This window comes from Candidatus Hydrogenedentota bacterium (assembly GCA_035450225.1).
In the GTDB taxonomy this organism is placed as follows: Bacteria; Hydrogenedentota; Hydrogenedentia; order Hydrogenedentales; family SLHB01; genus DSVR01.
On sequence record DAOTMJ010000008.1, the window covers coordinates 1 to 57,671 of the forward strand.

Sequence of the window (57,671 nt, forward strand, 5' to 3'; positions counted from 1 at the left end):
TAAAGTCCATCGGACTAAAATGTACAAACTCCAGAGCGCCGATGTATCGGCGCCCGCCATTGGGCGTTTATTATACATTACCGGGTTTACACCAAGAGAACTACGGCAACACCACCAAATTGTTCCGGTGGATCACTTCGTCGAAGTCTTTCTGTCCGAGAATGGCCCGGATCTTTTGGCTTGACTTTCCCTTTATCTGCTCCAATTCCCCGCTGGAATAATTGGTGAGCCCGCGCGCGATTTCGCGGCCCGCCGCATCGAGCACCTTAAGGGCGGCCCCGGCCGCGAAACGGCCCTGCACGCCCACGATACCGGCCGCCAGAAGGCTTTTGCCCCGTTCGAGCAACGCCGCGCGCGCCCCGTCGTCAATGCACACCGCGCCTTGCGCCTTGCGGCCAAAGGCAATCCATCGCTTGCGGTGCGGCAGCACGTCCGCCGACGCAGAAAACAACGTCGCGCGCGCGCGGCCTTCGAGCACATCGGGGATGATATGCGGGGCGCGTCCGTTGGCCAGCACGACCGGCAAGCCCGCGCTGCACGCGATTTTGGCCGCCGCGAGTTTCGTTTTCATGCCGCCGACGGAGGTCTCGACGACGGTGTCGCCCGCGAGGGCTTCGATTTCCGGCGTGATGGCTTCCACGCGCTCGATCAGTTTCGCCGACTTGTAGCGCGCGGGATTCTTGTCGAACAGGCCGTCCACATCGCTGAGGATAATCAAGAGATCCGCGTCTATCTTCGCCGCAATCTTCGCGGCAAGCGTGTCGTTGTCGCCGAATTTGAGTTCTTCGGTCGCGGTCGAATCGTTTTCGTTGACGATGGGCACAACCGTTCCCATGTCGAACAGGGCGTGAATGGTGTTGCGCACGTTGAGGTAGGTCTGCCGGTTGTCGAGATCCGAAGCGGACAACAGCACCTGCGCGGTCTTGATTCCGCCGCCCGCGGCGCGGAACAGTGTTTCGTAGATGTGCATCAGCGCGGCCTGTCCGACGGCGGCGGTGGCCTGCTTGAGCGGCAGCGGTTTCGGACGCTCGGACAGTCCGAGCGCGTTCATTCCGCAGCCGATGGCGCCCGACGACACAATCAGCACGTTCATGCCGCGATCGCGTTTCAGGCGCGCCACGTCCGCGACGATTCCCTCGAGAAGCCGCGCATCGAAGGGCCGCTTGTCGCTCAAGAGCGTCGTGCCGATTTTGATGACCAGCGTTTTGATGTCAGTCGGGATGGTATTCAAATTCGACATCCCCTATCGCAATGGTTTGTCCGGCTTCGGCGCCCATCCGTTTGAGGGCGCGAAACACGCCCATCCGTTTCAGGCGGTCGTGAAAATGCCGCACGGCGGCCTCGTTGTCGAAATTGGTCATCTGCGCGGCCTGCAACGGCCGTCGTCCAGCGATCCGAAAACCGTTCTTGAGCCGTTCGACCGTAAACGGCGGTTCGTAAGTATACTCCATTTCCCCGGGTTCCTGCTCTTGGATCGCCGGTTCCCGCCGAAGACGATCCACGGCGGCCCACAGTTCCTCGAGCAACGCGTCCATTCCTTCGCCCGTGGCGGCGGAAATGCAGTGCGGTTTTCCAAACAGGGGCGCCAGCCCGGCGAACCGCGCGCGGTTCTCCGGCACATCGGCTTTGTTCAACGCATAAACGCGCGGACGTTCCGCGAAGACAGGACTGTGCTGTGCGAGTTCGTTTTCGAGGATGCCGCGTGTTCGTAGGGGGTCCTCGTCGCCGAGATCGATGAGAAACAAGAGCACCCGGGTCCGTTCGATGTGGCGCAGGAAATCGTGGCCGAGTCCCTTGCCTTGCGCGGCGCCCTCGATGATGCCGGGGATGTCGGCAAGGGTCAGCGTGCGATGGCCGGAGAGCATGGCGACGCCCAGATTGGGCGAAAGCGTCGTGAACGGATAACTGTCAATCTTGGGCCGGGCGGCGGTCGAAGCGGCAAGGAAGGTGGATTTGCCGGCGTTCGGCAACCCCACGATGCCGACTTCCGCGATGACTTTCAGTTCGAGGAGATATTCGCGTTCCTCGCCGGGTTCGCCGAGTTCCGCAAAACGCGGCGCGCGGTCCGTGGACGTGACAAACCGGGCGTTGCCCTTGCCTCCGCGTCCCCCGCGGGCCGCGAGAAAACGCCGGCCGGGTTCGACAAGATCGGCCACAATCTCCCCTGTGTTGTAGTCGCGAACCACGGTTCCGGGCGGCACGCGGACTATGGCGTCTTCACCCGTCCGGCCGTGGCAGTCGCTGCCCTGGCCGTGCTCGCCGCGCCCCGCCTTCCAGACGGAATGGTATTTCACGTCGAGCAGGGAAGCGAGTTGTTCGTCCGCGACGAAATAGACGCCGCCCCCGTCGCCCCCATCGCCGCCGCTGGGGCCGCCTCGGGGCACATATTTCTCCCGCCGGAAGGCGCAACAGCCGTTGCCCCCGGCGCCGGCGACGACTTTGATCCTTGCGCGATCCACCAGCATGGGAGGCGTTGCCTTTTATCGGGAAACGAAAATGGAACGCTACTCGGCCTTGGCCGCGGGAAGCACGTCAATGCACTGGCGTTGCTTGCTCTGATGGCGGAAATGGACGACGCCGTCCGCCAGCGCGAACAGGGTGTCGTCGCCGCCGATGCCCACGTTGCGGCCGGGATGGAATTTCGTTCCGCGCTGCCGCACCAGGATATTGCCCGCGACGACCTGCTGGCCGCCATACTTTTTAATGCCCAGCCGCTGCGCGTTGCTGTCGCGGCCGTTGCGCGCGCTGCCGCCCGATTTCTTGTGCGCCATGACTCGTCTCCTGCCTCACCGGGCCTCCCGGCCCGGGTCATGTTCCCGTTGCGGTTTGATCGAACCGGAAAAACGTCAACCGGCGATCTCGACGACCCTGAGTTCCGTAAACGCCTGGCGATGGCCCTGCGTCCGGTGGTAATTGTTCTTCCGCTTGCGCTTGTAGACGCGGATTTTGCGGCCGCGGCCCTGCTTCAGCACATGACAGACCACCTTGGCGTCCGCCAGGGCCGCCGGATCGCTCACGATGCCGTCGTCCTTGACCAAAAGCCGCACGGGACGCAACTCGATCGTCTCGCCGACCGGCGCGTCAATCAATTCGACGCGGATCGTGTCGTCCACGAATACTTTTTCCTGTTTGCCGCCGGTTGCCACTACTGCGTACATGTCTTTTTCTCCCAAACCGTCGTCGGTTCGCTGCCCGATTCAACTCCGGCGCGCCGCGAACGCCATGGCCGCCGCGCGCAATTCCGCGCACGCGCTCAGCGAGGCCAGATAACTCGACTTCGCGTTGCGCGGCGACGGCAGATTTTCCGTTACCGTTTGCAGGCGCCCAAAGGCGCCTTCCGCCACGACCTCGTGGCTGTTGACCGTTGCCCGCGGGTCCGCGATGATCCGCACCCGCGTTTCCTTTGGGCCGATGCCCGTCAAACTCAGCGCCGCCGCCACGTTCACGTTCTGCGGGAAGGACTGGAACGCATCCAGCGCGTTTCCCTCGAAAATCACGAGCGGCTCCGCGAGGTTGTCCAGCGAAATGCCGCGCTCCGCCAAATACGGCGCGCCCGCCAAACCCTTCGGCGGCTTCCGCGTCGTCAGCGTCACGCTGTGCAGGCCCGCCTCCATCGCCGCGCGAATGCCGTCCAGCCCGCACAAAGCGCCGGAGGGAATCCGCACCTGGATACCGGCTTCCCGCGCGCGGTCGCGAAGGTCCGAACATTGCAGCAGCCCGCCCACGCTCATCACCAGACAGTCCCTGCGATGGCGCAGGCACGCCTCGACGACATCCCGTACCGCGCCGGCTACCGCGCATTCGATGACGAAGTCCGACGACGACACGTTTTCGTCGAGCGCGCAAATGGCCGCGTTCAACTGGAACGTCCGCTGGAGCACTTTCGCGCGGTTTTCGTCAATATCCGTCAACGCGACGATTTCCGCCGGGATCGTGCCCTTCTGCAACGCTATGCACAAGTCGGCGCCGATGTTGCCGCAGCCGACCAGTCCAACTTTCATCAGTGCCATGAATGGCGCCACTCTGTGTTTATGAACAAAACAAAACGCCCCGCCCTCTGAACGGTCGAGGCTCCGTGCGCACGCCGCGCACCGCATCTAAAAAACAGAACGGCAAATAGCATAGCAAACGGACGCGCCGGAAATCAAATGGGCCATGGGGTCATTGAGCGCGACGCGCAACAGCTTCCGAATGGAAACATAAGAGGAATACGCGAATGTTGCGAACCGAAACAGGAACCCCCGCGGAAGTCCGCGGGGGTTCCCGATACCTGCGTTGCTTTACGCGAGAGCCTTAGAACTTGATCTGGGTCTCGGCGTAGAAGTAGTTGACGTCGTCCGTGATGGCGAGATTGCTATTGGAAAACGTTTCCAACGGGGCCACATCGTTGTCGCCCAGGTTGAAGAAGTGGGTGTAACCGGCCTTGATCGCAAGGTCTTCGGAGTACTTGTACAGACCGGAGACGTTGATTTCGGCGCCGATTTCATCGTTGTCGGTGTTGTAGTCTTCGACGCGCGCGAAGTAGCCGCCGCTCAGTTCCAGCTTGACTTTCTCGACCGGCATGACGCTGACGCCGCCCTGGACCGTCCAGAAATTGGTCATGGCGTTGTTCAGCAGCGTGTCCAGCACCTTGCTGTACCGGATATCCGAGTACAGGCGGTTGAAGGACAGATTGTCGTTGTCATCGTCGCCGGAGTAGGCCGCGCCGGACAGGAACACCCGGGGCGTATAGGTCGTGTCGAAGGTGTAACCCAGAACGGCGTTGACCGCCCACGCATCGGACGAATCAATGATGTCCTCCCAATCAACCAGCTGGTAAGCCGCTTCGGCTTCGAAATCGAAGGCGCCAAGCGTGCCGGCTCCGCGGAGGCCGAACGTATGGGTGTCGAGCGAACCCGCACTTGCGGGATCGATGATCGCGCCGTCAATGACGCTGCCCGAGTCACGGATGAACAGCCAGTAGGCATCCAACGTGACGTTTTCGATGCCGAGATAGCTGCCATACACGCCGTACAGGTCAACATCGGAGTCTTCTTGGACCGGGCTGTTTTCGGCAACCTTCGCCATGATTGCATCCACGCTGAACTGATCCGTCGCGTAGGTCAGGCGCAGCGCATCGAAGGACAGGCCGGTGAAGAAGGGCGCGGACTCATTGGCGCCGACCAGCATGCTGCCGCCCAGTTTGATTTCCTGGCGGCCGATACGGGCCTTCAGGGCCGTGCCCCACATTTCCTTCGCCTCGATGTAGGCCTGGTGAACGGCCACGTCGCCTTGGGGACGCGAATCAAGGCCCGTCAAATAATCCGAACGGGTTTCTTCGCCCCAAATGCTGTATTCATCGAGTTCGATGAACGCGCTGACGTTGTCGGTGAAGTCCGCGCGGACGCTCAGGCGCGTGCGTTGCTCGGTAAGCGCGAGGGCGTTTGCATCGTTGTCGAAATCGTACCAGTTGCCGCGGATGCGAATCTCGCCGCCCACAACCACATTCTGCAGTTCGGCGAACGCCGGCACCGCCAGCGCAACCGTTACCGCAACCAACAGTAATGCCATGCTTTTCTTCATGGTATCTTTTTCTCCTCGTTACATGCCGGCGGGTCAATCCCGCGCCGTGCATGGCGCCGTCTTTCAGGCGCGTTGATTCCACACTTCAATTTTTCGGTATTTGACGCATCATCGCGCAACAGTCTTCGGAGTTTCAATCCTGTCCGCTGCATCCCTCCTTCCGTCTCCGCGATTCAGGACTGTCCGCAATGGTTTTGTTGTCTCTTCACACTCCGCCGCTACAACAAATCCGAACTCAAATTCCATTCGGATTGTGCGAAGTATACCAACCGCCTTGGCGCTTGTCAAGTCTTTTCCGCGCCAGCCGGATCGCATTATTCTTATTTTTGTTATCGGGCCGTTTTGTCAGGAGGTACACAACCCGCTGGGGGATCACAGCAAAAATGGCACTGGAGATTGTATGCGATAAAGTAATCAATGAAACAGGTTTTTTGGGGTACGGGCGGGGGCATGAAGGGTATAAAGTGGAAGGAGGGGATAAAATGATCGACTCAGAGCGTGTAAACAAATTCGATACAACGGCCTGCAACGCCGAATTCCGATTCGGTACGGACATTGATGGCTCGGCCGAATCGGAATTCGGCGTCACGCTTTCGATGGCGCGAATAAATTCACAAACTCTCAGCGAAGGCTGTTTGATGCGATCAACCCGTGGCGGCGCGGCAATTTGGACAAAGGCGGCGGACAATATATAATTCCCGCGAGTCGTGTTCGGATATCGGGTAACATCGGGAAAGGGATTGTGAAGCATGTTCAGCGGTTCCATCGTGGCATTGGCGACGCCGTTCAAAGCGAATGGCGCAATTGATTTTGAGGCGTACGGGCGTCTCATAGACTGGCAATTGTCCGAGGGGACCGACGGCATTGTGCCGTGCGGCTGCACGGGCGAGGCGGCGACGCTTTCGCACGACGAGCAGAAGGAGTGTATCCGTTTCGCCGTCGAGCGTGTGTCGGGCCGTGTGCCGGTGATCGCGGGTACGGGATCGAACAGCACGATCGAGGCGATTTCGCTGACCCGTTATGCAAAGGAGGCGGGCGCCGACGCGGCGTTGCACATCACGCCGTATTACAACAAGCCGACGCCGGCGGGCCAGATTGCGCACTACACGGCCGTGGCCAAGGCGGCCGACATTCCCATCATGTTGTATAACGTGCCCAGCCGGACGGGGATCAGCCTGCTCCCGCAAACGGTCGCCGAACTAGCCAAAATCCCGAACATTGTCTCGATCAAGGAGGCCTCCGGCAGCCTCGATCAGGTGTCGCAGATCCTGGACCTGTGCGATATCAACGTCCTGTCGGGCGACGACAGCCTCACGCTGCCGATGATGGCGGTCGGCGCGTCGGGCGTCGTGTCCGTTGCGGCGAACGTGGTTCCGGCGAAAGTCGCCGGCCTGTGCGCGGCGTTCCGCGCGGGCGACCTCGAGGAAGCACGCGAAATTCATTATGAACTTTTCCCGTTGTTCAAGGCGCTTTTCATCGAAACGAATCCGATGCCGGTAAAAGCGGCGCTCGCCCGCATGGGCCTGATCGAAAACGTCCTGCGCCTGCCGCTCACGCCGATGCTGCCGGACAAATTTGCGCAACTCGAAAAGGTGTTGAAAAAACTCGGCGTCGTGTGACGCATTGAAACGGAGCCATTATGGAGCGTGTCGTAATCAGCGGCGGAGCGGGTTTTCTGGGATCGCACCTGTGCGATCGCATGATCGCCGACGGACTGGCGGTGGTGGTGTTCGACAATTTCGTCACGGGCCGCCGAAAGAACATCGAACATCTGTTCGGCCATCCGAACTTCACGTTCGTCGAGCAGGACGTAAGCGTTTCGTGTGACATCGAGGGCCGCGTGGATTACGTCATGCACCTGGCCTCGCCCGCGAGTCCCGCCGATTTCAGGCGGATCCCGTTCGATTGCCTGCGCGCCGGATCATACGCCACGCATGTCATGCTCGACCTCGCGCGCAAGAAGGGCGCGCGGTTCTTCCTGGCGAGCACGTCCGAGGTTTACGGCGATCCGCCGCCGGAGCATCACCCGCAGGTCGAGACCTATTTCGGCAACGTCAATCCCAACGGTCCGCGCAGCGTGTACGACGAGGCCAAACGCTACGCCGAGGCGGTCACGATGGCTTATCATCGCCAGTATGACCTCGACACGCGCATCGTCCGCATCTTCAACACCTACGGTCCGCGCATGCGGCCCGACGACGGGCGCGTGGTCACCAATCTCGTGTGCCAGGCGCTGCGCGGGGCGCCGTTGACGCTCTACGGGGACGGTTCGCAAACGCGCAGTTTCTGCTACGTCGGCGATCTCATCGAGGGGTTTGTCCGCCTGCTCCGATCCGAGGAGACCGCGCCCGTCAATATCGGCAATCCGGGCGAATTCACCGTTCGGGAACTCGCCGAACTGATCCTTGACCTCACCGGAAGCGCAAGCACGATCATTACCGTGCCCCTGCCCTATGCCGACGATCCCAAACAGCGCCGGCCCGATATCTCGAAAGCCAAACGCATCCTCGGCTGGGAGCCGACGGTCCCCCTTCGCGAAGGTCTCGCCAAGACGATCGAATACCTTCGGACGGAAATCCGGTAAGATACCCGCGCACCGAGCAACAATCACGCCTTCGCTTCCGTTTCTTTTCCTTCCTCGCGCCCGCATCGCGATCCCGTCGCGCGGCGGCGACCGGTCCACACGATAAAAATGCGAGCAAATTGCGAGTCCGGCAAAAGTATTTTTCGGGGCATCCGGGGCACCATGACGGCATAACGAGTTTACAGGCCGTACAACCCGGAATGGAGGATGATCCCAATGTCAACGTCAAGGAAAAAGCGGGCGCCGCGCGTCGTACCGCTCGACCCCGGCTACTTTGCATCAATCAGCGAGAAGTCGAGTCCGTGGCACGAAGATGAACAAGCCATCGAGGAAGGATTGGAATGGGGCCGCCAAAAAGCCCGTCTGTTGCGATGGGTCCGGCTGGAGGCGGGGCGGCGGCTCACGGCCCGCGAACGGCAGTGCCTTGAAATGCACTTTTTCGAGGGCATCACGTTTGCCGAAATGGGCGCAAGGACCGGCACAAACGCGTCCAGCGCCCATCGCGCGGTCCGCCGGTCTCTGCGGAAATTGCGCGAGGCGGCTCGTTCGGCCCGGTTTCGCGGCTGGCCCTTTATCCTGTCGGAACCCGGCGCAAACAAAAGAATGGAAAAATAAATCTGGAATCGCGGCCGAAAAAGGCTCTTTCGCCTAAATCAGTGGGCGAAGTGGGCGAAGTGGGCGAGGTGGGCGAGGTGGACTTTTCCTGGAAAGAGAAACCCTTCACGGGTTCATCTTATCCATTTGATCTACTTCGTCCACTTCGTCCTTGTGAAAAACGGGGGAGGGACAGTTCCGCGGCCGTATTCCGAATCACCAATGATCCATTTCACACAGGCGGCGGCGGTAGTACAGGTAATTTTCGAGGCTGACCTCGACGGGGACTCCGTGATCGCAGGTGGGTATGTAACCGCCGCGTTCAAGCATGGGGGGGATAATGTGTTCGAGGTGCTTGTTGATGGCGTCTTTTCCGGCGGCGAGGACGCGCTTGTCAATGCCGCCGGTCAGCACGAGTTCGGGCCACTGTCTGCCCGCGCGGACGACGTCGCATCCGCTGGCGACCTCCCACGGATCCATGACGTCCATGCCCGCTTCGAGGTACAGCGGCACGGCCCTATCGGCGAACCCATCCGTATCCACGTTGAAGTAGAGTTTGCGCCGTTGCCGCCGGCGGGCGTTGCCCACCACGTCTTGGTAATAGGGCAGCAGGAATTCGCGGACCATGTCGGGCGAGATGAGAAGGCCCTTCACATAGCAGATGTCCTCGCCCATGGCCAATTCGTCCAGTTCGACATGCGCCTGGATGCGTTTGAGCCCTTCGTTCATGATTGCGGCCCATTGCCGCATCATGGCGTGGATGAGGTCCGGCTGCTCGCAGAATGCGACCAGCAAGTCTTCCGGCCCCATGAGGGCGCGCAAATACATGTAGCCGCCGACCATTCCCTGCCGGATCATCAGCCCGCCGGATTGCCGCTGCGTTTCGGCATAAATACATTGTCCGTTCAGCGCGGCATAGCGGTCCGCGTCGTCCGGATTCAGCCGCGGCGCCACTTCGTTTTCCCAATCGCGCATGGATGTCACCGGATGCCTGATGTAGTCCGGCATGAACCCGTGTCGGCGGCCCTTGAACACCCGGAGCCATCGCCCCGCGGTATCCTGGATGATTTCGGTGCCGCCCTCGTCGCGAATTACTTTATCCTCGTATCCCGGCAGAAAAGGCGGTTCGCACCAGCCGAGGTTCAAGCCGATGTCTACTATGCCCGGCGGATCGAAATTGAACAGATTCCGTTCCTCGAAATCGTCCGGCAAGCCTTCGGCCTTCCATCGTTCGATAGTCTCCGCCCAGATGTAGAATTCCCGGCGGAACAGGTGGTCCACGGGCTTGAATTCATAGGTGGCGCGCATGCGTTCGCCTGCATTCATGCGGATTCGTCTCCTGCATTGTTGGCCGGCGCCAGCCTACGCGATGCGCGGAAGGTTGTCAACGCGGCGCTGTCTTTTTGCTTTCCCGCACGGGCCTTGATACCATGCGTCGCGGCAAATCCGGTGAACGGATGGGAGGAAAGGCAAACATGGCAAAGAAACTGCGTATTGGTTTTATTGCGGCGGGCGGCATTTCACACGGTCATTGGCATCGCATGCACGCGACGGGCAAGGCGGAGGTCGTCGCGCTCAACGATCCCAGTCCGGCGTCGTTGAAGCGGTTCTACGAGCGTTGTCCCGGTTCGGACAAATTGCCCGTGTACAAGGATTACCGCGACATGCTCAAGAACGAGCAACTCGACGGCGTCGTGGTGCAAAGCCCCCACTACGTCCATTTCGAGCAGAACATGGCGGCGCTCAAGGCGGGGTTGCACGTCCTTAGCGAAAAGCCCATGGTCTGCACGATCAAGCACGCCAAGACGCTCATCGCCCAGGCGAAGGCGTCCGGGAAGGTGTTGATGATTTCGTACCAGCGCCATTTCGATCCGGCGTTCCGCTACATCCGCGATCAAATCGCGAAGGGGGCGATCGGCGAGGTGCAATACGTCCAGGCCATTCAGAGCCAGGAGTGGCTGCGCGCCGTGAAGGGCACGTGGCGGCAGAAACTCGCCGAATCGTGCGGCGGCCAGCTCAACGATTCCGGCAGCCATCTCGTGGACATCGTCATGTGGGTCACGGGCATGAAGGTGACGGAAGTGGCCGCCTATTCGGTCAATTTCGGCACGGAAGTGGACATCAATTCGACGCTCGCGATGAAATTCGAGAACGGCGCGCTGGGCAGCATGTCGGTTATCGGCAACGCCCCGTGCTGGTACGAGGATCACACGATCGTCGGCAGCAAGGGTGCGTTTTATCTGCGCCAGGACGGCAAGGAAACGCTGGTTCAGCAGGACGCCGTCGGACGGCGGGTCAAGATCAAGTTTCCGAAATACGACAAGAATCCCGATTCCAATTTCGTGGACTCGATTCTCGGCAAGGACACGCCGCAGACGCCGCCCGAATGCGGACTGCGCACCATCGAAGTCACCGAGGCCGCATGGAAATCCGCGGCCGCGGGCGGCAAGCCCTGCCGGGTGCCGTGAAACCGGAACGACAGTGGACGGGGCGGACTTCGCCGGGAAGGCGAAAGAGGGCCGGAGTCCCTCTCGTCTCTGGGATCAGTTGCTCGCTTCCGCAATCCAATCCGGATCGAGCGCAATGTGCCTGATGGACTTACCGCCCTCGTTGAACGTGTAGGTGGCGTGCAGTTGGCCGTCCCGTGATTGGATCAGCGAAGGATAGGCATAGGACGTCTTGCCCTTTTCTCCGTTTTCGATGTGGCGCTTCCATTTCCACGTTTGGCCTTCGTCGTCGGACATGGCAAGAGCCAGTCTGTGGCGCCCGTCCTCGGTGTCGTTGAAAATCATGACCCAGCGTCCGTCTTTCAGCGCAATGACTTCGAGGCTCGATCCCGGATTCGGGATGTCCACGTCGCGCGCCACGGACCAGGTCTGGCCGTCGTCGGATGAACCGGCCAACAGTACGCGCTGTGGCAGCGATCCGGAATCCCGCATGTAGGCCAGAATGGTTCCGTCTTTCTTGCGCACGAGGGAGGGCTGGATGGGTCCCAGGCCGACGATGGGCTTGCCGCATCGCCACGTCGCGCCGCAATCGTCCGAAATCGCCACGAGCGACACGTTGAATCCGTCTGAATACAACGGCAACAGGATTCGGCCCGTCGGCAGGGCGATCGGATGGATGCGCGTCATCCAGCCCAGTTGCCGTTTCAAGGGGTCCTTCGCGGCCTCGGCCAGCATGTCGGGATAGGTCGGCGCATAGCCCGCCCACATGGATTCATCGAATTCCAGTTCCTTGAAGCCCGCCTTCAGAGCGGCGCCGAAGTCCTCCCCCGGTTTGAGGTGAATCAGGTCCTGCCACGACCATTTGGGCGCTCCGCGGCCCATGTAGTCCTCCGCGCGGCGGAACATCAGCAGCGAATTTTCCCACAACCCCGCGCGAACCGAGATCCAGAACAGCCAAAGCCGCTTCTGGCCGTCTATATACAGGACCGGGTTGCAATCCGGGAAATCCGGCGTGTCGGCCATGGGAAACACGGGACTCCACGCGGTCGCGCCTTTTTTGAGCCGCGCGCCGAGCACCGCGACGTCGTCGGCGGTCCGTTCGCCCGACCCGTGGAACCAGCAGGCCAACAAATCGCTGTTGGGACACTCGACGATGCTGCTGCCGTGGCAATGCTTGTCCTGCAATGGAAAAATCAACTCTCCGCGCACGCCCGGTACGGCCCATGCCGCCGTGGCAGAACAACCCAACAGAACGCCAAGAAGAAAACGCTTATGCATCGTTCGTCCTCCTTCCATGTTGCCGGTACAGGGGACGCATTGTAAGCGATGCCGCCACAGGGAACAAACGGTGGGAAGGGAGTCGTACGCGATGCCGAAAACGAATTATCTTGAGGCCGCCAGGTTCTCCCGCAAAGGATGTAACAGCGTTTTCCCGGATTGTCCCGCAAGCGATGGAAGTTTTTCATAACTCCTTGCTTCACGCACGAGCACGCGCACGATTACGAGCACGCGCACGAGTACGAGGCGGCATGAGCAAGGATCGATCAGGTCCGGTAAAATGCCTATAATCGGCGGGACAATGGCTAACAAACCGGATCGGCAACAAGTAAATTGAAGGCATTGTTTACACGACGCAACATGGCGGCAGGCGCAGCGGCAACGGTATCGTGCCTTGTCGCTGTCCTTGCGCTTTCAGCGTGGTTCGGCCGGGAATCCGCGGCGCCGGCGGACGTTCGTGTGCCGGGTACGGACGGCACGCCGGCGGGCATGCGGGGCGAAGACGCGCCCGTGGATCTTCGCGGTACGTTTCAGGCGTTCGAGGGCGTGCCTGGCGATCTTCCCGGCGCATGGCCGTCGTTTCGCGGCGCCGATCGCGACAACATCGTCAAGGACGGCGTTCCGCTTGCCGATTCGTGGGGAAAAGGCGGCCCACCGCTCCTTTGGAAGGTCGAACTGGGCGAGGGATATGCCGGGGCGGCGGTATGGGGAGGACGGGTGTATGTGCTGGACTACGACGAGTCGGCCAAGGCGGACGCGATTCGGTGTTTCTCGCTTGCGGACGGACGCGAGATTTGGCGGCGATCCTATGCGGTCGTCGTGAAGAAGAATCATGGCATGTCGCGCACCGTGCCAGCCGTCACGGAAAAACACTTGGTTACCATCGGTCCGCGCTGCCATGTCGTGTGCCTCGATCCGATCACGGGCGATTTCAAATGGGGAATGGACCTTCAGCGCGAATACGGAACCGAGGAACCCTTGTGGTATACGGGGCAATGTCCCTTGATTGACGGTTCCCGGCTTGTTGTGGCGCCGGGCGGACCGGATGCGTTGATCATGGCAGTAGACCTTGAAACCGGGGCGCCGGTATGGAAAACGCCCAATCCGCACGGGTGGAAAATGTCGCATTCGTCCGTGATGCCGGCAGTCGTCGCCGGAAAGCGCATGTACGTGTACGCGGCCGTCGGCGGCGTCAGCGGCGTGGATTGCGAAACGGGCGCGTTGTTGTGGGAGTTGCCGTGGAGCGCGAAGGTCGTCGCGCCGTCGCCGGTCGCGCTGGACGACGGCCGGATCTTTCTGGCGGCCGGTTACGGCGAGGGCGGCATGATGATCCGCGTCAGGATGGAAAATGGGATGTTTACCGCCGGCATCGAATACAAGCACGGGCCGAAAGACGGCCTTGCCTGCGAACAACAGACACCGATCTATCACGACGGGCTTCTGTTCGGCATCATGCCCAAGGATGCCGGCGCATTGCGGGGGCAATTCGTGTGCTACAATCCCGACGGCACGCGGGTCTGGTCGAGCGGCCAGACGAACCGGTTCGGGCTGGGTCCGTTCATTCTGGCGGACGGCAAGTTCTATGTGCTGGACGATGAAGGCGTGCTGACCCTGCTTCGGGCGAGTCGCGCGGGCTACGAGCAGATTGCGCAGGCCAAGGTCCTCGACGGGCATGACGCCTGGGGACCGATTGCGCTGGCGCACGGGCGCATGCTGCTGCGCGACTCGACGCACATGGCCTGCATCGCCGTGGACAAGAAGGAATCCCAAGATGGAAACCGATAGACGCTTGGTTCCGGCATGGCTGTGGACGCTTGTCGCCGTGGGTATTCTGGGCGTCGTGATAGCGTTGGCGGTTTCAGACAGACGCCGCGAGCCCGGCCCTTCGCTCCAGTTCGACGTGACGCCCTTCGCGGCGGTGGATCCGGCGAAAGTCAATTTCAGGCAAACGGCCCGTTTTCCCGTGATTGTCACGAAACCGGCGGCCTTGGCGCGGGGCCGGGGCGGACGCATGTTCGTGGCCGGCGAAGACGCCGTCGTTGCGATGGACGCCAACGGCAAGGAAACCGTCCGTTATGCCGTGAAGGGAACGCCCGACTGTCTGGCCGAAGCGCCGGACGGGCGCATTTTCCTCGGCATGCGCGACCATGTCGAGGCGATCGATCCGAAAGGCGCGCCGGTTGCCGCATGGTCCGCTTTGGACGGGCAGGCATGGATTACCGCGCTGGCCGCGGACGAGCAGAATCTTTATGTGGCGGACGCGGGCAACCGCGTAATCTGGCGGTTCGACCATGCCGGCGCAATGCTGAACAAAATCGGCGAACGCAAGCCCGGCGACGCCGATGCCGGGTTCGTCATTCCCAGTCCGTATTTCGACGTCCTGCTCGATCCGTCCGGCGCGCTGTGGGCGGTCAATCCCGGTAAGCACGGTTTTGAAAACTACCGGCCGAACGGGGAATTGATCAGTTCGTGGTACAGACCCGGCATAAACACCGAAGGCTTCTGCGGATGCTGCAATCCGATTCATGCGGCCTATCGCAGCGATGGATCGGTCGTTACCATGGAAAAGGGCCTCAACCGGATCAAGGTCTACACGCCCGATGCAAAATTGCTCGGCGTCGTGGCGACAGCCGACATGCTCGGGGCGCCAGCGGACGCCGCCACGTCCTGCCAGTTGGAGACTCCCGTGCCGGACATCGCCGTGGACGATCAGGACCGGATATGGGTGTTGCACGGCCCGTGGCAGGCCGTTTTGGTGTATGAACAGGAAAAAGACAGGGAAGTAAGCCCCCGGTAAAACAGGCAGAAAGGTTTTTTGAATGGTAACGGAAGAAGCCGTATTGGACGCGTTGCGCGTCGTCATGGATCCGGATCTTGGACGCGACATTGTCTCGTTGGGATTTATCAAGGACTTGAACATTGCAAAGGGCGAGGTCTCGTTCACGGTCGAATTGACAACGCCCGCCTGTCCCGTTCGGGAACGGTTCAAGACGCAATGCGAGCAGGCGGTCGGCGCGCTGCCGGGCGTTCGCGCGGTCAAGGTGAAGATGAGCGCGCGCGAGGCGCAGCGTCCGCAAACGCCCCAGGCAAGTTCGCTCGAAACGGTCAACACCCTCATCGCCGTGTCGGCCTGCAAGGGCGGCGTCGGCAAGAGCACGATTGCGGTGTTGCTCGCGCGGGCCTTGCGTGAACAGGGTCTTGCGGTCGGATTGCTGGACGCGGACCTGTTCGGCCCGTCGTTGCCGACGTTGCTCAATCTGCATCAGCCGGACGTGTACATGCAGGGGGGGCGCATCGTGCCGATCGAGGCGCACGGGCTGGCCACCATGTCGTTCGGCTATCTTATCGGCGACTCGCCCGCGGTCATGCGGGGACCGATGGTCGCCGGCTATATCGAACAGATCCTGACGCAGACCGACTGGGGCCGGCTCGACTACCTTGTCTTAGACATGCCGCCCGGCACCGGCGACGTCCAATTGACGATCACCCAGCGCGCAAGGATTGACGGCGCGGTAATCGTCACCACGCCGCAGGCCCTGTCGCTCGCCGACGTGGCCAAGGGCATCGTCATGTTCGAACACGTGGACGTACCCGTGCTCGGACTCGTCGAAAACATGAGCCATTTTGTCTGCGACGGGTGCGGCAAGGAACACTTCATCTTCGGATCGGGATCGGATCTGCTGCAACGGCGTTTCGGGCTGCCGACGCTCGCGCGCATCCCCGTCACGCCGGGTATTTCGTCCGAGGATTCCGTTTGCAAGGCGCCCGTGCCACAACCGATTTTGGAACTGTGCGATCATCTGACACGCGAACTGGGCAAGCGCCGGGCGTCGGGCCTTCCCAAGCCCGCCGTGACCGTCATTCCCGGCCATCTGCACATCCGCTGGCCCGACGGATCCGAAAGCGTCCTGCCGAACGCAAAAGTCCGCGCGGCGTGCACCTGCGCGCGGTGCGTGAACGAATACACCGGCGAGGCGATACTCGATCCGTCCACCATCCCGCCCAACATCAAGGCCGAAACCATTCAGCCGCTTGGCCACTACGCGGTGTCCATCGCGTGGAGCGACGGGCATGCCTCCGGTATTTTCACGTGGGATCGCCTTAGGGAATTGGCGGCGATGTAGCGCATTCGACGAAGAGTCCGGCGTCGCGCGGGGCGGGCAACGGGGTTCCGAGCCGGCACAGCGATTCCGCCAGATGCGCGTATTTTATGACGAATTTGCGCCGGCAGACCGATGTCCACGTTTCGATAGCATAGGGCCGGTTTTCACGCAGCCATAGCGATCGCATATCCGACTCGATCGCCTTGTGGCGATTGCTTATGTCTTCCAGCAACGACGCCGCTCGATCGAGCAGCGGCTTGGCGGCCTCGGCGGCGGAGTCGCCTGCCTGTTCATAAAGGTCCACGGCGTCGAGGGAGCCGGTCACGCGGCGCGCGAGCGTTTCGAGACGGGCGACGCCGAAGAGGAAGTAATCGAGCATGTCGCGGTTGGCGGTGGCTTCGGCCTGGCACGCCAGCAGGTGTTCGCGGGCTTCCTCGACTAGGGCCATCAATTGCGCGGCCTCGGCGCGCATGGCGTCGGCGCTTGGAATCTTCCATTCGCCGCCGAGGAGGTCGGTCCAGAAGGCGTCGTCAATCTTGTCGCGGACGAGGGGGATGTCGTAGGCGCGTTGCAAGACTTCGATTGCTTGCCCAAAACGATCGCTTTTTTCTCCAAACAGGACCGCACCGACGCGCCGGTTGAACGTTTCGATGGATGTCACGGAGGCGTTCCATGCGCATTCGGCGCCCCACGCGAACCCGTGCCAGTTCGGCGCGTTGAAGGTCCGCGCGCCATCGTCCCACGCGGTCATGATCGCGCCCATGGCGCCGTTCTTGACGCCGTCGCGCACGAAGCGCTCAATGTTGAGTACCGCCTTTCGGAAATCCGGGACGATGCGCCCCCAGTTGTTCACGCCGGGACAGATGAAGAAGTCAAACCCGGCCTTCGCGAACGGATCGAACCAATGGTCGAAATGGTCCAGCGCCTCGTAGCACCATGCCAGCATGATCGTGTCTTTGGGAATATCGGGCAATTGTTCGGGATGCCGGATGATGATGTCGCCCCACATCATCATCCGCTTGCCGTATTTTTCCTTGAGGATGTCGTGGATGCGGTTGATGTGGCGCACGTACACGCCGCCCACGCCGATTTGGTCCGCGAGCGGTTTGGACGGTCCCGTGCCGAGCCCGTCGGTCTCGTCGCAGCACACGTTGAAAAACGGACACGGCAGCAGCGGCGCGACTTCGCTGTACATGTCGTCGAGCAGGGCGTAACTTTCCTCCTTGACGGGGCATAGGATGTGCGGCGTTTCAGCGAGCGGCGCAAATTCCTCGTGCGCAAGAATATTGTAGAAGTGCGCGAAGGATTGCTGGTTGCCGAGCATTTCGATATGGTGCGCGGCGGCATGCGCGACGAGCGCCTTCATTTCCTCCGGCGTCAGGGATCCGTCCACGGGGCCGATTTCGGGATGCTTGCGGAATTGGAACTGGTCTTCCATGTAGTACGTGAACATGTTGTATTTAAAGAACGCGCCGAGCGCGATTTCCCGCGCGAGTTGCTCATAGGTGGAGCTCGGTCCGCGCGTGAGATCGTCCTGAAACGCGCGCCATTGCAGCGCGCAAGGCCAGTCGCGGATTGAGACGCATGGCAGACCGTTTCCGGTGCGGTTCGCGCGGATCAATTGGCGCAGGGTCTGCACGCCGTGGAATAAGCCGGCCGGCTCCTTGCCCAGGACGACGATCGCGTCTTTGGCGATTTCGATCGTGTACTCGTCCGGCACGGCGTGTTCGCGCAAGGCGGGTTCTGGACCTGCCTGCGCGCCCGGCGGCGCAATGCGTAGCGCGCCGGCCTTGTCCTGCGCGGCGGCCAGGCGCGGACGCGGCCACCCCGCCGTGCGGCATTCTTCCCGCAACTGCGTTCCGAGCAGCCAGAGATTGTCCGAAGGGGCGGTAATTTCCAGGGGACGATCCATCTCGAAAACGCCTTCGGCGATTTGTGCCTCCTTCGGATAGGGAATCAGGCGAAGGCCGGCATCGGCGGCCAACAGAACGATCAGGATGGAGCTGGTCATCATGTCAGAACTCCTTGTGCTTTGCCGTTGCTGCCCGCCATCGTACTCTTAATCGCAAATCCGATCGAATCGTTTTTATGGCGCTGAAGCGGCGTTTATGCGGAAGACCACACGATCCGCAGATGACGCAGATACACGCAGATGAAAAACAGGGCATGGATGTTCGGGTCAGGCGATTCCACACTCGAATCCGCATGTCGGTGCTGTCCAAAAGAATTGTAAAAAAACCACAATACCGCAAGGAGTCACGTTTTACCTCGTTATCCCGTTCTTTTTTTCGAGATCTGCGTGTATCTGCGGAGGACCACACGATCCGCAGATGACGCAGATACACGCAGATGAAAAACAGGGCATGGATGTTCGGGTCAGGCGATTCCACACTCGAATCCGCATGTCGGTGCTGTCCAAAAGAATTGTAAAAAAACCACAATACCGCAAGGAGTCACGTTTTACCTCGTTATCCCGTTCTTTTTTTCGAGATCTGCGTGTATCTGCGGAGGACCACACGATCCGCAGATGACGCAGATACACGCAGATGAAAAACAGGGCATGGATGTTCGGGTCAGGCAATTCCAAACTCGAATCCGCATGTCAGTGCTGTCCAAAACAAGATTGATCGGAGAAACTCCTTCTTCATCGCGAAAAAGAGGTTTTCCAAGAACGCCATCCTGAAAACCCGTTGTCTATTTACTCAAAATGGCTTTCTGCCAGCCGCAATTTGGATAGAGATGAAACAGGATCCGCCCGATGCCCTCCGGTTTTTTCAAGGCTGGCGGTTGCGATATCATAGGGTCATGAATGAACGTCCGGATATGCCCATTTATGCGTTTATCAAGCGCGAGTTGAAAAACCAGATCGAAAGCGGCGAGCTGCCGGAAGGGGCACGGGTGCCCTCCGAATTTGAACTGGCGCGCCAGTACGGCGTCAGCCGCAATCCGACCCGGCAGGCCTTGCGGGATCTGGAACTCGAAGGGTATCTTGTTCGTACACCGGGCCGCGGATCGTTCGTCACCCCCAAGACGCAGTGGCAAAAACTGTTCAATGTAAACGGCTGGCGTGCCGTGGCCATTGCGTGCCCGGAACTCGAATTTCATTATACACGGACGGTCATCCGGGGGTTCGTGGAACGAGCCGCCGAGGAATCGTATCTTGCCATGGTGTATTTCATCCGGTTCAGCGGCGAATCCGAGTTTCAGTTTCTGGCGGACATGCGCAACAGCGGCATCCAGGGGATGGCGTTTTGGCTGCAGCATGCGTCGGATCGCGTGCTCGATCTGCTGCGGAAATTTCAGCGGTCCGGGTTTCCCTTTGTGCTGATTGACCGCTATGTCCGGGGGCTTGAAAGCGATTTTGTGGTGACGGACAACGAGGATGCGGCTTATCGGCTGACGCGGGCCCTGCTCGAACGCGGCCACAAAGACATCGGACTGGTGACGTCCGCGCTGGACAACACGTCCGCGGAGGACCGCCTGGCCGGGCATCAACGCGCCTTGCGCGAGGCCGGGATACGGTTTTCCGAGGAGTTGCTGGGCGTCTTCGACATGGAAGACGAATCCAATTCGGCGGTCGTTCACCGGATCATGGCGCACCGGCGGCATCCGACCGCGTTTTTGTGCAATAACGACGGTATTGCGGCCACGCTGCTCGACGAACTGAACGCGCTGGAATTCAGCGTGCCGGACGACGTGGAAGTCGCCACGTTGGACGACAACGAGCTGGCCGCCGCGCTGGACGTGCCCCTGATTACCGCCTCGCAGCAGGCGTATGAAATGGGCCGGGCGAGCGCGGAGATTCTCATCCATCGCATTGCCGACGCCTCGTCTCCGCCGCAGCAGCGATTCCTCAAGGCTGTGATGAATCCCGCGCCCGGCCGTGGGATTTCATGAACGGGAATCTTGCCTGGCAATAAAAGCCGTGGTAGGCTGTGGATGCAACGTGTCAGCCGTTTTTTGGGAGATCACGCATTCATGCGATATTCGGCCTGTTTTTTTGCGATCGAATTTTTTATTTCGTGCGCATTCGCCGATTTTCGGGAGCAAGTCGAGTCGGACTGGTTGTTGCAGGAACAGTTGCGGTCGCGAAACGCGACGGTTACAGCGCAGTCCGACGCGGCGGGGGGATGCGATGGAATCAAGAACGGCCGGTGGGGATTTCACACGAACTGCGTCGAATCGCCGTGGTGGCAGGTGGATTTGGGCAAAGTCGCGCCGGTGGATCGGGTGGTGGTATGGAATCGGTGCGATGCGGCGGATCGCGCCACGCGGATTCGGATCCTGTTTTCGGACGACGGGGCGTCGTGGCGGACGGTGTACATGCACGACGGAACGTTGTTTTACGGGATGCAGGGCGGACCGCCGTTGTCGGTGACCTTGGCGGGTGAAAAGACGCAGTATGTGCGCATCACGACGCCGGGCGTCAATTTTCTGCACTTTGACGAGGTCGAAGTGTTTGGGCCGTCGGAACCGGCAAAGAATCTGGCGCTGAACCGTCCCGCGAACCAGTGCGGCACGTCGCCGTGGTCGGCGAACCATCTTCCCGGCGCTCCGGACTGGCCCGCCCGGACGCGCGCCGTGCTCGAACATGCGCGGGCGCTGGCGCATGAATTTGCCCTCGAACCGGACGCGCTGAAGCGGATCGAAAAGATGGAGGCGAGCCTGCATTCCGATCGTTCCGCCAAGAATGCGAAGCGGGATTACCTCGAGGCGCGCTGGGTGTTGCGGACAATTGCGCTGAAAAATCCGCTGCTGGATTTCGACACGATTCTTTTTGTGAAACGCGTACCCGGCCGTTTCAGCCACATGTCGGATCAGTATTACGGCTGGTGGTCGCGTCCGGGCGGGGGGGTGTATCTTTTGCGCGACTTCAGGTCCGACGCGCCGACCTTGACCTGTTTGAGCGGCGCCTTCGCGGAGCCGGGCAGTTTCCTTCGTCCATCGCTGTCGTTCGACGGGCGCAAAGTTCTGTTTGCGTGGTGCAAGCATTATCCGAAACTCGCGAAATGCAACGACAAATTGAACAAGGACAATGTGCCGGAGGACGCGTTCTATCACGTGTTCGAGATGAACGTGGACGGCAGCGGCCTACGTCAATTGACGTCGGGCAAATACGACGATTTCGACGCGCGGTATCTGCCTAACGGCCGCATCGTGTTTCTCTCGACGCGGCGGGGCCAGGCGATTCAGTGCGGTCCGGACACGGCGCGCGAAACGCAGACGCATCCGGCGCTGCCGGACTCGTATGTGCGGTGCGGGGGCGGTCCGGAGCGCCCCGTGGCCGTGTACACGCTGCATACGATGGACGCGGACGGCGGGGATCTGTGCGCGATATCGCCGTTCGAGATGTTCGAGTGGACGCCGAGCGTGGCGAACGACGGCACGATTCTCTATTCACGGTGGGACTACATCGATCGCTCGAACATGCCGTACATGGGCTTGTGGTCCATTCATCCCGACGGCACGCATGCGCGGATCGTGTACAAGAACTTCACGCTTGCCCCGCATTGCACCTTCGAGCCGCAGAGCATACCGGGGTCGAACAAAATCGTGTTTACCGGATCGGCGCATCACGCACAGACGATGGGCGGGCTTGTCCTGCTCGATCCGGCCGCGGGCACGGAAGGCGAGGCGGCGATCAGGCGCCTGACGCCGGAAATCGTCTTTCCGGAAATCGAGGGATGGCCGGACAACTATTACGCGAGTCCTTGGCCGCTGTCCGAGCGGTTTTACCTTGTGTCGTGGTCGCACGAGGAGTCCGTGTCGCAGGGATCGTTGCGCACGCCCAACGGCATGGGCCTGTACCTGTTCGACGCGGACGGGTTCAGGGAACTGCTTCACCGCGATCCCGCCATTGGCTGCGAGAGTCCGCTGCCGGTCCGTTCGCGCGCCGTGCCACCGTCTCTTGTGGATGTGCCGAGGTGGGATGCGGCCAAGGAGGGGCGTTTTGTTCTGGCGGATGTATATCGCGGCCTCAGGGACACGCAACGCGGCGCGATCAAATCGCTGCGCATCGTCGCGGTGCCGCCGAAGACGCATCCGACGATGAATTATCCGGTACTCGGCATCATGGCGGACGATCCGGGGAAATGCGTTTTGGGGACCGTTCCGGTCGAGGAAGACGGTTCGGCGTATTTCCGCGTGCCGGCGAGCGTGATTGTGTTTTTTCAGGCGCTGGACGAGCGCGGGATGGCCATTCAAAGCATGCGCAGCGCAACCTATGTCCACCCCGGCCAAACACTGAGTTGCATCGGCTGCCACGAGAACCGCCATCAGGCGCCGGATGCAAAGCGCATCGCGGCCATGCGCCGCGAACCGTCGCGTATTGCGCCCGGTCCGGAGGGGTCGTGGCCGCTCCGTTTCGACCGGCTCGTGCAGCCGGTGCTCGACCAGTCCTGCGTGAAGTGCCACAATCCCAAGGGGGCGGACGCCGTCGCGGCCAAGTTTGATCTCACGGCGGATAAAGCCTACGACACGCTTGTCAATTACGGGGAACCCAGCCTGTTGCAGTCCGTGAAGGCGTCGTATGCGCGGGGCAATTCGATCGAGGGCGATTGCGGCGCGCGGATCAGTCCCGTGCTCCGGAAATTGTTCGAGCCGTCCGGACACCACGGGGTCGCGCTCGATTCGGATTCTTTCAATCGAATCGTTACCTGGCTGGACACCTACGGGCAGCGCGTCGGATCGTTCAGCGAGGAGCAGGAACGGCAACTCGTCGCGCTCAGAGAACAGCACAAGGATCTTCTGGCCGTTTCTCCGTAGGGAAGCGGCAAAGCACGAGGCGAAGAGCGCGAAGGGCGTGAAACGCGCAGCGGTTTTTGCGCGTGTAATGACAGGCTGAACAATTTGTCCGCTTTGTTCGCTTTCTTGATTGATGTCCGATGCGCCGCGTATTCTATCGTTCTGGCTGAACGACCCGAAGGAAAACCTATCCATGGATTTGAGGCAGTACTGCGATGTGTTTTGCGCGGAGATGGCGCGCGTGGACGCGGCGGCGGTGGGTCGTCTGGCGGACGCCATCGAGGAGGCGTATCGCGCGGGGCGCATGGTGTTTGTAATCGGTAACGGCGGCAGCGGCGCGAACGCGTCGCATCTGTGCGAGGATCTCGGCAAGGGCACGTTGAGCGATTTCGACCGCCAAAAGCGACTGCGCATCATCAGCCTGACGGACAACACGCCTTACATTCTGGCGTGGGGCAACGATTCGGGTTTCGACCGCGTCTTTTCCGAGCAATTGAAAAACCTTGCGTCGCCGGGGGATCTGCTCATTGCGATCAGCGGATCGGGCAACAGTCCGAACATTCTGCGGGCGGTCGAATATGCGAACAGCATCGGCATGAAGACTTTCGGGGTATCCGGATACGATGGCGGCAAACTGCTTGGGCTTGCCTCGGACAACTGGCATGTCGCGTGCAACAACATGGGCATGGCGGAAGCCGTCCACGGGGTCGTCTTTCACTATCTGACCGAGGAACTCGCGCGGAGATTCGCCCGGTGAAGACCCGCGTGATCGGCATCGAAATCGGCGGCACGAAATTGCAGGCCGCAATCGGACGCGAAGACGGAACCATCGAGAAGACGATTCGCGGCGCGGCGCCGCCGGGCGGCGCGGAAGCCATTCTCGGCTGGTTCGAGAAGGAATTGCCGGGTTTTATCCGCGGCATGAAGGAAATCGATCGGATCGGCATCGGGTTCGGCGGACCCGTGGACAGCCGGACGGGCACGGTGCTCACGTCGCACCAGGTCGAAGGATGGAGCGGGTTTCCGCTGGCTGATTGGTTTGAGGACCATTTCGAATACGAGACGTACGTGTTCAACGATTCAAACGCGGCAGGCTGGGCCGAATACTGTCTTGGCGCGGGCAAGGGCACGGACCATTTTCTCTACATGAATATCGGCAGCGGGATCGGCGGCGCGCTAATTATAAAGAGAGTTCTTCACAACGGGCAGGGGCTTGGCGCGTCGGAACTCGGCCATACGCACGTGCCCGATTGGGAAGCGGCCCATTCACCGCGCAAACTCGAAGACCTGTGCAGCGGGTGGTCCATCGAACGGCGGCAACGTGCGATGGCCGATCCCGATCCGCAGTCGCCGCTCGGCGCGCTTTGCGGGGGAAAATCGGCGAATATTACGTGCGCGATGCTCGGCCAGGCCGCGGAACAGGGCGATCCGCGCGCATGCGAGGAAATCGAACATGTCGCGCAAAGCGTCGGCGTTGCGCTTGCGAACGCGGTCACGCTGTTCCACCCCGAACGCATCGCGCTGGGCGGCGGCGTGCCGTTGATGGGCGACGTTCTTGTTGGACCGATTCGGCGGTACGCGAACCAATATGCGTTTGGGCCGTTTCAGAATCGTTTCGAAATTGTTCCGTGCAAACTAGGTGAATCCGTCGTGCTGGCGGGAGCGATCCTGCTGGCGAACAAGGATGTAGATGAATAGGGAGGACGGATCGGTCGGATCCGTCGGATCGGCATAACGCCACAAGGGAGTTTGGAGCCATGAGACTGAAGAACAAGGTAGCGATTATCACCGGAGCCGGCATGGGCATGGGGCGCGAGGCGGCGCTTTTGTTCGCGGCGGAAGGCGCGAAAGTCGTCGTGTTCGACCTGAACAAGAAGGCCGCGCAGGAAACCTGCTCGATCATCGCAAAGGCGGGCGGAAAGGCCTTGTGCGTCGTCGGGGACGTCAGCAAGGAGGCCGACGTCAAGAAGGCCATCAAGAAAGGCGTCAAGGAATTTGGCGCGATGCACATCCTGTATGCGAACGCGGGGGTGCTGTGGAAGGATCGCGACCGTTCCGTGATCGAAACCACCGAGGAAAACTGGGATATCGTCCAGGCGATCAACCTGAAGGGACCATTCTTTTTGACCAAACACGGCATACCGGAATTGCAGAAGTCGGGCGGGGGTTCGATTATTCTGGTGGGTTCCATTTCGGCGCTGGTGGGCTTCACGCTGGCGCAGGATTCGTATACCTGCGCGAAGGGCGCGCTGATATCGCTTTGCAAATCGCTCGCCGTCCAGTTCGGCCCGGACAATATTCGCTGCAACATCATTCATCCCGGCATGATTGACACGCCCCTTCAGGCGCCGTATCTAAACGACGAGAAGAAGGCCGCCATCGCGGAGTGCCTGCCGATGAAACGGCTTGGCGTCGCGCGCGACATCGCCAATGCCGCCCTGTTCCTTGCGTCGGACGAATCCAGTTTCATGACCGGCGCGGAGATGATCGTGGACGGTGGTTTCATCGCCACGTGAGCGCAAGAGACTGAACCGCCAAGGCGCGAAGGTAGAAAAATGGTACGGGCGCCGCAGGATCTTCGCGTTGGACGCTTCACGCACGCATGATTCGGTGTCTGGAATGTCGTGGTAGCCGCCCGGACAAGCAGGAGAATTCGGCCGCATGAAGGGCGAGTTATTCTTGTTGATTCCGTTTATCTTGGCGATCGGCGTTTCATTTGCCGGCGCGCAGAATCTTCTCTGCGAGAACGATTCGGTATCCATCGAATTTTCCGGGCACAACGGAACGGTCCTTCGATTTTACGACAAGGCCAATGGCTGCGATATCACGCGCGCGGACGATGGAGAACTATGGCGAGTAATGCTCACGACGGAAAGCGGGACAAAAGTCCTTACGCCTTCGGATGCGGGGCAATTCATTTCCCATTCGAACAGCCCGTCCGAAATCCAAATGTCGTGGTTCGATTTTCCGGGCATGGACAAGGATTTAGCGATCCATGCAAGTGTTCGGATCCAAACGTGCTGGCCTCCAACCTCCTGGGAGTTGGTGATTCATAAAACGCCTTCGGCGCGCGTACCGGTGGCCCATTTCCCGAGGCTGTCCAATCTCACCAAACACGAAGAGGAGTCGCTCGCCGTTCCGGTATGGACCGGCCAACTTTTGCCCAATCCGCGATCCGTGCTCTGTGCGTCCGACGACGCACGCTTGGCATGGAATTATCCGGGCATGATGGCCATGCAGTGCGTGGCGTACTGTGCGAAAGGCGGATCCGGACTCTATGCGGCATGTGACGATACGGCGGCGTATCGCAAGACCTTCGCTTTTTGGGGGAACGTATCCGGCAAGGTTGATTTCGAGATGGTTCACTATCCCGAGAACGGCGCGGCAAATTCCGGCGAATGGCGCATGCCTTACGCCGCGATACTCGGAGCATTGCACGGCGACTGGTTCGATGCGGCAGAACGCTACCGAAGTTGGGCGCTCCAACAAACATGGACCAAAGAAAGCCGCATGCGGCGCGGCCTCGTGCCCGCGTGGATTGAAGAAACCGGTATGTGGATCTGGAACCGCGGGCGCTCGGAAGGCGTGTTGCCGCCGGCCATAGCCTTGCAGGAGACGCTGGGCTTGCCGGTGCGCGTGTTCTGGCACTGGTGGCATGGCTGTCCGTATGACGCGGGTTTCCCCGAATACCTCCCGCCAAGGGAAGGCGCCGATCAGTTCCGCAAAGCCGTCTTGGACGCACATGCGCATGACGTCCGGTGTGTCGTATACATGAACCAGCGGCTATGGGGCATGGAAACTGAAAGTTGGCGCGTGGAGAACGCGGAGCGGTTCGCCGTCAAAGGCGAAGACGGAAAGGTCCACCCCGAGGTTTACAACCTTTTCACGAAATCGCCGATGGCTTCGATGTGCATTGCTACGCCGTTTTGGCGCGGCGCCTACGCTGGTCTCGCACAGCGCGCCATCACGGAGTTGGGCGTGGACGGCATCTACATGGATCAGGCCTGCGACAGCATGCCCTGTTACGATTCGTCGCACGGCCATCCCATCGGTGGTGGACGTTACTGGCTCGACGGATTTCGGTTGTTGTCCGGCGACATTCGCAAACGCGCCGCCGAGAAGCGCGTCGCCCTAACAGGGGAAGGCTGCTGCGAGGCATGGTTGCCATACCTCGACGCGATGTTGACGCTGCAAGTGAGCAAGGAACGCTACTCCGCGCCGACGGACCCGTGGGAACCGATCCCGTTTTTTCATTCGGTCTATCATCCCGTCGCGATTACCTACGGCAATTATTCCTCACTCACCATGCCCCCCTACGATGACCTTTGGCCGAAGGCGTCCGCGCCCAAGAAACCGCTCGCGTTGATCGACCGGAAATTTTCTCGCCAGTTTTACCTCGAACAGGCCCGCGCGTTCATCTGGGGCCAACAACCCACGCTTGCCAATTTTCTTCCAAACCAACTCACCGAACGCGCAGAAGAACTCGACTATGTGATGCGCATTGCAAAGGTTCGCCGCCTTGCGAGGCAATATCTCGAACATGGCGAATTCCTTCGTCCACCCCAATTGACCGTTGCGAACGCCACCTCGCCTTTTTCGCGTCTGAGCATCTATGCCGGCCAAGGCGAACATCTCGCCGAATTTGCCAAGACACATCCGTTGGCGCTGTCCACGGCATGGCGAGCGCGCGACGGCAACGTTGCCATCGCCATCGCCAGTCTTGCGGACGCCCCCCTGTCCGTTTCTCTTTCCTGGAACCCGAAGGAATACGGCATATCCTCCAACGGCACGATTTTTCGGATTGCCGAATCCGGCCGCATACCTGTCGAACCCTTCACGTTTCCTCCATCCAGCCGCGCGCTTACGCTTCCGCCGCGGGCTGTTTGTCTTTTTGAATTCATCGGAGGTTCACCTCCTTCCTGATTCTCGAATCCCGGTTTTGGGACGGAATTCGCTTCCATTCCCCGCGGATTGTGCACAGGTCCACGGTCGAATTTGATTGGATCTTGATGTTTTGTTACCGTTTGCGGCCATGAGGAAGAAAAAGAAGGGGGAATGGCGGCGAGACCGGCGTGTCTTGTGAGCGGAGTAGTGCAGTATGCCTGAAGATCGAAAACTGTTGAGCGGCAATGAGGCGGTGGCGTTGGCCGCGCGCCATGCGGGCATTGCGCTGGCGACGGCGTATCCCGGAACGCCGTCCACGGAGATCATGGAGGAAATCGCGGCGTTGGGCGGCCCGTCGCAATGGTCGCCCAACGAAAAGGTCGCGTACGAGGTGGCCCTTGGGGCGGCTTACGGCGGCGCGCGGGCGCTGGTGGCGATGAAACATGTCGGCCTGAACGTCGCCGCGGACCCGTTGTTCACTTCGACGTACACGGGCGTGAGCGGGGCGCTGGTGGTGGTTTCCTGTGACGATCCCGGGATGGCGTCGAGCCAGAACGAACAGGACAACCGGCGTTACGCCGTGGCGGCGGGTATTCCCATGCTTGAACCGTCCGACTCGCAGGAGTCGTATGATTTCACGTTGCTGGCGGTCGGGATTTCGGAACGCTGGGGGCTGCCTGTGATGTTGCGCATGACGACCCGGGTTTGCCATTCAAAGACCGTGGTGCGCCCCCGCGAAAATGCGCAAGCGCCGCCCGGCGCGCATTTTGTGCGCGACATTCCGGGCCGGGTCATGATTCCCGCCTTTGCGCGGCCCGCGCACCGGCGCCTGCGCGCGAAACTCGCCGAAATTCTGGCGTGGAACGAATCGGAGGGCCCGCGGGAGGAGATCCGGGGCCAATCCTCGCTTGGCATCATCGCGTCCGGCGTGGCATACGTTCATGCCCGCGAGGCGGCGCCCGACGCCCATTTCCTGAAACTCGGCATGACGTATCCATTGCCAATGGATCGCATCCGCTCATTCGTCCAGTCCGTGGAACGGTGCGTCGTCATCGAAGAGAACGATCCGTATCTTGTGGATGCGATCCGGGCGGCCGGCCTGAACGTCGAAGGCAAGTCGGAGATGTACCGGTTCGGCGAATTGAACGTCGGCCGGGTTCGGCGGATTCTGGCCGGCGATGATACGCCCGAATTCGTTCCGCCGCCGGGCAAGCCCCCGCAATTGTGCATCGGTTGCCCTCACCGGACGGTCCTTTCGGTCTTGCATCGCCTCGGCTGTATCATCGCGGGAGATATCGGGTGCTATACGCTGGCGGCGCTTCCGCCGCTCGAAGCGATGGACACGTGCGTGTGCATGGGCGCGAGCGTGGGTCTCGGGCTCGGCCTGCGGCACGTGCTGCCGGACGACGAGTCGCGGCGCGTCGTAAGCGTCATCGGCGACAGCACGTTCGTTCACAGCGGCATCACGGGAATGGTGGAGATGATCTACAATCCGCCGAAGACGGGGCACGTTCTTCTTATTCTCGACAACGGCACGACGGCCATGACCGGCCTTCAGGAGCATCCCGGCACGGGCCGCACGCTCAAGCATGAACCGACAGGACGGCTCGTGGCCGAGGATCTCGCCCGCGCGCTCGGTATCCGGCGCGTACATGTGATTGATCCGGTGGCGGAGGTGGCCGCGTTTCGGCGATTGATGGAAGACACACTGGCCAGCGGCGAACTCGCGGTTGTCATTGCGCGCAAGCCGTGCAAACTGGCGGAAGGCCGGATTCAGGCCATCCCGGATCCCGCGCGGCCTTGCGGCGGGGAAGGGAGCGCGTGTCATGGATAACGGAACCGTGACGAATGTCGTGTTTGCCGGCCTTGGGGGCCAGGGCGTGTTGAAGGCCTCGGACATTCTTTCGGACGCGGCGTTCATGGCCGGTTTCGACGTCAAGAAGAGCGAAATCCACGGCATGAGCCAGCGCGGCGGTTCCGTTACGAGCGATGTCCGCTACGGTCCGCGCGTGTACAGTCCGATGGTTCCGGCGGGGGAATCGGATTTTCTGGTGGCGCTCGACGGCATGCAGATCGCGCCCGCCCGGCATTTTCTCAAGGAAGACGGCGTTCTGATTGTGCCGGAACTTCTTCTCAAAGAGGGACAGGACCTGGACGATTTGGAAACGGATCCGTCAACCCCGATCACAAAACGGGGGTTGAACGTCGCGCTTTTAGGCGTTTTGAGCGTTTACCTCGATCTGCCTGAATCATGCTGGCGCGCCGCGCTACGCAACAATCTTCCCCCCAAAACACATGCCGTCAATGACAAGATATTCGAGTTCGGAAGGGCCGCCGGCATGACGCATTCCGTGTCACGTCCGTAGGATGGGCTGTTCCGCATCTTATTTTTCGTTTTTCCGGGATTCGAGGTCTTGCCATCGTTCGTAGAGCGCATCCAGCCGTTTTCGGGCGGAATCGAGTTGATCGAGAACGGCCTGCACGCGGGTGTATTCCTGTTCATAAAAGGCGCATTCATGGATGAGGCTTTCGATGCACGCGATTTCATTTTCGGTTTCCATGACGGCCTGTTCCATGCCCGCCAGTTCCTGCTGTTCCTTGTAGGTGAGCCGCAACGTGTTGCGCGGGGTGGATTTGGGTGTTGGTTTGGCCGGCGCGGAAACGGCAGGGGTTTCGGCGGCCTGTTTCTCCTTGTACAGGAGATAATCGTCATAGTTTCCCGCAAGAAACAGCAGTTCGTCCGTGTCCGTGAACACAATGAGGTGCGTGCACAGGCGGTTCAGGAAATAACGGTCATGACTGACGATGAACGCGCAGCCCTCGAAATCGAGGATGATTTCCTCGAGGATGCGCAGGGTCGGCAGATCGAGGTCGTTCGTGGGTTCATCGAGGACGAGGACATTTCCGCCCTGTAGGAGGCTTTTTGCGAGCGCCATGCGGTTTTTTTCGCCGCCGGACAGGTTGTGCATGGGCATGCGGATGCTGTCGCGGTCGAAGAGGAAATGTTCGAGATACGAGGGAATGTAGATGCGCCGATCGTTGACGGTCCAGTAATTGCACCCGTTCGCGACGTAATCCATGATGGTCTGATTCGGGTTGATGTCGTCGCGGGTCTGCCCGACGTACAGGAATTGTGTCGAGTCGCCGATAAGCACGCGGCCTTTTTTCGGCGGGATTTGGCCCATCAGGGCGCGCAGCAGCGTCGTTTTGCCGCATCCGTTGGGGCCGACGATGCCGACGCGCATGCCGTGCCGCACAATGAGCGAGAAATTTCTGAAAAGAAAATGGCGGTCGAACGCGACGCCGAGTTCTTCAACGTCAATGATGCGTTTGCCGAGGCGCGGCGGACGCGGCATCTCAAACCGGAATTCGCGGTGTTTTTCCGGGGGGCCTTGCCCGACGAGATCGTCGTAGCGCTGGAGGCGCGCTTTCTGTTTGCCGGTCCGGGCCTTCGCGCCGCGCTTGACCCATGCGAGTTCCCGCCGCAGCATGCGCCGGCGCGCCTCTTCGGTTCGGTCCACGACGTCCTCGATTTGGGCCTTGTATTCGAGAAATCGTTCGTAGTTTCCGGGGAAACTGTAAATGCGGCGGAATTCGATTTCGACGATGCGCGTGCAGATCATTTCGAGGAAATAGCGGTCGTGGGTGACCAGGACGCAACTGCCCCGGTACGCGCGGAGGAACGACTCGATCCACTCGACGCTTTTCGTGTCAATATGGTTCGTCGGTTCGTCGAGCATGAGCACGTCGGGCCGCGCGAGGATCGCGGCCGCGAGGGCGACGCGCCGCTGCTCGCCGCCGGAAAGCGTGCCTATGACACGTTCGGGCGGGGGGAGATCGATCGCATGGGCGATGCGTTTGATGTCCACTGCAAGTTCCCACGCGCCGGTGATGTCGAGTTCATGATGCAGCGCCGCATGACGCGATTCGAGCGCGCGCCGTTCGGGATCCCTGAGATCGTGAAGGGCGAGCCGCCGGGTGACGTGATCATATTCGGCCAACAAGGCGCGGATGTCCGCCTGGGCGTCTTCGAGGACGCGGCCGACCGTCGCTTCACGCGCAAGACGGCAATCTTGGGTCAACAGGGCGGTGCGCAGGCCTTGGCGCCGGGTAACGAGACCCTCGTCCGGCGCGTCCACGCCCGCGAGAATCCGCATCAGGGTTGATTTGCCGCAGCCGTTTCGCCCGATGAGTCCCAGCCGCTCGCCTTCGTGAATCGTTAGGGAGATGTCCTGCAATACCGGCTGCGCGCCGTAGCCCTTGGTAATGGACTGCGCGCTGAGAATGGCTTCGCGTGTGGTTCCTGTTCCTGCCATGAACACTCCCGGGGGGAATTGTCCAACAAGCGCGCCGGGGATGTCCAGAGACCGGCGTGAACGGGACGACGAAAGGCGCCGCCATTTCAATCCTGGAAGGATGCCTTTTTTCTGCCTGTCCAGTGCAATGGGGTTGCCTGATCTTACAGAGGCATGTGGATGAACAGCGAGGGTACGGCAATGGCGCGATGGCTGGACAGGTGGCTGGGCAAGACGGAGAAGCGCGGGCGTGTGCGGGGTCCGATGGAGACGTTCCGGACGATCTCGATGGCGGAGGATGCGACGGTATTCAACCGGGCGTTTCCGGGGTTCGTGCCGCTGCCGAACGCGACGCCCTTTTGCATGTTGCAGGTGTACCGGTTTCTGCGGGACGCGATTCCGGACGTGTCGGACGCGGTCTGGACGTGGAAACGGCTTTGCCAGACAGGGTACGACATCGAAATCACGGGGGCATCGTCGGATGCGGCGAAGCGTCGGGCGGAACGGCTGCTTCGGGATCTCGATCGTCGGGTGAACGGCGGCGATCGGGGCATGGACGGTTTGTTGGACGTCTTTCTGGGGTCATTGTTCACGTATGGGGCGGCGGCAATCGAAATGGTGCTGTCGCAGAACCGGGAAACGATCGTGGATGTCGTGCCGGTGGACGTGTGGACGGTGCGTTTTCGGCGTGAAAACGGTGAACTCCATCCGTACCAGGTTCACGATGGGGAAGAAATTGCGCTGCCGCGGGATCGGTTCATCTACGTGGGCATGGATCGGGACGGAACGAATCCGTACGGGCGATCGATGCTCCGATCCATCCCCTTCGTCGTGAAGATTCAGCAGCGCCTGATGGAGGACATGGCAAAGGCGACACACAACGCGGGGTGGTCGAAACTGCATGTGACCTATATGCCCGAGGAGCGGCAGCGGGGCGAGTCGCCGGAGGCATACGAGCGCCGGATCGGCGGGAACTTCGAGGCGCTTCGGTCGAAACTGGGCGGTCTGGAAGCGGACCAGAACTTGGTGACGTACGACAATGTCCGGGTGTCGGTCATCCAGGGGCATCAGGGCGCACAGGTCTTCTATGAAAACCACAAGGCGATCGAGGAGCAAGTGATCACGGGGATGCACCTGATGCCGATTCTGCTGGGGCGCAATTACGGGACGACGGAGACGTACGGCACCGCGCAATTCGAGATCATCAACCGGCACGTCGAGGCGGTCAACCGGAGCGTCAAGCGGATCCTGGAGCGGCTGTACAACTTCGAGTTGGCGCTGATGTGGGGCGAGGCCGGGGCCCGGGTCCATATGCGAACCAACCGGACGGTGGATGTGCTGAAGGAATCGAATGCGCGGGCCAAGGAAATCGCGAACGCGGCGGCGCTTCGGGATCTGGGCTTCATGGATCACGCGGCGGCGGCGCGATTGCTTGGGATAGGCGAATAGGAGACGCAAGATGGAACTTGAACCTTTTGTATTCCGGCACGAGGGCGTGTTGTTGGCTATGCGATCGCGGGCGGAGGCGGAGTCAATCGCGGGCGAGGTGAACCGCTTCGCGTTGCGCCCGTTGCGCGGCGATGAGTACGCGGTGTTCACGCTGGATCTGTGCAACAACCAGGTGGATCGCCATTTCAGCCGGTTTCCTGACGAGGAATTGCGGACCATCAACGCGATGACGCCGGGGCGACCGCTGATGGAACGGCATGACTTGCGGGGGACGCTTCCGCGCGGGACGTTTTTCCGGTCGGAACTGCACCAGGACGGGGAGGTGTTGTCGGTGCGCCCGGACGTGTATGTGTTGCGAACGCGGGAGAACGAGGATTTCATTTTGAACATCGAGGGCGGGGTGTACCGCGAGACGTCCATCGGTTTTTCGTTCCGGCGCCCGGAATGCTCGATCTGCGGCAAGGATCTGCGGACCTGCGACCATGTGCCGGGGCGGACGTACGGCGGGGCGCTGTGTCATTACGTGATGCGCGAGGTCGTCGAGGTAATCGAGGGATCGGTCGTTTCGTCGGGATCGCAGGGTACGGGATTCGTGGCGCAGCAGCGGCGGTTGGACTTGCCGCGCGCGCTGGAAGATGCGCGTCGCGATTTCCACGCGCCGGTGGAACTGTGGTCGAAACGCCTGTGGGCGGACGAGTAAAGGGAGGCGCGGACGATGCGCAAGTGGACTTTGATTACTGGATTGAGCGCGCTGGCGCTGATGGGGATGGGCGCGACGCCTCGCTACCTCGAAGAACTGAGGATTGGCGGCGGATATCACGAAGCGGCGGATGGCGGCGCGGATTTCGACAAGGCCGGGAACATTTCAACCGATGGGTCGGTCGTCGCGGACGGCGGCCTCGAGGCCGGTCGCGAGGGCGCGGCGCGCGGGGTGGCGACGGCGTGGGACGGGTCTGGAGGCGACGCGCCGGGATGCCTGCGACTGGGCACGGCGAACGGCAGCGAGGGTTACGTGTTTCTCTCGAACGACAGGGCCGGTCTTCGTGTGAGCGCGACGCTGCCCGCCGCCGACACGGACGGCGCGTATCTTGCTTGCGGGAAATACCGGGGCACGGGATCGGCGACGGACGCGGTGGACTTGGGGACGGCGGAAGTGTCGGGCACGTTGCCGGCGTCGAAGGTGGGCAATGGGATCACCGACGCGCAGATCGCGGACAATTTGACGGTCGTCGCGGGCGCGATCAACGACACGCCGGTCGGCGCGGCGGTGGCTTCGACGGGCCGATTCACGAGTCTCCAGGCCACGGGGGATTTGCAGGTGGACGGCGGCGACATCGGGATTTCGTCGGACGCGGATTTGATCGGCCTTGGTCCGAATGCCGTGACCGTGCGGGGGACCCTCGCGTCGGGGATCGAGGATACAACGACGGGCGTCTTGCGTCTTTACGGCGACAATGCCTCGACAGGAGGTTGGATAGCGCTGGAAAACGGCGCAAATTTGGACAGCGCCATCGAGAATTGGACCGTGGGCTGCGGATTGTTCGGGACATTCGCGATCGGAGGCCACGGCGGAACGGCCAACTTGGGCAATGTGTTCACGATCAATTCGGGATCGGGCCACGCCTATTTCGCCTATGATGCGACGGTTCAGGGCGGATTTCTGAACGTGGGCGCGACTGGCGTCCAGCGCGGGATGGTATCCGCCTTCGCATCGGGCGGCGCGCCGGGATGCCTTCGGATGGGCACGGCGAACGGTTCGCTGTATCACGTGTTCGCGTCGAACGACGGCGCGGGTCTGCGCATCAGCCCGTCGGCTCCCACATCGGACACGGACGGGACCTGGATTGCGTCGGGTGTGTTTCGCGGCACGGGATCGACGACGGACGCGGTGGACCTCGGCACGGCGGAAGTGGCGGGGACGCTGGCCGCGTCCAAGGTGGGCAACGGCCTGACGGACGCGCAGGTAAGCGACGCGCTGACCATCAACGGCGGGACCATCAACAACACGGCGATCGGGGCGGCGTCGGCCTCGACGGGCGTGTTTTCGCGGCTGACGGTTCAGGGGGCGCTTGTCACGAGCAACATCATGAATGTGACCGTGAACGATACAACGCCGGACGTGGCGAACACGCACCTTTGCAGGATACCGAACACGTGGCAGGCGGGGAACGACATCACGATGTTCGACGGCGGCACGGCGGGCCAAGAACTGGTGGTGATAGGCGGCGATTCGGATTGCACGGTGGTTGACGGCGGGCATTTGCGCCTGGCGGGGAACTGGGTCGCGGCGGCCTACGGCGCGTTGAGCCTTTTGTTCGATGGAACCGACTGGATCGAAACGGGCCGGTCGGTCAACTGACGAGGATTCCCAATATGTACTGGAAAGTTCGGCGGGAAACGCTTGCGGAAGAGACAGCGGCGGAACGCGTGGACGGGCGCTTTGTATTGCACCGGCATTGCGACGCGGACGGCGCGCATCTGGATCTGCGATTGGAACAGGACGGGTATCTGCTGGGCTGGCGGATTGAGGGCGTGTCGTTCGAGAAGGAGCCATGGGCGACGGAAAAGGCGCCGCATCCGCCGGCGTGGCTGGAACGCGACGGCGACGCCGTGCGCGAGGACGCGGGGGTGTATGCGTGGATCGAACGGGGGGCGGACCGGCGGGAATTGATTCTTCGCGGCGGCAAGGGAACGTGTTCCGTCCGTTTTGAACGGGAATGCACTCTGGGTCCGGCGTGCGTGAAAGCGGTTCGCGATGCGTTGCGTTTGTGCGGGGCCAATCCTGCGGAGGCGGGCGCGCTCATCGCGGACGGCGCGACGGCGCGCCAGCGCGCGATCCAGCGCCTGTGCGGGCTGGGCCGTGAATTGGATGGTCCGGCCTTCGATTCGGACGCGTGGAAACGGCTGCTGAAGGGCTTGTCGCTCGAAGAGATTCAGAGCCATCTTCGCGCATTCGAGGTGCGCTTCGATCAGAAGTATCCGCCGATGCCCGTGTCGCGCGCGGAGACGCTCGCGGAGGATTCGGCGGAGGACGTGCGCGCGGTGGCGGCGTTCGCCATCGCGAGGGAGTAGTGGTTGGTGGTTGGCGGACGGTGGACGGGACTTCAGGCGCCAGGCCCGAAACCCAAAACCCGAAACTCGAAACAAAGACCTGCGGCGCCGAGAACGCCGCATCACAGGAGAACAAGACATGGCACTTGGAGACATTGGAGGCGTGGTGACGGAACTGGTCCTTTCGTGCAGGACGCCGGAATCGGGCGAGGTGGACATCGCAAAGGGCGATGCGCTGAAACTGTCGGGTTCGTACACGGTGACGAACGCGACGGATGCGGAAGACGCGGTATTCGGCCAGGCGCTGGCTTCCACGCAGGAAAACGGCGCCCACATTCCGGTGAAGGTGCGCGGCATTTGTGTGTTTCCGTACACGGGCGAAACGGCGCCGGTCGTGGACGGCGCGTCGGGCATTCTGGCTTCGGCGACCGCGGGCCGCGTGAAGAAACCGGCGTCGGGCAACGGCTCGGGCATCAACGTGAAGGTGGACACAACGGCGCAGTTGGTCCACGTGCTTCTGTAGGAGGATGAGTGAATGATGGGACATCTCGATGGATTGGTGAAAGAACGGGTGAAGTTCCTGAGCCAGGAACCCGACCGGCTGCGCGGCCTGCGCGGGCGCGAGCTGTACGAGTCGCTGGGCCAACTGGGCCTGACGCACACGCAGTTCTTCCGCGCACTGGGCACGAATGTTCAAGACTACTGCGCGCAGGAATTCGGAATTGACGTGAGCAAGATCACGGTCGAGCGGTTTTTCCAGTCGGACCCGAACGCGAAATGGCTGTTTCCGGACATTGTGCGCGAGGCGGTGCTGACGGGGATTCGGCGGCGGCCGGCGTACCGTTCGCTGATTGCACGGGACGAACCGGTTCCGGGGACGGCGTACGACATTCCGTATGTGGTCGAAAACACCGAGGAAGAAGAGCCGCGTGTGGTGGCGGAAGGCGCGGCGATTCCGGAAGCGGAACTGACATACGGGGATCGTGTGGTCCGGTTGACGAAACTGGGGCGCGGCGTGATTGCGTCGTATGAGGCGATCCGGCGCATGTCGGTGGATTTGCTGCGGGTTCATTTGCAGCGAATCGGCGAGCGGATGGGCCGGCAGTACGATTATGTGCTGGCGGCGACGCTCGTGTCCGGCGACGCGCCGGACGGCGCCAACGCGGCGACCGTGGTGAACACCGCGACGGCGGATGCGTGGGTGTACGGCGACATCGTGGCGGGATTCCTGAAACTGGGGGTCGAGCACTATTTCACGCCGACGCACATGCTGGCGAACGCGGACCTGTGCAAGACGATCCTGGGCATGGACGAGTTCAAGGATGCGGCGGCCTTCGATTTCGCGAAGACGGGCAATCTGCCGTCGCCGCTGGGCATGAAACTCGTGCCGATGGAGGATCAGCCGGCGAACACCCTGACGATTCTCGACGCGAATTATGCGGCCATCAAACTGACGGAACAGGATGTGCTGGTCGAGAGCGACAAACTCATCAACCAGCAATGGGAGCGGACGTATCTGACGACCGTCACGGCGTTCGCGCTGCTGTATCCGAAGGCCCGCGTGGTCGTGAAGAGCGACTGGACGTAAGAAGAAAGGAGTCAGGAGTTGGGAGAGAGAAGACGGGGACAAGACATGTCAATCGCCAACCCCAACTTCAAATCTCCAACTTCTGACTCCTAACTCTTGGAAAGGCGGTGAAACATGGCGAATTTCGCATCGGAATCGGACGTGCGGCTGGCGTTGCAGGTGAACGACGCCGTGATGGTTCCGGCTTCGCTGGTGGCGGCGGGCATCGCCGCGGCGCATGAGGCATTGCTTCGGCGAATCGATCCCACACTGGAGGCGGGAACGCCGCCGACGGCCGTGGTGCGCGGCGAGGCGTTGCTGGCGGGCGCCTGTTTGTTGCGATCGCTGGCCGCGAAAGACGCGGTTGAACAGAAACATCTGGCGATCGGCAGCCAGCGCATCGAGGCGGGCGCTCGGCATTTGGCGCTGACGGTCATGGCGGACACGCTGGAGGAAGAGGCGTGGAAGACGCTGGCGCCGTATGCGGCGGATTGGGCCGGACGCCAACCGGCGGCTGCGACCGATTCCGTCGCGGTTCTTGGGGAGGCGTAAGCCATGGCCATCATGCTGGGTGCGGTAACGTTCGACGAGACGCACACCACGGTGCAGGAAAAGCACGCGGAGACAGGAGGCCGGGACGCGCGAAAGATCACGATTACGGGCATGATCCGGGGCGAGACGTCCGTCGAGGCCATCGAGGCGCGGCTGGACGCGATTGCGGAGGCGGCATCGGAATCCGGTTTCACGGCGCTGTCGCTTCGTCCGGGGCGCCGTCTGTGGGTTCGGCGCACGGCGTTTGCCCGCGAAGTGGCCCGCGGATCGCTGGCGGGATCGTTCACGCTTCAGTTGGAAGCGCCGGACCCGTTCGAGGAATCCGCCGCTGTCCATGAAACGGAGTGGGCGATTGCCGCTTCTGGCGACACGATCGAACTCGCGGCGTCAGGCAATGCGGCGTCGCGGACGGTGATCGCCATCACGGCCGCGGGACGCCTGGTCAATCCGTCCATGAGCGACGGATCGGCCACGCTGACATACGAGGGGATTGTCGAGGCAGGCTGCACGCTCGTCCTGGACGGCGCGCAATCGCGCGCGTTGCTGGATGGCGAGGACGTAACGCCTTACACGAGCGGAACATTCCCGCGCATCGCGCCGGAAGGCACGACGCTGGCCTATTACGACGACGCGTCGAGCGCCCATGCGTGCTCGGCCGTGGTGTCGTTTCGCGACCGGTGGTGGTGACGGCCATGACGTACCGAATCGAGGTGCTGGATCCTTCGGGACGGCGCGTGGCGGTGCATGAGGAGGTGACGCTGCTCGACGCGACGCGCGGCGCGCCGGACGAGGCGGATCGCATTGCGGGCATCCTGCCGTCGGCGGCGGAACTCGGCATTGGGTACCGCGTGCGCGTGTGGGTGGAAGGCGAATTGTTCTGCGAAGCGCCCGTGACCGTGATCAACCCGCAGTGGGGCGACATGCAGAAGTTGATTCTCGACCGGTATGTGACGTTCCACGAAATGCTGGCGTTCGAGGCCGAACGCACGTGGGCGGACGTGGACGGCGCGGTTCCGGCGGGCTTCGCGAACGCGGCGATCGGCGATATCGTCAAGGCGCTGATCAACCGCACGCCGGGTGATGTGCATTACCGCGTCGCGCATGGGGCCTATCCGGACGGCGCGCAACGGGAATGGAACAAGTTTCTCGCGCGCAGGCGTCCGGAAAACGAAATGGGGATGGGCGGCATCTCCGAAGGCCAATGGGTTGGCCCGGTCCGCATTGACGCAAGCAACGCATACGCGAAAGACGGCGACACCCTATCGGGATTGATTGTGGACGGCGTGTCGTGGCCGGATCTGCGGCTCATGCTGGTGGACGCGGAAGAGCCGGCGCTAAACTCGCACGCGCGGAACATCCACCCGGAAACGAGCGATTGGACCGATGCGCGATACGCGATCAGCGGCTACAAGGTGCGGGCCGATGCCGCGACGGCCGCGCTGCAGACGCTCATCGAGACGAAAGGCGTCGAATACATCGAATTGAACCCGCACCGCGACACGACGGGCGCATTCGACGATCGGGTGGACCGGTACGGGCGGTATCTCGGCATGGTGTACGGCGGCGGAGAATGTTTCAATGCGGCCCTGATCGAGAAGGGCCACGGGACGGTGTATCTGTGGCAAGACGGGAAATTTCTCGAACCGGATCTCGAATTGAAGGATTTCTTTTCGTATGCGGGACCGAGCGAGGATTCCATCGAACCGATCGCAACAGTGTTGACGGGATACGGCGTAACGGGAAGCCTCTTCGAGGCGCTGACGCAACTGGCCTACCTCGCGGAAGGGTGCGTCTGGTCCATCGGCCCCGACATGGCGGTTTCGTTCCGGCGTGCCGCCGTGGAGCGTGTGCTGTGCCACGACCCGGCCATCATGGGGGCCGGCCTTGCCGCGGATGCGGACAGCATCGCGAATGTGTTGCTGTTCAGCGGCAATCCGGCGCCGGCGGGCTTGTCGAAGACATACCGGCGATACGCGAGCATGCGCCTGTACGGGGATCGTGTAGGGCGCTTGCGTTGCCATGCAATCGCGTATGAGGACGACGCGGATCGCCTTGTGCGCGGCCTGTTGGACGATCTCGCCTACCCGAACCGGAGCGGATTCGTGCTGTTTCATGCGGGCGACGCGGCAATCCGGCAAGGCGACCTTGTCGAATTGCGCGGCGCGCCGTTGCGCCGGCTGGATCCGGCGGCGGCGGATGAATGGGGCGGACGGTTTGCGGGGCGGATCGTTGCGCGCGCACGGTCCGTTACGCACCGGTTTCACGGGAAACACGTACGGACGATTGTGCGGTTCGAGGCGCCCCTGCGGACGGTCGCGAATCCGTTGTCGTTCATGGCGCGCGGCCAAGAGTCGGCGACGGAGTTGTATCAGTTTCGGTTGGACGATGCGACGGTTGGACTGGACATGGGTTACCACTTGGATTGATGGTGGACCGGGAGAAAGACTGAAGGCGATCAGCGGGGCGGATCGGCCGGATCAGTCGGATCGGCCGGATCGGTCCGAACGGTTCGAACGGAGCGCCATCTCATCTACCAGCCACCAACCTATAAGGAGAAGGCAATGGCCATTAGGGGCAGCAGTTACACGAAGACGACGTGGACGTTCCAGGAACGCCCGGTGTCGTCGTCGAAATTGAATTTGTGGGACGACCGGATCGAGGCGGCGCTGGAGTTGGCGTTCTGGCTCCTGAACCTGGCGTGGGGCGGCGGCGACGGTGTGTTGCGCGGCGCGACGCCGGACGATTTGAAGGTTGAAGCGAAATCGCCGGCGGGCATGACGGTCACGGTGAAGCATGGCTACGCGTTTATCTCGAAAATGCCGTTCCGGCTTTCGGCGGCCATGGACACACCGGTCTTTCTGCCGCCCGCGGTCTATCCGCGCATGGATCTTGTGCAGGCGCGGCTCGACACATGGGGCGTGAGCGTGAAGTCCGGCGTCGAGGCGGCGTCGCCGTCGCCGCCGGCCACGGACGCGGACTGTCTCGCGCTGGCGCAGGTGTACCTGCGTCCGGGCATGACGTGCATCAAGAACGCCGACGATTCGGTGAACGGGTATCTGACCGATGTGCGCGCGTTCCTGTAGCGGGCGCAACGACGTGTCGCTGATCGCGCGCGTGGACGGCGAGGCGATGAGCCATTTCAGGTTGCGCGAATTCGAGAACGCGGACGGCTTGGCGATGGTCCATGCGTCCACGCTGGAATCGTTGGAACGCGTGCGCCGGGATCTGTGCGCATGGGCGGGACAGGAGGTTTGGCTCATCGTGAAAGACGCGGTGCGGACGCCGGCGGATCTGGAACGTCTCGCGCGGCGTCTGGGCTGGACGGACGAGGGCGGGCTGGTCGCGCGGCGATCGATGCACCTCGCCGAGTTCGGCGGGATTGCGGTGGATTTGACGGCGGTGGTGGCGGCCACGCGTGCGCGGATTCCGCAACGGATTCTCGGCGATCGGTGCCGCCGCCACTTCGATTGGGTGAAGGACGACTACGCGGACGGCCATGTGCACGCGGACAATCGCGAACGAGGCGGGCCCGCCGCAAACGAAAGGAAACGGACATGACTTTGGGACACGTGCTGCAATCGGATGCGGCATTGACGCTGATTGGCGGACTCTTGGGGCTGGCGTGGACGGCGTTTCGTTCGAGCGACCTGCTGCGAAACGCGCGGAACCGGCGGTTTGAACGGGCGTTGCAGGCGCTCGAAGCAGGCGTCGAGTTGACCTACCGGACCTATGTGCAGGCCATCAAGGAGGCCAAGGCGGACGGCAAACTCACCACCGAAGAGGCTCGCGAGGCGCGGCGGCGCGCCCGCGACGCGGCTATCGAGTTCGGCCGCGCACAGGGACTGAACGTGCTCGATGAACTCGGTCCGGCCTATGTTGACCTATGGATTGCGAAACTGGTCAAACGGCTCAAGGCGAAATGAAGCGGCGGCTGGTGGTCGGTGGTCGGTGTGGACGGAACAGACCATTGTCCTTCCCTTCTTCCTCCATCCCGCTTTCAACCGCCAAGAGAAAATACAAAAGTCCCTTGGTTGCGGGCCGTGGGACAGGCTGTCCAGCCTGTCCTGCTTTCAACCACCAAGAGAGGATACAAAACGTCTCTTGGCTGCGGACCGTGGGCCTGTCCTGCGCTTCGCAAAGTTAGAAACTTTATGGACAGGCTGGACAGCCTGTCCCACGGTCCGCAAACACCTTGAGCCTCTGCCGTTTCTTTCCTATAATTCCAACGAGTCGCTGAATTCACAACCACATAGGCGGTTCAAGGAGGATGTACGATGGGAACGTTCAGGCTGGGTTATATCGGTGCGGGATTTATTGCCAAGTTTCAGGCGAAGGCGCTGCAATGCGTGCGGGGCATTGACCTTGTGGGCGTGCATGCGCTGAAGGGCGCGGAGGAATTGGCGGCCTATGCACGGGAGAACGGCCTCGGCGACTGCAAGGTGTATTCGACCGTCGAGGAACTGTGCAACCGTTGCGACGCCGTGGCCGTGTTTGCGCCGAATTTTGCGCGCATCGAGATCGTGGAGCGTATTCGGGACGCCGTCAAGGCGGGCGCGCCGCTCAAGGGCGTGATCTGCGAAAAACCGCTCGGCCGCACCGTCGCGGAGGCCCGGCGGCTTGTCGAACTTGGCCGCGAAATGAACCTTCCGACCGCGTATTTCGAGAACCAGATTCACATGAAAACCATCGCGGCGCAACTGGCCCAACTTGCGCCGCAGCAACGCTCGATGGGCCCGTTCACGCTGTCGCGCGCCGCGGAAGAGCACGCGGGGCCGCACGAGGGCTGGTTCTGGGATCCGACGAAACAGGGCGGGGGGGTGTTGTGCGACATGGCGTGCCACTGTATCGCGGCGGTGTGGTATGTGCTGACGCCGCTCGGCAAGCCGGTTGATTTTCTGCAGCCGGTGTCGGTGACGGCCGAGACAGCGCTGCTCAAGTGGGGCCAGCCGCAATGGCGCAAGCGCCTGCTCGACAAAATGGGCGTGGATTACGGAAAGGTTCCCGCCGAAGACTTCGCGACGGGGCTGGTCACGTTCCGCAACCCGGACAACGGCCAGTTGGTCAAGGGCCAGTTCACGAGTTCGTGGATGTACGACAAACAGGGCATGCGCCTTTCGATGGACGCGCTCGGACCGGGGTATGCCTTCGAGATGAACAGCCTCCAGACTCCGCTGCAGATTTTCATCGGCGATGAGGCGGCCGATGCCGCGGCCGATGTCGAGTCCGCGCTCGAAAAATCCACCGCGAGCCGGGGATTGCTGCCCGTCGAGCCGAACGAGGCGGATCTCTACGGCTACACGGACGAGCATATAGACGCGTGCCGCGCGTTTGCGGCGGGAAAGGATGCGAAGCTGAACTGGGCGTACGGTCTCGAAATCACGAAGTTGTGCCAGGCCGCTTACATGGCCGCCGAACGCGGCCGGACGCTCGACCTGACGGCGCCGGACGTGCAAAAGGATTTGGAATCCTACGTTTCGCTCATCGCCCAGGGCCGCGGCGGCGAGATCCTGTTTGGACGAAACGCATAATGCGCCGCGCGCGCCGGTATGGCTTGCCGGAGCCGGGACCGGTGGTTTAGCATAGCGGCATGGGCGACTATCGGACACGAATGGCGGAAGCCTTGCGCCGGGGCCGCCGGTTTGTCATGCACGACGTGTGGCATATCGGGCGGCCGGGCGAGGAGATTCCGCATGGTTTCATTCCCAAGCACATCCGCATGATCGTTCTGCTGGCCAAGCATCTTTGGGAGGACGATCTGCTTCTGCGCGCGTCCGCGCTGACGTTTGCGACGATCCTGTCCATCGTGCCGTTTCTCGCGATCATGTTTTTCATCATTCAGACCTTCAATGTCGGGGAGGCCATCGGGGATCTGCTCGAGCCCTCGTTGCCCTCCGGCGTCGCGGCCGTCCCATCGGAAAGCGCGGAGCGCAACCGCGAGTTGTGGGAGACCCTGATTGCGCTGCTGTTCGGGGGGTTCGAGCAGCCGGGGAACATTGCGCCGGACGGGCGGCAACTGACGAATCCGGTCAAGATGATCATGCTCTACGCGGAGCGAAGCTCGAATCCCCGGACGTTGACGCTGGCGGGGATCGTGTTCGTCCTGAGCGCCGTTTTCGGATTGATGATGAACGTCGAGGCGTCATTCAACAAGATCTGGAACCTGCCGTGGAGCCGGTCGTGGTACCGGATATTGAGCGACTACCTCATGATCCTGCTGCTGTTGCCGTTCATGGTGTCGGCGGTGCTCAGCGCCACGGCCGTGCTCGAAAGCGCCGTGATTACCCGAAGACTCGGCTCGTTTGCGGTCGGCCTTCGCGGCATCCAGTTCGTGTTGAGTTACGTCGTCCTCACGCTCATGTATTATTTCATTCCGAAGACCCGCGTGAAGTTCCGGTACGCCCTGTTCGCGGGCATCGTGGCCGGGACCATCTGGTGCCTGATGTCGTGGGCCTACGTGCGGTTCCAGTTCGGGCTGCCGCGCTACAATATCGTGTATTTGACCTTCGCGCAGATCCCCATATTGCTGATGTGGGTGTATTTCAGTTGGCTGACGCTGCTGTTCGGGGCGGTGCTGGCCTTCGCCTATCAGCATGAGCCGACCTTTGCGATGGAACGCTTTATGGACACGTCGAGTTTTGCCTACAAAGAAAGCCTGGGAATCTGGGCGGCCATCGAGGTGTGCCGCCGCTTCGACGCGGGACTGCCGGGCATGTCCATCGAGGATTGCTCGCGCCAGTGGAACGTGCCGTCGCGCATGTTGAACACGACGTTCGATGTGCTCGAAAAGGCGAACATTTTTGTGAAGTCCGCGTCGAACCCGCCCACGTATCAGCCCGCGCGATCCATTGACAAAATCACGATGGCGGACGTGATGAATTGCCTGCGCAACGCCGGCGACAATCCCTCGGCCCTGCGGCAAGATCCGGTGTTGCGGGACGCAATGCAAACCGCTTTGCGGATCGGCCCGGAACGATGCAGTATGGCCGATTTGGTGAGGCGGGCCGGCAGCGACGAGTCCGCGGCGCGCACATAAGGAGAAGCCTTTGGAACCGATGGCGTTACAGGACACGGTGGCGTTGATTACGGGCGCGGGACGCGGGATCGGGCGTGGCATCGCGTTGGCGTTTGCCCGACAAGGCTGCGACATTGCGGCGATTGCGCGGACGGCGCGCGAAATCGAGGAGACGGCCGATGCCGTGCGCCGGCTGGGCCGGCGCGCGCGGGCGATTGTGTGTGACGTGACGTCGGCCCGCGGCGTTTCCGAGGCTGTACGGATGGCCGAATGCGAGTTGGGCCCCATTGACATCCTCGTGAACAACGCGGGGTACGGATCGTTCAAGCCGTTTATAGAAACGGATGAGGCGTCGTGGCGGCGGACGCTCGACGTCAACCTGACGGGGCCGTTTTTGTGCATTCAGGCCGTCTTGCCCGGAATGATGGCGCGCAGGCGTGGCCGGATCATCAACATTTCGAGCGTGGCGGGACTCAAGCCCATCGCGGAACAGGCCGCGTATTGTGCATCCAAGCATGGATTGAACGGCCTGACGAAAGTTCTCGCGATGGAATTGCGCCCCTACGGAATAGGCGTGCATGCGATATGCCCCGGCGGCGTGGACACGCAGCTCGCCCGCGAAAACATGCCGGATCGCGACAAGACGAACTGGCTTCAGCCGGAGGACATCGCGCACGTGGCGTTGTTTCTCGCCACGCAGAGTCCGCGCGCCGCGACGGACGAGATCGTCGTGCGCCGTTTCGACAGCGTGCCCATCGGAGGCTGAGAACCGCGGCTCATGGATCTATTCGACCCCGCCCACACCGACAGCGACCCTGAAACCATCGAGGGCGTCGTCGAGCGGATTGTCTACGAAAACGCCGAGTCGGGTTTCGTCGTGGGCCGCTTGCGCGCGGCGGGCCATCCGGAACTGGTTCCGTTCACCGGGCACGCCATGGCGTTGACGCCCGGCGCGACAGTGCGCCTGTCCGGCCGCTGGAACGAGAATCCCAAGTACGGGAAGGAATTTCGCGCCGACAACTATGACATTGTCGCGCCGACGAGCCTTGAAGCCGTGGAAAAATACCTCGGTTCCGGCCTGATCAAAGGGATCGGGGCGCAGTATGCGAAGCGGCTGGTGAAGGCCTTTGGGCTCGACACGCTGCGCGTAATCGAGGAAGAACCGGAACGGTTGAAGGGGGTTTCCGGCATTGGACTCAGGCGCGCGAAACAAATCAGCCAGGCTTGGCGCGCGCAGCAGGGCGCGCGGGCCGTCATGCTGTTCCTGCAGGAACACGGGATTGCCGGCGCGCAGGCCGCGCGCATCCAGAAGCAGTATGGCGACACGGCCGCGTCGGTGTTGCGCGAAAATCCCTACCGGCTTGCGGACGAAGTCGCGGGAATCGGATTCAAGAAGGCCGACGCAATCGCTGTGCGGCTTGGCATGGCGCCGACGGCGCCGCAGCGGCTCGAGGCCGGCCTCGTGTATGCGCTCGAACAGGCCACGGCCAACGGCCATGTTTTTTTGCCGGAAAACGATCTGATCGCTCAGGCGTCGGGATTGCTGGGCGCCGAGGCCGGATTGGTGGGTAAATCGCTGGTGGCGCTGGTGGCGAAGCAGGCGGTGGTCCGCGAACATGATGCCATTTATCTGCGGCCGATGCACCGTGCCGAAACCGAATGCGACGCCTGCCTGAAGCGGTTGCTGCACACGCCGGCAAAACCCGTGCAAATAGACGCCGAAAAGGCCTGCGCGTGGATCGAGCGGACCGGAGCCATTCAACTGTCCGAAGGCCAGCGCGAGGCGATTCACACCGCGGCCGCCGCGAAGGTCATGGTCGTTACCGGCGGACCAGGCACGGGCAAGACCACGTTGATTCGCAGCCTCTGGACGATTTTCGGGAAAAAAGAGTTGCGCGTGCTCCTCGCCGCCCCGACGGGCCGCGCCGCGAAACGCATGGAAACCGCGTCCGGCGCGCCCGCCCGCACCTTACACCGGCTGCTCGAATTCAGTCCGAAGGAAGGGCATTTCATGCGCGACGAGAACAATCCGCTTGCTGCGGACGTCGTGATCGTGGACGAGAGTTCGATGGTGGATCTGCCGCTGATGCAGCATTTGCTGAAGGCGATCCCCCCGTATGCACGGCTCATTCTGGTCGGCGACGTGGATCAGTTGCCGAGCGTCGGGCCGGGCACGGTGCTCATGGACATCATATCGAGCGGGGTCGTGCCGGTCATTTGGCTCAAGACCGTGTTCCGCCAGGCCGCGCAGAGCGGGATCGTCGCGAATGCGCACCGCATCAACAACGGCCAGTACCCCGAATTCAACGCGACCGACTTTTTCTTTGTCGAGCGCAAGGATCCGGAAAAGGCTGCCGAAACGGTTGTCGAACTGGTTTGCGGGCGGATGCCGCGCAAGTTTGGGCTTGATCCGCTGCGCGACATCCAGGTGCTGGCGCCGATGCACCGCGGCGCGGCGGGCGTCGAACGCCTGAACGAGGCATTGCAGGCCGCGCTGAATCCGTCGGGCGCGGCCATCCCGCGCAAGCCGTTCCGAAAAGGCGATAAGGTGATCCAGTTGCGGAACAATTACGAACTGGACGTGTACAATGGCGACGTGGGCGTCATCACGGTCGTTGACGTCGAGGCGGCGGAACTTGAAGTGCGTTTCGACGACCGGACGGTCATCTATCCCTTCCTGGAGACGGACGACCTCGCCCCGGCCTATGCGATGACGGTCCACAAGTCGCAGGGCAGCGAATATCCCGCCATCGTGCTTGTCCTGCTTGCGCAGCATTATTTGCTGCTTCAGCGCAACATGCTTTACACCGCCGTCACACGGGGGAAAAAACTGGTCATCGTCGTTGGCGATTCGAAAGCCGTCGGCATGGCGATCCGCAACACCCAGGTCGCCGCGCGCCATTCCCGTCTGGTCGAACGCCTCCGTAACGCCCGGTAACCCCGCGCCCGCGATCCGAACAAAATGACGACCGATCCCGGCGCGGCCGCATGAAGGCGGTCAATGGCCTCCTGAATCGCATTGTCGTCTATCGGTCTCGTCACGCACTGACGCTTTCGTTATGTCCGCGTGGCGGTCCGGCGTCCCGATCCGTTACCTGCCTCATTGAATTCCCATGAGTGCGGCATTTCCAATCCCACGCCGCGCTCGTCCGTTGCTTGCAGGCCGGCGCTGGGGTATCATGGGGGCGGCACAAGATCGTTGCGTGCCGCGGAACCGGGGATTTGAGATGGATATCAAAGCGCTGCTCGATGCGGTTGTAAAGGAAAAGGCGTCCGATCTGATCGTCACGGCGGGTGCGCCGCCCATGCTGCGGATTCACGGCGAACTGCGGCCCGCGCCGCGCTGGGAGGCCCTGACGGCGGAGCAGGCGCGCGCACTGATTTACGGCCTGCTCTCGGCCGAACAGCGAAAATTCTTCGAGGAACGGAAGGAACTCGATTTTTCGATGACGCCGGGGCGCAAACAGCGGTTTCGCGTCAACGTCTACCTGCAACGGCAGACGGTTGCGGCGGCGTTGCGGCCGATTCCCGAAACGGTGCCGTCGTTCAAGGAACTCGGCCTGCCCGGGGATGTCGCGGCGCTGGCTCTGATGAAACAGGGCCTGATCCTCGTGACCGGCCCGACGGGCCACGGCAAGACGACCACGCTGGCGTCCATCGTGGATTTCATCAACGCATCGCGCGCATGCCATATCATCACCATCGAGGATCCCGTGGAATATGTCCATTCGCACAAGAAAAGCATCGTGGATCAGCGTGAAATCGGCGGCGACACGCTGACGTTTCCCAACGCGCTCAAATACGTGCTGCGGCAGAGTCCCGACGTCATCATGATCGGCGAGATGCGCGACCTTGAGACGATCCAGGCCGCGCTGCGCGCCGCCGAGACCGGCCATCTCGTGTTCGCGACGCTGCACACGAACGACGCGGTGCAGACCGTGGACCGCATCGTGGACGTGTTTCCCGGCGAACAGCAGCAGCAGATCCGGGTCCAATTGTCCATGACGCTGCTCGCGGTGCTGTCGCAGCGGCTGTTGCCGCGCGAGGACGGCAAGGGCCGCGTGCTGGCCTACGAACTGATGAAAAACAACACTGCGGTGTCGAACCTGATCCGCGAGGGGAAAACGCACCAGGTGTACAGCATCATCGAAACCGCGACACGCGACGGCATGTTGACGCTCGACAAGTGCATCAAGAACCTTTATATGGAAGGCGCGATCACGCACGACGACGCCGTCGCCCACCTGCGCAATCCAAAGACGATCGACGCGGCGTAAGCCCCCCTGCCGCGCCCGGACACGAAAACGGCCGGAGCGATTCGCAGCCGGCAACACCCGATTTTGAGCGCCACTCGATGCGCCTGCCTTGACGCTGGCCGGGCCCGCGGGGGATCGGGCGTTTGGCGCCGCCTGCGGGGTTTGCTATACTGTGCGCCCGACATTGGCACACAAATCCAAGGGCCGCGAGGCGGCGCGGCCAATCGCAATCAGGAGCATAGGCAGCCACGCATGGACAAAGTGTATGTGACCCGGGAAGGGCTGGAAAAACTCAAGGCGGAACTGGCCGAATGCAACGCGCGGCGCATGAAAGTGGCGGAGGCCATCGAACTGGCGCGCAGCTACGGTGATCTCAGCGAAAACGCCGATTACCATGCGGCGAAAGAAGAGCAGGCCATGCTCCACGCACGCATTCGCGACATGGAAGACAAGTTGACGCGCGCCGTGGTGATTGAAGACAAGGATATTGACGCCACAAAAGCGTATCTGGGATCCACGGTCCGGGTGCTCAACAAAAAAACCAACAAGGAAATGGTGTATTCGCTGGTGAGTCCGTTGGAAATGGATTTGGCGCATGGCCGGCTTTCCGTTCAGTCGCCGGTGGGCAAAGCCCTGCTGGGCCTGTCGGTGGGCGATACGGCGGTGGCGAAAGTGCCCGCGGGCGATATGGTCCTGGAAATATTGGAGATTACGCGGCAAACCAATTGATTCGTCGAATCCGCCGGATCCGGTGGAACGATCTCGGTTCACGAAACTTGGAGCCTGTTACCTGAAATGCCCAAACGAACGGATCTGCACAAAATCCTGCTGATTGGTTCCGGCCCCATCGTCATTGGCCAGGCCTGCGAATTCGATTATTCCGGCACGCAAGCCTGCAAGGCTCTGCGCGAAGAGGGATACGAGGTTGTCCTGGTCAACAGCAATCCCGCGACAATCATGACCGATCCGGAAACGGCGGACCGGACCTACATCGAGCCGTTGACCGCCGCCATGCTCGAACAGATAATCGCGCGGGAACGGCCCGATGCCCTATTGCCGACCGTGGGCGGGCAAACGGGGCTGAATCTTTCGGTCGAACTGGCCGAGACGGGCATTCTGGAAAAATACGACTGCGAACTCATCGGCGCGCGTCTGGGCGCAATCAAGAAGGCCGAGGATCGCGGCCTGTTTCGCGAGGCCATGTTGCGCATCGGGCTCGAAGTGCCCCGTAGCCGGGTCGTCCATTCGCTCGCGGAAGCCCGCGAATTCGGCGCCGAACTCAATTACAACGCGATCGTTCGTCCGGCCTTCACGCTGGGCGGGATGGGCGCGGGCGTGTCCTACAACCGCGATGAATACGATGGCGTGGTCGAATGGGGGCTTTCGTGCAGCCCCATCAACGAGGTGCTGATAGAGGAATCGGTCATCGGATGGAAGGAATACGAACTCGAGGTGATGCGCGACATGAACGACAACGTCGTGATCATCTGCTCGATCGAAAATTTCGATCCCATGGGGATTCATACCGGTGACAGCATCACGGTTGCGCCGGCTCAGACGCTGACCGACAAGGAATACCAGGTCATGCGCGATGCGGCCATCGCGATTATCCGCGAAATCGGCGTGGATACCGGCGGGTCGAACATCCAGTTTGCCGTGCATCCGGGCAACGGGCGGATGGTTGTCATTGAAATGAATCCCCGCGTGTCGCGCAGTTCCGCGCTCGCTTCGAAAGCCACGGGATTTCCCATCGCCAAGATTGCGGCCAAACTGGCCGTGGGTTACTTCCTCAATGAAATTCCGAACGATATCACGCGCGAAACGCCGGCCTCGTTCGAGCCGACCATTGACTATTGCGTGACGAAGATCCCGCGCTGGGCCTTTGAAAAGTTCCGCGGCGCCGACTCGAACCTGACGGTCCAGATGAAAAGTGTCGGCGAAACGATGAGCATCGGCCGGACCTTCAAGGAATCGCTCCAAAAGGGCATCCGCGGCCTCGAAATCGGGCGTTTCGGCCTTGGCGCCGATGGCCGGGACAAGCCGCTGACCGGAAATCCCTGCTCGCCGGAGGAAAAGGAAGCCCTGTTGCGCGAGATCCGCACGCCGCGCCCCGAACGCCTGGTCCGGTTGGCGCAGGCGTTCCGCGCGGGGGCCAGCGTCGAGGAATTGTTCGAGGCGACGAAGATTGACCCGTGGTTCCTTGAAAACATGCGGCAGATTGTCGAAGAAGAAGAGGCGCTGCGCACGGCGAATCCCGACGATTCCGGCGTGCTGCGCAAGGCCAAACAATGCGGCTTTTCGGACCGTCAACTGGGTTTCCTGTGGAACATGGATCCGATCGAAGTCCGGGCGCTGCGCACGAAACATGGCGTCGTCCCGACCTATCGCCTCGTGGATACCTGCGCGTCGGAATTCGAGGCCTATACACCCTATTACTACTCGACCTACGGCGACGAGGACGAGGTGCGGCCGGCCGCGAAGGACAAGATAATGATTCTGGGCGGCGGCCCGAACCGCATCGGGCAGGGCATCGAATTCGACTACTGTTGCGTGCACGCCGTCTTTGCGCTCAAGGAAGACGGATACGAGACCATCATGGTCAACAGCAATCCGGAAACGGTCTCGACCGATTACGACACCGCGGACCGGCTCTATTTCGAGCCGGTCACGTTCGAGGACGTCCTGAACATCGTCGAACGCGAAAAACCCAAGGGGGTCATCGTGCAATTCGGCGGCCAGACGCCCCTCAATCTCGCCGTCGCGCTTGAAAAGGCCGGCGTGCCGATTATCGGAACATCGCCGGACAGCATCGCGCGCGCCGAAGATCGCAAGCGTTTTCGTGAGGTGGTCGAAAAACTCAACCTGCTTCAGCCCGCGAACGACACGGCGACGTCGCTCGCGGAAGCCCGTGTCATCGCGGAGCGGATCGGCTATCCCGTGGTCGTGCGGCCGTCGTTCGTGCTCGGCGGGCGCGCCATGGAAATCGTCTACGACCGGGAATCGCTCGACCGTTACATGACGATGGCCGTGGATGCGTCGCCCGAACATCCCATCCTGATTGACAAATTCCTTGAGGCGGCCATTGAAATTGACGTGGACGCCCTCGGCGACGGAACCGATGTGATCGTAGCGGGCGTCATGCAGCATATCGAGGAAGCCGGCATCCACTCCGGCGACAGTGCGTGCATTCTGCCGCCCTACGATTTGCCGGCATTCGTCATTGAACGCATCAAGGACCAGACGCGCGCACTGGCGCACGAACTGGGCGTCGTCGGTCTCATGAACGTGCAATATGCCGTGCGCGACGACGATATCTACATTCTCGAAGTGAATCCGCGCGCTTCGCGGACCGTGCCGTTCGTGAGCAAGGCGACGGGATTGCCGCTGGCGAAAATCGCCGCGCGCGTCATGGCCGGCAAGACCCTTCGCGAACTCGGCGTGACCGCGGATCCCGTGCCCAATTATGTCTCGGCCAAGGAAGTTGTTCTGCCGTTCATCAAATTCCCCGGGGTGGACATTCTGCTCGGACCCGAAATGCGCAGCACGGGCGAGGTCATGGGCATTGACCGCAACATGGGCCTTGCCTTTGCGAAGAGCCAGATCGCCGCGGGCAATTCCATGCCGCAATCCGGCGCCGTCTTTTTGAGTCTCAACCGCCTCGACCGCGCCAAAATGGGGACCATCGGCCAAGACCTTGCGGATCTGGGTTTCAAACTCCTGGCCACCAAGGCCACGGCCGCCGCCTTGCGCGAGCAGGGCATCGAAGTCGAAACGGTCCACAAGGTCGGCGAGGGCCGGCCCCATATCGTGGACCGCATGATCAACGGCGAGGTGGACTGGATTATCAACACGCCGCTCGGAAGCGAGTCCAGCGCGGACAGCAAGGCCATCCGGCGCACCGCCATCGAGCGGGGACTGCCGATCATGACCACCCTCGCCGCCGCCCGCGCCGGTATCCAAGCCCTGCGCGCCATGCGCGAATCCGAAATGTGCGTTCTATCCCTGCATGAATACCATGCCTCCCTTACGATGTAAGGCGGGTTCCCGGTTTCGGCCGTTATCGCCGGAATGAATAGGCCCCCCGTCCTTTGCGTCCTTGCGTCCATTTCCCTTTTCCATTGTGGGTCACCGGGGGGCTCAACCCGCCTGAGAGACAGGGGCCTATTCCCTTTTCTTTACTGTAACCGTCTGTCTTGAAATAATTTACGATTTTATAACAACCTATCCAGCCCCAAAATCCTTGACAAACGGTATGGGGTATGCTACACTCAGACGAGTTGTTAGCACTCTCTTCTGTCGAGTGCTAAGGTGGTTTCATGGATCAAAATACGAAACTGAATGAACGGGAAGAGTTGATACTCCGCGCGGTCGTCCAGTGTTACATCACGACAGCGGAACCGGTGGGTTCTCGCGTGATCGTAAAGCGGTTTGGATTGGATTTCAGCCCGGCCACGGTGCGCAATGTGATGGCCGATCTCGAAGAGGCTGGTTACTTGCAGCAGTTGCACACGAGTTCGGGCCGCGTGCCGACGGATCGCGGATACCGGTATTACGTGGATTATCTGATGGGCGTCCAGGAATTGACGCTGGCCGAGCGCGCGCGGATCGAGCGCGAGATGTCTTCCCGCCTGAACGACGCGGACGAGATCATGCGCCAGACCAGCCAGTTGTTGGCGCTGGTGTCCCATCAGACCGGCATGGTCCAGGCGCCGGACGAGGACAATGCCCGGGTGCAGCACATCGAAGTGATGCCGGTGTCGCCGACGCGCGCGGCGGTGATGGTGGCGGATAGTTACGGGCGTGTGCACACGGCCATACTTCAATGGGACGACGGATCGGGGCCGGATGAATTCGTAAAGTTGAGCCGTTTTTTGAATGAACATATGCGCGGGGTATCCTGCGACCAGATGGTAGCGCGGATGCATGGGATCGTACGGATGGTCTTGGATGAAAACCGGATCCTGGCGGAGCGTGCGCTGCGCATACTGCAACTGTTGCCGGCCAACCGGCCCGCGCCGTTGTATCTGGAAGGGGCCGCGCAATTGTTTGAGCAGCCGGAATTTCGCGACATTGACCGGGCACGCGAGGTGTTCGGCGTGCTCGAGGAACGTGAACGCCTGGCGGCCCTATTGCGGGCGAATGTGGCCAAAGCCGGGAAGGGCGCGTCGGTTTGGATAGGATCGGAAAGCCAAGAACCCGGCCTGCGTGAAATCAGTGTCGTGGCATCGCCTTACCATGTGGGCAATGAGCCGGCGGGCGTGATAGGCATATTGGGCCCCCGCCGGATGCCGTATCAGCGGTTGACGGCGGTGGTGGATTATACGGCCGCCATGTTGAGCCGGTTTCTGACCCGCCTGGCGGGCGTATAGCACAGGGTCGCGGGCATGTTTTGAAGGGAATTATGAAGAAAGACGCCTTGAAAAAAACCGAATTGGAGAAAAAACTCGAAGCGGAGGCGGCCCAGGAGAAAACCGGGACGCAACCGGAACCGCCGCCGCCGCCGGAAGTGGATGTGGCGGCGCTGCTGGCCGAACGGGACGCCTTGCGGGCCGAATGCGATGCGCAGAAGGATCAGTTTCTACGGACGCGGGCGGATTTCGACAACTATCGCAAACGAATGTTGCGCGAAATGGATCAAATCCGGATCATGGCCGCGGAACGGCTCGTGCAGGATCTGTTGCCGGTGCTGGACAATCTGGAACGGGCGGTTGAACATGCCCAAGCGGAACCGGCCGGTCTAATCGAAGGGGTTGAAATGGTGGCAAAACAATTCCGCGATGCGTTGGGCCGCCATGGTGTAGAGCCGATTGCCGCGGCGGGCCAGCCGTTCGATCCGGCCTGCCACGAGGCGGTGGCCTGCCTTGAGACGGCCGATTGTCCGCCTGATCATGTGGCACGGGAAATGCTAAAGGGATATCGAATGGGCGGCTCGGTGATACGGCCCGCCAAGGTCGTTGTGGGCAAAGCGCCCGCCGAGGAACCGCCTGCGGAAACAAACGAATCGGAAACCAGTACAGAATAGCGCATAGGCGCGCGTGGAGGATACGACATTATGGGCAAGGTAATCGGAATTGACCTCGGAACAACGAACTCGTGCGTCGCCGTCATGGAAGCCGGCGAACCGGTCGTCATAGCCAATGCGGAAGGTAGCCGGACAACCCCGTCCGTCGTGGCGTTCACCAAGGACGGCGAGCGGCTGGTGGGCACTGTCGCCAAGCGCCAGGCCGTGACCAATCCCCAAAACACGGTGTTTTCCATCAAACGTTTCATGGGACGCCGCTACAACGAAGTCGGATCGGAAGAGAAACTCGTCCCGTACAAGGTCTCGGCCACCTCGACCGGCGACTGTCAGGTCATGGTCCAGGGGAAAACGTATCGCCCGCCGGAAATCTCCGCGATGATCCTGCAAAAAATGAAGGAAACGGCGGAAACTTACCTCGGTGAAAAAGTGACCCAGGCGGTCATCACGGTGCCCGCCTATTTCAACGACGCCCAGCGGCAAGCCACCAAAGACGCGGGCCGCATTGCGGGACTCGATGTGCTGCGCATCATCAACGAGCCCACGGCCGCCGCGCTGGCCTATGGCCTCGACAAAAAGAAAAGCGAAAAGGTCGCCGTGTACGACTTGGGCGGCGGCACGTTCGACATCTCGATCCTCGCCATTGGCGACGACAGTTTCGAGGTGAAAAGCACCAACGGCGACACGCACCTGGGCGGGGACGATTTCGACCAGTGCATCATCACATGGCTGGCGGACGAATTCCTGCGCGACCAGGGCATCGATCTGCGCAAGGATCCCATGGCCCTGCAACGCCTCAAGGAAGCCGCCGAAAAGGCCAAGTGCGAACTTTCCACCGTTATGTCCACCGACATCAATCTGCCGTTTATCACGGCCGATGCCTCGGGGCCGAAACACATGAACTACACGCTTACCCGAGCCAAACTTGAACAACTGTGCGATGCCCTCCTGCAGCGCACCAAGCAACCGTGTTTCCGCGCGCTCGAGGATGCCGGACTCAAGGCGTCGGACATTGATGAAGTGATCCTGGTAGGCGGTATGACGCGCATGCCGGCCGTCGGGGCCATTGTAAAGAACATTTTCGGCAAGGAGCCCCATCGGGGCGTGAATCCGGACGAGGTCGTGGCGATCGGCGCCGCCATTCAGGCGGGCGTGCTGGGGGGTGAAGTGAAGGATGTTCTACTGCTCGATGTTACACCACTATCGCTCGGAATTGAAACACTTGGCGGCATCTGCACCAAGTTGATCGAACGAAACACGACTATCCCGGTCAC

General features: G+C 61.5%; 48 protein-coding genes (1 of these 48 running past the window's edge). 38 read left to right on the top strand and 10 right to left on the bottom strand.

Going from position 1 to position 57,671, the window contains the following annotated elements; genetic code table 11:
* Positions 1 to 100 precede the first annotated feature (100 nt).
* The 6 genes from proB to P5540_06665 all read right to left on the bottom strand — a co-directional run bounded on the left by proB (position 101) and on the right by P5540_06665 (position 5,562).
* On the bottom strand, positions 101 to 1,231 hold the full coding sequence (gene proB, locus P5540_06640; protein HRT64490.1) for a glutamate 5-kinase: 1,131 nt from the start codon (positions 1,229 to 1,231) through the stop codon (positions 101 to 103).
* Complete coding sequence (gene obgE, locus P5540_06645; protein HRT64491.1) at positions 1,212 to 2,465, bottom strand: GTPase ObgE; 1,254 nt, start codon at positions 2,463 to 2,465, stop codon at positions 1,212 to 1,214. The genes proB and obgE overlap by 20 nt, the downstream gene beginning before the upstream one ends.
* A gap of 39 nt (positions 2,466 to 2,504) precedes the next feature.
* Entirely contained in the window at positions 2,505 to 2,771 is a 267-nt protein-coding gene (gene rpmA / locus P5540_06650; GenBank protein HRT64492.1) for a 50S ribosomal protein L27, read from the bottom strand.
* Positions 2,772 to 2,846: 75 nt separating this feature from the next.
* Positions 2,847 to 3,158 (bottom strand): 50S ribosomal protein L21, encoded by a 312-nt coding sequence (gene rplU, locus P5540_06655; protein ID HRT64493.1) that lies wholly within the window; start codon positions 3,156 to 3,158, stop codon positions 2,847 to 2,849.
* Positions 3,159 to 3,197: 39 nt separating this feature from the next.
* A complete protein-coding gene (locus P5540_06660) occupies positions 3,198 to 4,010 on the bottom strand; it encodes an aspartate dehydrogenase (protein HRT64494.1) in 813 nt (270 codons plus the stop codon).
* Between the two features lie 283 nt (positions 4,011 to 4,293).
* A complete protein-coding gene (locus P5540_06665; GenBank protein ID HRT64495.1) occupies positions 4,294 to 5,562 on the bottom strand; it encodes an alginate export family protein in 1,269 nt (422 codons plus the stop codon).
* A 188-nt stretch (positions 5,563 to 5,750) separates the two neighbouring features.
* On the opposite strand from P5540_06665, the gene P5540_06670 reads away from it, so the two are divergent.
* The 4 genes from P5540_06670 to P5540_06685 all read left to right on the top strand — a co-directional run bounded on the left by P5540_06670 (position 5,751) and on the right by P5540_06685 (position 8,761).
* Positions 5,751 to 6,257 carry a hypothetical protein gene (locus P5540_06670; protein ID HRT64496.1) on the top strand — a complete coding sequence of 169 codons (507 nt, stop codon included), beginning with the start codon at positions 5,751 to 5,753 and terminating at the stop codon, positions 6,255 to 6,257.
* Between the two features lie 54 nt (positions 6,258 to 6,311).
* A complete protein-coding gene (gene dapA, locus P5540_06675; protein HRT64497.1) occupies positions 6,312 to 7,181 on the top strand; it encodes a 4-hydroxy-tetrahydrodipicolinate synthase in 870 nt (289 codons plus the stop codon).
* A gap of 20 nt (positions 7,182 to 7,201) precedes the next feature.
* The gene (locus tag P5540_06680; protein ID HRT64498.1) at positions 7,202 to 8,146 is read left to right on the top strand and encodes an SDR family oxidoreductase; all 945 of its coding nucleotides are present in this window, start codon (positions 7,202 to 7,204) and stop codon (positions 8,144 to 8,146) included.
* 216 nt (positions 8,147 to 8,362) lie between these two features.
* Entirely contained in the window at positions 8,363 to 8,761 is a 399-nt protein-coding gene (locus P5540_06685) for a sigma factor-like helix-turn-helix DNA-binding protein (protein HRT64499.1), read from the top strand.
* A 195-nt stretch (positions 8,762 to 8,956) separates the two neighbouring features.
* Here P5540_06685 and P5540_06690 read toward each other — a convergent pair whose 3' ends face one another.
* The gene (locus P5540_06690) at positions 8,957 to 10,066 is read right to left on the bottom strand and encodes a uroporphyrinogen decarboxylase family protein (GenBank protein ID HRT64500.1); all 1,110 of its coding nucleotides are present in this window, start codon (positions 10,064 to 10,066) and stop codon (positions 8,957 to 8,959) included.
* Between the two features lie 149 nt (positions 10,067 to 10,215).
* Between P5540_06690 and P5540_06695 the strand changes: the two genes are divergently transcribed.
* The gene (locus tag P5540_06695) at positions 10,216 to 11,208 is read left to right on the top strand and encodes a Gfo/Idh/MocA family oxidoreductase (protein HRT64501.1); all 993 of its coding nucleotides are present in this window, start codon (positions 10,216 to 10,218) and stop codon (positions 11,206 to 11,208) included.
* A gap of 75 nt (positions 11,209 to 11,283) precedes the next feature.
* Here P5540_06695 and P5540_06700 read toward each other — a convergent pair whose 3' ends face one another.
* A complete protein-coding gene (locus P5540_06700; protein ID HRT64502.1) occupies positions 11,284 to 12,465 on the bottom strand; it encodes a sialidase family protein in 1,182 nt (393 codons plus the stop codon).
* A gap of 360 nt (positions 12,466 to 12,825) precedes the next feature.
* Here P5540_06700 and P5540_06705 point away from each other — a divergent pair, with 360 nt between their 5' ends.
* Genes P5540_06705 through P5540_06715 form a run of 3 tightly spaced genes read left to right on the top strand, consistent with a single transcriptional unit; the run spans position 12,826 to position 16,589 of the window.
* On the top strand, positions 12,826 to 14,250 hold the full coding sequence (locus tag P5540_06705; protein ID HRT64503.1) for a PQQ-binding-like beta-propeller repeat protein: 1,425 nt from the start codon (positions 12,826 to 12,828) through the stop codon (positions 14,248 to 14,250).
* A complete protein-coding gene (locus P5540_06710; protein HRT64504.1) occupies positions 14,237 to 15,262 on the top strand; it encodes a hypothetical protein in 1,026 nt (341 codons plus the stop codon). Before P5540_06705 ends, P5540_06710 begins: the two co-directional genes overlap by 14 nt.
* Positions 15,263 to 15,284: 22 nt before the next feature.
* Positions 15,285 to 16,589: a P-loop NTPase gene (locus P5540_06715; GenBank protein ID HRT64505.1), complete on the top strand. Its 1,305-nt coding sequence runs from the start codon at positions 15,285 to 15,287 to the stop codon at positions 16,587 to 16,589.
* On the opposite strand, the gene P5540_06720 is transcribed toward P5540_06715, so the two are convergent.
* Positions 16,567 to 18,582 carry a glycoside hydrolase family 20 zincin-like fold domain-containing protein gene (locus tag P5540_06720; protein ID HRT64506.1) on the bottom strand — a complete coding sequence of 672 codons (2,016 nt, stop codon included), beginning with the start codon at positions 18,580 to 18,582 and terminating at the stop codon, positions 16,567 to 16,569. The genes P5540_06715 and P5540_06720 overlap by 23 nt on opposite strands.
* 791 nt (positions 18,583 to 19,373) lie before the next feature.
* Between P5540_06720 and P5540_06725 the strand changes: the two genes are divergently transcribed.
* The 8 genes from P5540_06725 to P5540_06760 all read left to right on the top strand — a co-directional run bounded on the left by P5540_06725 (position 19,374) and on the right by P5540_06760 (position 30,562).
* Positions 19,374 to 20,465 carry a GntR family transcriptional regulator gene (locus P5540_06725; GenBank protein HRT64507.1) on the top strand — a complete coding sequence of 364 codons (1,092 nt, stop codon included), beginning with the start codon at positions 19,374 to 19,376 and terminating at the stop codon, positions 20,463 to 20,465.
* Between the two features lie 81 nt (positions 20,466 to 20,546).
* Positions 20,547 to 23,333, top strand: coding sequence for a discoidin domain-containing protein (locus P5540_06730; protein ID HRT64508.1), 2,787 nt, complete (start codon positions 20,547 to 20,549; stop codon positions 23,331 to 23,333).
* Between the two features lie 172 nt (positions 23,334 to 23,505).
* On the top strand, positions 23,506 to 24,069 hold the full coding sequence (locus tag P5540_06735; protein ID HRT64509.1) for an SIS domain-containing protein: 564 nt from the start codon (positions 23,506 to 23,508) through the stop codon (positions 24,067 to 24,069).
* A complete protein-coding gene (locus P5540_06740; GenBank protein HRT64510.1) occupies positions 24,066 to 25,010 on the top strand; it encodes an ROK family protein in 945 nt (314 codons plus the stop codon). The genes P5540_06735 and P5540_06740 overlap by 4 nt, the downstream gene beginning before the upstream one ends.
* Positions 25,011 to 25,069: 59 nt before the next feature.
* Positions 25,070 to 25,828 carry a glucose 1-dehydrogenase gene (locus P5540_06745; protein ID HRT64511.1) on the top strand — a complete coding sequence of 253 codons (759 nt, stop codon included), beginning with the start codon at positions 25,070 to 25,072 and terminating at the stop codon, positions 25,826 to 25,828.
* 145 nt (positions 25,829 to 25,973) lie between these two features.
* Positions 25,974 to 28,235 carry a DUF6259 domain-containing protein gene (locus P5540_06750; GenBank protein ID HRT64512.1) on the top strand — a complete coding sequence of 754 codons (2,262 nt, stop codon included), beginning with the start codon at positions 25,974 to 25,976 and terminating at the stop codon, positions 28,233 to 28,235.
* A 175-nt stretch (positions 28,236 to 28,410) separates the two neighbouring features.
* Complete coding sequence (locus tag P5540_06755) at positions 28,411 to 30,030, top strand: thiamine pyrophosphate-dependent enzyme (protein ID HRT64513.1); 1,620 nt, start codon at positions 28,411 to 28,413, stop codon at positions 30,028 to 30,030.
* Entirely contained in the window at positions 30,023 to 30,562 is a 540-nt protein-coding gene (locus P5540_06760; GenBank protein ID HRT64514.1) for an indolepyruvate oxidoreductase subunit beta, read from the top strand. Before P5540_06755 ends, P5540_06760 begins: the two co-directional genes overlap by 8 nt.
* A gap of 18 nt (positions 30,563 to 30,580) precedes the next feature.
* Here P5540_06760 and P5540_06765 read toward each other — a convergent pair whose 3' ends face one another.
* Positions 30,581 to 32,512, bottom strand: coding sequence for an ABC-F family ATP-binding cassette domain-containing protein (locus P5540_06765; protein HRT64515.1), 1,932 nt, complete (start codon positions 32,510 to 32,512; stop codon positions 30,581 to 30,583).
* Positions 32,513 to 32,671: 159 nt separating this feature from the next.
* Between P5540_06765 and P5540_06770 the strand changes: the two genes are divergently transcribed.
* The 22 genes from P5540_06770 to dnaK all read left to right on the top strand — a co-directional run.
* Positions 32,672 to 33,940, top strand: a complete 1,269-nt coding sequence (locus tag P5540_06770; protein HRT64516.1) for a hypothetical protein — start codon at positions 32,672 to 32,674, stop codon at positions 33,938 to 33,940.
* 10 nt (positions 33,941 to 33,950) lie between these two features.
* Entirely contained in the window at positions 33,951 to 34,640 is a 690-nt protein-coding gene (locus P5540_06775) for a hypothetical protein (protein HRT64517.1), read from the top strand.
* A 15-nt stretch (positions 34,641 to 34,655) separates the two neighbouring features.
* A complete protein-coding gene (locus P5540_06780) occupies positions 34,656 to 36,299 on the top strand; it encodes a hypothetical protein (GenBank protein HRT64518.1) in 1,644 nt (547 codons plus the stop codon).
* A 14-nt stretch (positions 36,300 to 36,313) separates the two neighbouring features.
* Positions 36,314 to 37,012, top strand: a complete 699-nt coding sequence (locus P5540_06785) for a hypothetical protein (GenBank protein ID HRT64519.1) — start codon at positions 36,314 to 36,316, stop codon at positions 37,010 to 37,012.
* Between the two features lie 118 nt (positions 37,013 to 37,130).
* Positions 37,131 to 37,514 (top strand): hypothetical protein, encoded by a 384-nt coding sequence (locus P5540_06790; protein ID HRT64520.1) that lies wholly within the window; start codon positions 37,131 to 37,133, stop codon positions 37,512 to 37,514.
* Positions 37,515 to 37,526: 12 nt separating this feature from the next.
* Entirely contained in the window at positions 37,527 to 38,579 is a 1,053-nt protein-coding gene (locus tag P5540_06795) for a phage major capsid protein (protein ID HRT64521.1), read from the top strand.
* A 114-nt stretch (positions 38,580 to 38,693) separates the two neighbouring features.
* Positions 38,694 to 39,110 (top strand): hypothetical protein, encoded by a 417-nt coding sequence (locus P5540_06800; GenBank protein HRT64522.1) that lies wholly within the window; start codon positions 38,694 to 38,696, stop codon positions 39,108 to 39,110.
* A gap of 3 nt (positions 39,111 to 39,113) precedes the next feature.
* Entirely contained in the window at positions 39,114 to 39,797 is a 684-nt protein-coding gene (locus P5540_06805) for a hypothetical protein (protein ID HRT64523.1), read from the top strand.
* A complete protein-coding gene (locus tag P5540_06810) occupies positions 39,758 to 41,536 on the top strand; it encodes a thermonuclease family protein (GenBank protein HRT64524.1) in 1,779 nt (592 codons plus the stop codon). The genes P5540_06805 and P5540_06810 overlap by 40 nt, the downstream gene beginning before the upstream one ends.
* A gap of 135 nt (positions 41,537 to 41,671) precedes the next feature.
* The gene (locus P5540_06815; protein HRT64525.1) at positions 41,672 to 42,193 is read left to right on the top strand and encodes a hypothetical protein; all 522 of its coding nucleotides are present in this window, start codon (positions 41,672 to 41,674) and stop codon (positions 42,191 to 42,193) included.
* Positions 42,174 to 42,668: a hypothetical protein gene (locus tag P5540_06820; protein HRT64526.1), complete on the top strand. Its 495-nt coding sequence runs from the start codon at positions 42,174 to 42,176 to the stop codon at positions 42,666 to 42,668. Before P5540_06815 ends, P5540_06820 begins: the two co-directional genes overlap by 20 nt.
* Positions 42,665 to 43,033, top strand: a complete 369-nt coding sequence (locus tag P5540_06825) for a hypothetical protein (protein ID HRT64527.1) — start codon at positions 42,665 to 42,667, stop codon at positions 43,031 to 43,033. Before P5540_06820 ends, P5540_06825 begins: the two co-directional genes overlap by 4 nt.
* A gap of 351 nt (positions 43,034 to 43,384) precedes the next feature.
* A complete protein-coding gene (locus P5540_06830; protein HRT64528.1) occupies positions 43,385 to 44,638 on the top strand; it encodes a Gfo/Idh/MocA family oxidoreductase in 1,254 nt (417 codons plus the stop codon).
* A gap of 59 nt (positions 44,639 to 44,697) precedes the next feature.
* A complete protein-coding gene (locus tag P5540_06835) occupies positions 44,698 to 46,143 on the top strand; it encodes a YihY/virulence factor BrkB family protein (protein ID HRT64529.1) in 1,446 nt (481 codons plus the stop codon).
* Between the two features lie 19 nt (positions 46,144 to 46,162).
* A complete protein-coding gene (locus tag P5540_06840; GenBank protein HRT64530.1) occupies positions 46,163 to 46,888 on the top strand; it encodes an SDR family oxidoreductase in 726 nt (241 codons plus the stop codon).
* 12 nt (positions 46,889 to 46,900) lie between these two features.
* Positions 46,901 to 49,060 (top strand): ATP-dependent RecD-like DNA helicase, encoded by a 2,160-nt coding sequence (locus tag P5540_06845; GenBank protein HRT64531.1) that lies wholly within the window; start codon positions 46,901 to 46,903, stop codon positions 49,058 to 49,060.
* A gap of 289 nt (positions 49,061 to 49,349) precedes the next feature.
* Entirely contained in the window at positions 49,350 to 50,399 is a 1,050-nt protein-coding gene (locus P5540_06850; GenBank protein HRT64532.1) for a type IV pilus twitching motility protein PilT, read from the top strand.
* Between the two features lie 231 nt (positions 50,400 to 50,630).
* Positions 50,631 to 51,107, top strand: coding sequence for a transcription elongation factor GreA (gene greA / locus P5540_06855; GenBank protein HRT64533.1), 477 nt, complete (start codon positions 50,631 to 50,633; stop codon positions 51,105 to 51,107).
* 66 nt (positions 51,108 to 51,173) lie between these two features.
* Positions 51,174 to 54,413, top strand: coding sequence for a carbamoyl-phosphate synthase large subunit (carB, locus tag P5540_06860; protein HRT64534.1), 3,240 nt, complete (start codon positions 51,174 to 51,176; stop codon positions 54,411 to 54,413).
* Between the two features lie 281 nt (positions 54,414 to 54,694).
* Entirely contained in the window at positions 54,695 to 55,747 is a 1,053-nt protein-coding gene (hrcA, locus tag P5540_06865) for a heat-inducible transcriptional repressor HrcA (protein HRT64535.1), read from the top strand.
* Between the two features lie 32 nt (positions 55,748 to 55,779).
* The gene (gene grpE / locus P5540_06870) at positions 55,780 to 56,400 is read left to right on the top strand and encodes a nucleotide exchange factor GrpE (GenBank protein HRT64536.1); all 621 of its coding nucleotides are present in this window, start codon (positions 55,780 to 55,782) and stop codon (positions 56,398 to 56,400) included.
* A gap of 30 nt (positions 56,401 to 56,430) precedes the next feature.
* A protein-coding gene (dnaK, locus tag P5540_06875; GenBank protein ID HRT64537.1) for a molecular chaperone DnaK crosses the window boundary here: on the top strand, positions 56,431 to 57,671 show its 5' portion. The gene runs 688 nt beyond the window's last position; the window shows 1,241 of its 1,929 coding nt (coding positions 1–1,241); its start codon is at positions 56,431 to 56,433; the stop codon falls past the right edge of the window.

Bases quoted from the DNA above. Each gene is read 5' to 3' on its own strand.
- P5540_06815 (HRT64525.1), top strand. From the start codon at position 41,672: ATGGCCATTAGGGGCAGCAGTTACACGAAGACGACGTGGACGTTCCAG.
- obgE (HRT64491.1), bottom strand. From the start codon at position 2,465: ATGCTGGTGGATCGCGCAAGGATCAAAGTCGTCGCCGGCGCCGGGGGC.
- P5540_06775 (HRT64517.1), top strand. From the start codon at position 33,951: ATGGAACTTGAACCTTTTGTATTCCGGCACGAGGGCGTGTTGTTGGCT.
- P5540_06845 (HRT64531.1), top strand. From the start codon at position 46,901: ATGGATCTATTCGACCCCGCCCACACCGACAGCGACCCTGAAACCATC.
- P5540_06835 (HRT64529.1), top strand. From the start codon at position 44,698: ATGGGCGACTATCGGACACGAATGGCGGAAGCCTTGCGCCGGGGCCGC.
- P5540_06710 (HRT64504.1), top strand. From the start codon at position 14,237: ATGGAAACCGATAGACGCTTGGTTCCGGCATGGCTGTGGACGCTTGTC.
- P5540_06820 (HRT64526.1), top strand. From the start codon at position 42,174: ATGTGCGCGCGTTCCTGTAGCGGGCGCAACGACGTGTCGCTGATCGCG.
- P5540_06840 (HRT64530.1), top strand. From the start codon at position 46,163: ATGGCGTTACAGGACACGGTGGCGTTGATTACGGGCGCGGGACGCGGG.
- rpmA (HRT64492.1), bottom strand. From the start codon at position 2,771: ATGGCGCACAAGAAATCGGGCGGCAGCGCGCGCAACGGCCGCGACAGC.
- P5540_06700 (HRT64502.1), bottom strand. From the start codon at position 12,465: ATGCATAAGCGTTTTCTTCTTGGCGTTCTGTTGGGTTGTTCTGCCACG.
- P5540_06770 (HRT64516.1), top strand. From the start codon at position 32,672: ATGAACAGCGAGGGTACGGCAATGGCGCGATGGCTGGACAGGTGGCTG.
- P5540_06685 (HRT64499.1), top strand. From the start codon at position 8,363: ATGTCAACGTCAAGGAAAAAGCGGGCGCCGCGCGTCGTACCGCTCGAC.
- P5540_06765 (HRT64515.1), bottom strand. From the start codon at position 32,512: ATGGCAGGAACAGGAACCACACGCGAAGCCATTCTCAGCGCGCAGTCC.
- P5540_06800 (HRT64522.1), top strand. From the start codon at position 38,694: ATGGCGAATTTCGCATCGGAATCGGACGTGCGGCTGGCGTTGCAGGTG.
- grpE (HRT64536.1), top strand. From the start codon at position 55,780: ATGAAGAAAGACGCCTTGAAAAAAACCGAATTGGAGAAAAAACTCGAA.
- rplU (HRT64493.1), bottom strand. From the start codon at position 3,158: ATGTACGCAGTAGTGGCAACCGGCGGCAAACAGGAAAAAGTATTCGTG.
- P5540_06705 (HRT64503.1), top strand. From the start codon at position 12,826: ATGGCGGCAGGCGCAGCGGCAACGGTATCGTGCCTTGTCGCTGTCCTT.
- P5540_06780 (HRT64518.1), top strand. From the start codon at position 34,656: ATGCGCAAGTGGACTTTGATTACTGGATTGAGCGCGCTGGCGCTGATG.
- carB (HRT64534.1), top strand. From the start codon at position 51,174: ATGCCCAAACGAACGGATCTGCACAAAATCCTGCTGATTGGTTCCGGC.
- P5540_06665 (HRT64495.1), bottom strand. From the start codon at position 5,562: ATGAAGAAAAGCATGGCATTACTGTTGGTTGCGGTAACGGTTGCGCTG.
- P5540_06660 (HRT64494.1), bottom strand. From the start codon at position 4,010: ATGGCACTGATGAAAGTTGGACTGGTCGGCTGCGGCAACATCGGCGCC.
- P5540_06730 (HRT64508.1), top strand. From the start codon at position 20,547: ATGCGATATTCGGCCTGTTTTTTTGCGATCGAATTTTTTATTTCGTGC.
- P5540_06755 (HRT64513.1), top strand. From the start codon at position 28,411: ATGCCTGAAGATCGAAAACTGTTGAGCGGCAATGAGGCGGTGGCGTTG.
- hrcA (HRT64535.1), top strand. From the start codon at position 54,695: ATGGATCAAAATACGAAACTGAATGAACGGGAAGAGTTGATACTCCGC.
- P5540_06725 (HRT64507.1), top strand. From the start codon at position 19,374: ATGAATGAACGTCCGGATATGCCCATTTATGCGTTTATCAAGCGCGAG.
- P5540_06690 (HRT64500.1), bottom strand. From the start codon at position 10,066: ATGAATGCAGGCGAACGCATGCGCGCCACCTATGAATTCAAGCCCGTG.
- P5540_06850 (HRT64532.1), top strand. From the start codon at position 49,350: ATGGATATCAAAGCGCTGCTCGATGCGGTTGTAAAGGAAAAGGCGTCC.
- P5540_06745 (HRT64511.1), top strand. From the start codon at position 25,070: ATGAGACTGAAGAACAAGGTAGCGATTATCACCGGAGCCGGCATGGGC.
- P5540_06795 (HRT64521.1), top strand. From the start codon at position 37,527: ATGATGGGACATCTCGATGGATTGGTGAAAGAACGGGTGAAGTTCCTG.
- P5540_06720 (HRT64506.1), bottom strand. From the start codon at position 18,582: ATGATGACCAGCTCCATCCTGATCGTTCTGTTGGCCGCCGATGCCGGC.
- P5540_06790 (HRT64520.1), top strand. From the start codon at position 37,131: ATGGCACTTGGAGACATTGGAGGCGTGGTGACGGAACTGGTCCTTTCG.
- P5540_06830 (HRT64528.1), top strand. From the start codon at position 43,385: ATGGGAACGTTCAGGCTGGGTTATATCGGTGCGGGATTTATTGCCAAG.
- P5540_06735 (HRT64509.1), top strand. From the start codon at position 23,506: ATGGATTTGAGGCAGTACTGCGATGTGTTTTGCGCGGAGATGGCGCGC.
- P5540_06680 (HRT64498.1), top strand. From the start codon at position 7,202: ATGGAGCGTGTCGTAATCAGCGGCGGAGCGGGTTTTCTGGGATCGCAC.
- dapA (HRT64497.1), top strand. From the start codon at position 6,312: ATGTTCAGCGGTTCCATCGTGGCATTGGCGACGCCGTTCAAAGCGAAT.
- P5540_06760 (HRT64514.1), top strand. From the start codon at position 30,023: ATGGATAACGGAACCGTGACGAATGTCGTGTTTGCCGGCCTTGGGGGC.
- P5540_06695 (HRT64501.1), top strand. From the start codon at position 10,216: ATGGCAAAGAAACTGCGTATTGGTTTTATTGCGGCGGGCGGCATTTCA.
- P5540_06750 (HRT64512.1), top strand. From the start codon at position 25,974: ATGAAGGGCGAGTTATTCTTGTTGATTCCGTTTATCTTGGCGATCGGC.
- P5540_06825 (HRT64527.1), top strand. From the start codon at position 42,665: ATGACTTTGGGACACGTGCTGCAATCGGATGCGGCATTGACGCTGATT.
- P5540_06670 (HRT64496.1), top strand. From the start codon at position 5,751: ATGGTTTTGTTGTCTCTTCACACTCCGCCGCTACAACAAATCCGAACT.
- P5540_06805 (HRT64523.1), top strand. From the start codon at position 39,114: ATGGCCATCATGCTGGGTGCGGTAACGTTCGACGAGACGCACACCACG.
- greA (HRT64533.1), top strand. From the start codon at position 50,631: ATGGACAAAGTGTATGTGACCCGGGAAGGGCTGGAAAAACTCAAGGCG.
- P5540_06715 (HRT64505.1), top strand. From the start codon at position 15,285: ATGGTAACGGAAGAAGCCGTATTGGACGCGTTGCGCGTCGTCATGGAT.
- P5540_06785 (HRT64519.1), top strand. From the start codon at position 36,314: ATGTACTGGAAAGTTCGGCGGGAAACGCTTGCGGAAGAGACAGCGGCG.